At 71.5% G+C, this 45,807-nt stretch carries 33 protein-coding genes and 2 pseudogenes; 13 read left to right on the forward strand and 22 right to left on the reverse strand.

Annotated elements, in window-relative coordinates:
• Positions 1-677: 677 nt before the first annotated feature.
• From ACIRS4_RS13145 to ACIRS4_RS13170, 6 genes are all read right to left on the reverse strand, one after another.
• The gene (locus ACIRS4_RS13145) at positions 678-2,198 is read right to left on the reverse strand and encodes an amino acid permease (RefSeq protein WP_404194179.1); all 1,521 of its coding nucleotides are present in this window, start codon (positions 2,196-2,198) and stop codon (positions 678-680) included.
• Between the two features lie 147 nt (positions 2,199-2,345).
• Positions 2,346-4,274: a 1-deoxy-D-xylulose-5-phosphate synthase gene (gene dxs / locus ACIRS4_RS13150; protein WP_351092153.1), complete on the reverse strand. Its 1,929-nt coding sequence runs from the start codon at positions 4,272-4,274 to the stop codon at positions 2,346-2,348.
• A 301-nt stretch (positions 4,275-4,575) separates the two neighbouring features.
• Complete coding sequence (locus tag ACIRS4_RS13155) at positions 4,576-5,919, reverse strand: sugar ABC transporter permease (RefSeq protein ID WP_404194182.1); 1,344 nt, start codon at positions 5,917-5,919, stop codon at positions 4,576-4,578.
• Complete coding sequence (locus ACIRS4_RS13160; protein WP_404194184.1) at positions 5,916-6,707, reverse strand: ATP-binding cassette domain-containing protein; 792 nt, start codon at positions 6,705-6,707, stop codon at positions 5,916-5,918. The genes ACIRS4_RS13155 and ACIRS4_RS13160 overlap by 4 nt, the downstream gene beginning before the upstream one ends.
• Positions 6,708-7,046: 339 nt before the next feature.
• Complete coding sequence (locus ACIRS4_RS13165) at positions 7,047-8,141, reverse strand: sugar ABC transporter substrate-binding protein (protein ID WP_404194187.1); 1,095 nt, start codon at positions 8,139-8,141, stop codon at positions 7,047-7,049.
• A 123-nt stretch (positions 8,142-8,264) separates the two neighbouring features.
• A complete protein-coding gene (locus tag ACIRS4_RS13170; protein WP_404194730.1) occupies positions 8,265-9,464 on the reverse strand; it encodes an ROK family transcriptional regulator in 1,200 nt (399 codons plus the stop codon).
• A 511-nt stretch (positions 9,465-9,975) separates the two neighbouring features.
• Between ACIRS4_RS13170 and ACIRS4_RS13175 the strand changes: the two genes are divergently transcribed.
• Positions 9,976-11,946: an alpha-glucuronidase gene (locus tag ACIRS4_RS13175; RefSeq protein ID WP_404194190.1), complete on the forward strand. Its 1,971-nt coding sequence runs from the start codon at positions 9,976-9,978 to the stop codon at positions 11,944-11,946.
• Here the strand turns inward: ACIRS4_RS13175 and ACIRS4_RS13180 are convergent.
• From ACIRS4_RS13180 to ACIRS4_RS13205, 6 genes are read right to left on the reverse strand one after another with little or no spacing between them, the layout of a single operon-like run.
• Positions 11,940-13,985, reverse strand: coding sequence for a beta-galactosidase (locus ACIRS4_RS13180; RefSeq protein WP_404194192.1), 2,046 nt, complete (start codon positions 13,983-13,985; stop codon positions 11,940-11,942). The two genes, ACIRS4_RS13175 and ACIRS4_RS13180, sit on opposite strands and share 7 nt — an antisense overlap.
• On the reverse strand, positions 13,982-14,662 hold the full coding sequence (locus tag ACIRS4_RS13185; RefSeq protein ID WP_404194194.1) for a hypothetical protein: 681 nt from the start codon (positions 14,660-14,662) through the stop codon (positions 13,982-13,984). Before ACIRS4_RS13185 ends, ACIRS4_RS13180 begins: the two co-directional genes overlap by 4 nt.
• A complete protein-coding gene (locus ACIRS4_RS13190) occupies positions 14,659-16,167 on the reverse strand; it encodes a xylan 1,4-beta-xylosidase (protein ID WP_404194196.1) in 1,509 nt (502 codons plus the stop codon). The genes ACIRS4_RS13185 and ACIRS4_RS13190 overlap by 4 nt, the downstream gene beginning before the upstream one ends.
• Positions 16,164-17,816 carry an extracellular solute-binding protein gene (locus ACIRS4_RS13195; protein ID WP_404194198.1) on the reverse strand — a complete coding sequence of 551 codons (1,653 nt, stop codon included), beginning with the start codon at positions 17,814-17,816 and terminating at the stop codon, positions 16,164-16,166. Before ACIRS4_RS13195 ends, ACIRS4_RS13190 begins: the two co-directional genes overlap by 4 nt.
• A 44-nt stretch (positions 17,817-17,860) precedes the next feature.
• Positions 17,861-18,742, reverse strand: coding sequence for a carbohydrate ABC transporter permease (locus ACIRS4_RS13200; RefSeq protein WP_404194200.1), 882 nt, complete (start codon positions 18,740-18,742; stop codon positions 17,861-17,863).
• A complete protein-coding gene (locus tag ACIRS4_RS13205; protein WP_404194203.1) occupies positions 18,736-19,725 on the reverse strand; it encodes an ABC transporter permease in 990 nt (329 codons plus the stop codon). Before ACIRS4_RS13205 ends, ACIRS4_RS13200 begins: the two co-directional genes overlap by 7 nt.
• Positions 19,726-20,006: 281 nt before the next feature.
• On the opposite strand from ACIRS4_RS13205, the gene ACIRS4_RS13210 reads away from it, so the two are divergent.
• Positions 20,007-21,011 carry an acetylxylan esterase gene (locus ACIRS4_RS13210; RefSeq protein WP_404194733.1) on the forward strand — a complete coding sequence of 335 codons (1,005 nt, stop codon included), beginning with the start codon at positions 20,007-20,009 and terminating at the stop codon, positions 21,009-21,011.
• Between the two features lie 128 nt (positions 21,012-21,139).
• Here the strand turns inward: ACIRS4_RS13210 and ACIRS4_RS13215 are convergent, their stop codons facing one another.
• Positions 21,140-22,198 carry a lytic polysaccharide monooxygenase gene (locus ACIRS4_RS13215; protein ID WP_404194206.1) on the reverse strand — a complete coding sequence of 353 codons (1,059 nt, stop codon included), beginning with the start codon at positions 22,196-22,198 and terminating at the stop codon, positions 21,140-21,142.
• A 540-nt stretch (positions 22,199-22,738) separates the two neighbouring features.
• The gene (gene acnA, locus ACIRS4_RS13220; protein WP_404194209.1) at positions 22,739-25,456 is read right to left on the reverse strand and encodes an aconitate hydratase AcnA; all 2,718 of its coding nucleotides are present in this window, start codon (positions 25,454-25,456) and stop codon (positions 22,739-22,741) included.
• 310 nt (positions 25,457-25,766) lie between these two features.
• Here acnA and ACIRS4_RS13225 point away from each other — a divergent pair, with 310 nt between their 5' ends.
• The 4 genes and pseudogenes from ACIRS4_RS13225 to ACIRS4_RS13240 form a co-directional block, all read left to right on the forward strand.
• Positions 25,767-25,967 carry a DUF4236 domain-containing protein gene (locus ACIRS4_RS13225; RefSeq protein WP_352245921.1) on the forward strand — a complete coding sequence of 67 codons (201 nt, stop codon included), beginning with the start codon at positions 25,767-25,769 and terminating at the stop codon, positions 25,965-25,967.
• A gap of 65 nt (positions 25,968-26,032) precedes the next feature.
• Positions 26,033-27,562 carry a helix-turn-helix domain-containing protein gene (locus tag ACIRS4_RS13230; RefSeq protein ID WP_404194212.1) on the forward strand — a complete coding sequence of 510 codons (1,530 nt, stop codon included), beginning with the start codon at positions 26,033-26,035 and terminating at the stop codon, positions 27,560-27,562.
• A 254-nt stretch (positions 27,563-27,816) separates the two neighbouring features.
• Positions 27,817-28,182 (forward strand): annotated as a pseudogene (locus ACIRS4_RS13235) (hypothetical protein); the annotation flags it as partial.
• Between the two features lie 5 nt (positions 28,183-28,187).
• Positions 28,188-28,379, forward strand: a pseudogene (locus ACIRS4_RS13240) (nucleotidyl transferase AbiEii/AbiGii toxin family protein); the annotation flags it as partial.
• A gap of 255 nt (positions 28,380-28,634) precedes the next feature.
• Here the strand turns inward: ACIRS4_RS13240 and ACIRS4_RS13245 are convergent.
• The 4 genes from ACIRS4_RS13245 to ACIRS4_RS13260 all read right to left on the reverse strand — a co-directional run bounded on the left by ACIRS4_RS13245 (position 28,635) and on the right by ACIRS4_RS13260 (position 34,357).
• Positions 28,635-29,690 carry a beta family protein gene (locus ACIRS4_RS13245; protein ID WP_404194215.1) on the reverse strand — a complete coding sequence of 352 codons (1,056 nt, stop codon included), beginning with the start codon at positions 29,688-29,690 and terminating at the stop codon, positions 28,635-28,637.
• Positions 29,691-30,052: 362 nt separating this feature from the next.
• The gene (locus tag ACIRS4_RS13250) at positions 30,053-30,472 is read right to left on the reverse strand and encodes a peptidase M23 (RefSeq protein WP_404194218.1); all 420 of its coding nucleotides are present in this window, start codon (positions 30,470-30,472) and stop codon (positions 30,053-30,055) included.
• A 66-nt stretch (positions 30,473-30,538) separates the two neighbouring features.
• The gene (locus ACIRS4_RS13255; protein ID WP_404194221.1) at positions 30,539-31,045 is read right to left on the reverse strand and encodes a hypothetical protein; all 507 of its coding nucleotides are present in this window, start codon (positions 31,043-31,045) and stop codon (positions 30,539-30,541) included.
• A gap of 114 nt (positions 31,046-31,159) precedes the next feature.
• Positions 31,160-34,357 (reverse strand): AfsR/SARP family transcriptional regulator, encoded by a 3,198-nt coding sequence (locus tag ACIRS4_RS13260; RefSeq protein ID WP_404194223.1) that lies wholly within the window; start codon positions 34,355-34,357, stop codon positions 31,160-31,162.
• Between the two features lie 390 nt (positions 34,358-34,747).
• Here ACIRS4_RS13260 and ACIRS4_RS13265 point away from each other — a divergent pair, with 390 nt between their 5' ends.
• The 4 genes from ACIRS4_RS13265 to ACIRS4_RS13280 all read left to right on the forward strand — a co-directional run bounded on the left by ACIRS4_RS13265 (position 34,748) and on the right by ACIRS4_RS13280 (position 38,190).
• Complete coding sequence (locus ACIRS4_RS13265) at positions 34,748-35,398, forward strand: M15 family metallopeptidase (RefSeq protein WP_404194225.1); 651 nt, start codon at positions 34,748-34,750, stop codon at positions 35,396-35,398.
• Positions 35,399-35,485: 87 nt separating this feature from the next.
• Positions 35,486-36,271 carry an RNA polymerase sigma factor gene (locus ACIRS4_RS13270; RefSeq protein ID WP_404194227.1) on the forward strand — a complete coding sequence of 262 codons (786 nt, stop codon included), beginning with the start codon at positions 35,486-35,488 and terminating at the stop codon, positions 36,269-36,271.
• A gap of 128 nt (positions 36,272-36,399) precedes the next feature.
• A complete protein-coding gene (locus ACIRS4_RS13275; RefSeq protein WP_404194229.1) occupies positions 36,400-37,329 on the forward strand; it encodes a C40 family peptidase in 930 nt (309 codons plus the stop codon).
• 75 nt (positions 37,330-37,404) lie between these two features.
• Positions 37,405-38,190, forward strand: coding sequence for a M23 family metallopeptidase (locus ACIRS4_RS13280; protein ID WP_404194231.1), 786 nt, complete (start codon positions 37,405-37,407; stop codon positions 38,188-38,190).
• 100 nt (positions 38,191-38,290) lie between these two features.
• Here ACIRS4_RS13280 and ACIRS4_RS13285 read toward each other — a convergent pair whose 3' ends face one another.
• Complete coding sequence (locus ACIRS4_RS13285) at positions 38,291-38,728, reverse strand: DUF6299 family protein (protein ID WP_404194233.1); 438 nt, start codon at positions 38,726-38,728, stop codon at positions 38,291-38,293.
• 239 nt (positions 38,729-38,967) lie between these two features.
• On the opposite strand from ACIRS4_RS13285, the gene ACIRS4_RS13290 reads away from it, so the two are divergent.
• A complete protein-coding gene (locus ACIRS4_RS13290) occupies positions 38,968-39,162 on the forward strand; it encodes a DUF5999 family protein (protein ID WP_404194236.1) in 195 nt (64 codons plus the stop codon).
• Between the two features lies 1 nt (position 39,163).
• Here ACIRS4_RS13290 and ACIRS4_RS13295 read toward each other — a convergent pair whose 3' ends face one another.
• Both ACIRS4_RS13295 and ACIRS4_RS13300 read right to left on the reverse strand, forming a co-directional pair.
• The gene (locus tag ACIRS4_RS13295; RefSeq protein ID WP_404194238.1) at positions 39,164-39,571 is read right to left on the reverse strand and encodes a RidA family protein; all 408 of its coding nucleotides are present in this window, start codon (positions 39,569-39,571) and stop codon (positions 39,164-39,166) included.
• The gene (locus tag ACIRS4_RS13300; protein ID WP_404194241.1) at positions 39,568-40,704 is read right to left on the reverse strand and encodes an acyl-CoA dehydrogenase family protein; all 1,137 of its coding nucleotides are present in this window, start codon (positions 40,702-40,704) and stop codon (positions 39,568-39,570) included. Before ACIRS4_RS13300 ends, ACIRS4_RS13295 begins: the two co-directional genes overlap by 4 nt.
• A gap of 245 nt (positions 40,705-40,949) precedes the next feature.
• On the opposite strand from ACIRS4_RS13300, the gene ACIRS4_RS13305 reads away from it, so the two are divergent.
• Positions 40,950-42,635 (forward strand): AMP-binding protein, encoded by a 1,686-nt coding sequence (locus ACIRS4_RS13305; protein ID WP_404194244.1) that lies wholly within the window; start codon positions 40,950-40,952, stop codon positions 42,633-42,635.
• A 15-nt stretch (positions 42,636-42,650) separates the two neighbouring features.
• Positions 42,651-43,475, forward strand: a complete 825-nt coding sequence (locus tag ACIRS4_RS13310) for a PaaX family transcriptional regulator C-terminal domain-containing protein (RefSeq protein WP_404194246.1) — start codon at positions 42,651-42,653, stop codon at positions 43,473-43,475.
• Between the two features lie 24 nt (positions 43,476-43,499).
• Here the strand turns inward: ACIRS4_RS13310 and ACIRS4_RS13315 are convergent.
• A partial coding sequence (locus ACIRS4_RS13315; protein WP_404194249.1) for a bifunctional salicylyl-CoA 5-hydroxylase/oxidoreductase occupies positions 43,500-45,807 on the reverse strand: 2,308 nt, incomplete at its 5' end.

The raw sequence follows: 45,807 nt of genomic DNA on the forward strand, positions 1-45,807 counted from the left end.
GCGGGGGTCCAGCCGCTGCGGGGGCGCAGCCCACCCAACGGGCCTCGGGCCAGCCGGAGTCACGCCCCGCCCAGCGGGCTCCCCGCCACCCATGGACACAGCCCCCTCAACGCTCTTCCAGCCGCCCCGGGTCGCATCCCGCCCAGCGGGCCTCCAGCCACCCCAGGGACGACCCCCGCAGGGCGGGGGTCCAGCCGCTGCGGGGGCGCAGCCCACCCAACGGGCCTCGGGCCAGCCGGAGTCACGCCCCGCCCAGCGGGCTCCCCGCCACCCATGGACGCAGCCCACTCAATGGGCTCCCAGCCGCCCCGGGTCGCATCGCACCCAGCGGGCTCCGCCACCCCAGGGACGCACCCACCCAACGAGCCCACGATCCCACCGGGGCACGGCCCGCCCAGCGAGCACCCAGCCACTCCGAGGGGCGCAGCCCGCCCGGCGGGGGTTCAGCCGCTGCGGGGGCGGAGCCCGGTCGGCGGCTTCCAGCCGCGGCGGGAGCGCCTGGCGTCCCGCCCCGCCCGGGGCGCACGCCGCCCAGCCGACCTCCAACCGCTCCGGGGGCAGCAGGCTGAGCTTGGCATCCGGCCGCCCCGGGTGGGGCAGCGCACTCAGCGGGCCCCGGCCCCGCCGGGGGCGGAGCCCGGTCGGCGGGATTCAGTCGCGCCGGGGCCGCGCAGCGGTCAGCGGGGTTCCGGGGTCGGCGGGGGCGGCTCCTGGCTCGACGGGGTTTCGGCGCGGGCCAGGCGGCTGTGGGAGCGGCCGTACAGGAAGTAGACGACGATGCCGATGACCATCCAGACGGCGAAGCGGACCCAGGTCTCGGCGGGCAGGTTGAGCATGAGCCACAGGGAGGCGGCCACCGACAGGATCGGGATGGCCGGCACCCACGGAGTGCGGAAGGCCCGGTGCAGGTCGGGGCGGGTCCGGCGGAGGATGATCACGCCGATCGCGACGACCACGAAGGCGAAGAGCGTGCCGATGTTGACCAGTTCGGCCAGCTCGCTCAGCGGCGTGAAGCCGGCCAGGACCGCGATGAGCACCCCGAGCAGGATGGTCGGCCGGTGCGGGGTCTTGAACCGCGGGTGGACCCGCGAGAAGAAGCGGGGCAGCAGTCCGTCGCGGCTCATCGCGAAGAAGACCCGGGTCTGTCCGAGCAGCAGGATCATGCAGACCGTGGTGAGGCCGACGGCGGCGCCGAAGCTGATGAACCCGGCGAACCAGGGGTGCCCGGTGGCCTTGAAGGCGTCGGCGAGCGGCGCGGTGACGGACAGCTTGCTGTAGTGCTGCATGCCGGTCACGACGATCGACACCAGCACGTACAGCGTGGTGCAGATGACGAGCGAGCCGAGGATGCCGCGGGGCATGTCCCGCTGCGGGTTCCTGGTCTCCTCGGCGGCCGTGGCGACGACGTCGAAGCCGATGAAGGCGAAGAAGACGACCGAGGCGGCCGTGAAGATGCCCAGCACGCCGAAGTTGGACGGCGCCCAGCCGAACATCAGCTGGATCAACGGGGACTGCAGGCTGTCGCCCGCCGGCACCGGCTGCGACTTCGGGATGAACGGCTTGTAGTTCTCACCCTCGATCAGGAAGGCGCCGGCGACGATCACGGTGAGCACGACGGTCACCTTGATGGCGACCACGACGGAGGTCACGCGCGCGGAGAGCTTGGTGCCGACCACCAGGATGGCGGTGAGCACCAGCACCAGCAGCGCGGCGAGGATGTCGAAGCCGAAGCCCTCCGCGCCGTCCCGGACGCCGAGCGCGGCCGGCAGGTGCACACCCACGTTGTCCAGCAGCGAGTGGATGTACCCGGACCAGCCGACGGCGACCACCGCCGTGCCGAGCGCGAACTCCAGGACGAGGTCCCAGCCGATGATCCAGGCGGGCAGTTCCCCCAGGGAGGCGTACGAGAACGTGTACGCGGAGCCCGCCACCGGGACGGTGGAGGCGAACTCGGCGTAGCAGAGCGCGGCGAGCGCGCAGACGACGCCGGACACCACGAAGGCCAGCGCGACGGAGGGACCGGCGTTGTTCTTGGCCACGGTGCCGGTGAGGACGAAGATGCCGGTGCCGATGATGACGCCGACGCCGAAGACGGTCAGGTCCAGCGCGGACAAGGACTTCTTGAGCGCGTGCTCTGGCTCCTCGGTATCGAGGATGGACTGCTCGACCTTCTTCGTCCGGAAGAGGGTGCTGCTCACGGGGTACCTCCCACGCTGTGTCGTCCTCGACATGATCGAGAGGGGGCGTATTGCGTATGCCCCGGCGCGGGCGCGTTAACGCGAATGGGCCGGTACGACCACTCTTCACAGTGGTCGTACCGGCCCATCCGGGTGGGTCGGGTGGCGTCAGTCGCGCGCGGACTCCACCGCGTCGGCCGCCGCCGTGGTCCCGCCGTACCGGCCGTCGAGCCGGGATACCAGGCCGGTGACCTGGCGGGCGATGTCGGGGGCGGTCAGGCCGATCTCCGCCATGACCTCGGCACGGGAGGCGTGGTCGAGGAAGCGCGGCGGGATGCCGAAGTCGCGCAGCGGGACGTCGACGCCGGCGTCGCGCAGGGCCTGGGAGATCGCGGAGCCGACGCCGCCGACGCGGGAGTTGTCCTCGACGGTGACGACGACGCGGTGGCGGTCGGCGAGCGGGGCCATCGCCTCGTCGACGGGCTTGACCCAGCGGGGGTCGACGACGGTGGTGGTGATGCCCTGCCGGTCGAGCAGCGCGGCGATCTCCAGGCACATGGGGGCGAGGGCGCCCACGGAGACGAGCAGCACGTCGGGCCGGTCGGTGCCGGGCTCGCGCAGCACGTCCATGCCGCCCACACGGCCCACGGCGGGCACGGCGGGGCCGACGGCGCCCTTGGAGAAGCGGACGACGGTCGGGGCGTCGTCGACGGCGACGGCCTCGCGCAGCTGGGCGCGCACCTGGTCTGCGTCGCGCGGGGCGGCCAGCCGCAGGCCGGGAACGACCTGGAGGATCGACATGTCCCACATGCCGTTGTGGGAGGCGCCGTCGGTGCCGGTGACGCCGGCCCGGTCCAGGACGAAGGTGACGCCGCACTTGTGCAGGGCGACGTCCATCAGCACCTGGTCGAAGGCGCGGTTGAGGAAGGTGGCGTAGACGGCGAAGACGGGGTGCACGCCCGCGTGCGCGAGGCCCGCCGCGGAGACCGCGCCGTGCTGCTCGGCGATGCCGACGTCGTAGACGCGCTCGGGGAAGGCCTTGGCGAACTTGTCGAGGCCGACGGGCTGGAGCATCGCGGCGGTGATGGCGACGATGTCCTCGCGCTCCTTGCCGAGCTCGACCATCTCGTCGCCGAAGACGGAGGTCCAGTCGGCGCCGGAGGTGGAGATCGGCAGGCCGGTGTCCGGGTGGATCTTGCCGACGGCGTGGAAGCGGTCGGCCTCGTCCTGGAGGGCGGGCTGGTAGCCGCGGCCCTTCTCGGTGAGGCAGTGCACGATGACGGGGCCGCCGAACCGCTTGGCGCGGGCCAGCGCCGATTCCAGGGCCTCCAGGTCGTGCCCGTCGATGGGGCCGACGTACTTCAGGCCGAGGTCCTCGAACATGCCCTGGGGGGCGACCAGGTCCTTCAGGCCCTTCTTGGCGCCGTGCAGCGTCTCGTAGAGGGGCCGTCCGACGACCGGCGTGCGGTCGAGGATCTCCTTGGTGCGGGTGAGGAAGCGCTCGTAGCCGTCGGTCGTGCGCAGCGTGGCCAGGTGGTTGGCGAGGCCGCCGATGGTCGGCGCGTAGGAGCGCTCGTTGTCGTTGACGACGATGACGAGCGGACGGTCCTTGGCCTCGGCGATGTTGTTGAGCGCCTCCCAGGCCATGCCGCCGGTCAGGGCGCCGTCGCCGATGACGGCCACGACGTGGCTGTCGCGCTCCAGCAGCTGGTTGGCCTTGGCGATGCCGTCGGCCCAGCCGAGCACCGTGGAGGCGTGGCTGTTCTCGATGACGTCGTGCTCGGACTCGGCCTGCGAGGGGTAGCCGGACAGGCCGCCCTTCATCTTCAGCCGGGAGAAGTCCTGCCGCCCGGTGAGCAGCTTGTGCACGTAGGACTGGTGGCCGGTGTCCCAGAGCACCTTGTCCTTGGGTGACTCGAAGACGCGGTGCAGGGCGATGGTGAGCTCGACCACGCCGAGGTTGGGGCCGAGGTGGCCGCCGGTCTTGGAGACGGCGTCGACGAGGAAGCTCCGGATCTCCCCGGCCAGCAGGGTCAGCTCCTCCGGGCTGAGCCGGTCCAGATCGCGCGGTCCCCTGATGCGGGTCAGCAGCGGCACCCGTGCCTCCTTGCAGTAGAGCTGATCGAGCTGTTTCCGGGCGCATCGAGTCTAATGTTCCGCCCGGGCGGACGACGCCCACCCCGTGCGTAGTACGTCACGCCGGGTCAGTACCCGTGACGGCGCCCACGTCACACGAGTCGTGCCGGTATCCGCACACGCCTGTGCCCGGCACCGGGGAGCGGTGCCGGGCAGAGGTGCGGGGCTGTACCGACGTGCGGCTCCGCCGTGCGGGCGCGACCAGCCACGACGGCGGGTCGGCCGTGGTGGGACCGCGCCCCGGACGGCGCCGCGCGGACCGCTATCCGCGGCCCGCGGCCTTCTGGCTGCGGCGGGAGACGGAGTCGATGACGACCGCGCCGAGCAGAACGCCACCGGTGATCATGTACTGGATCGAGGTGTTCATGTTCAGCAGGTTCAGTCCGGTCGTGATCGACTGGATGACGAGCATGCCCAGCAGCGCGGACCACACGGAGCCGCGTCCGCCGAAGAGGCTGGTGCCGCCGATGACCGCCGCGGCGATGGCCAGCATCAGGGTGTTGCCGCCGCCCGCGTTCAGCGTCGCGGACGCGGTCTGGCCGGCGAAGAACATGCCGCCGATCGCGGCGAAGCCGCCGGAGATGGCGAACACCGTGATGCGGATCATCGGCACGTTGATGCCGGCGCGGCGCGCGGCCTCGATGCCGCCGCCGACCGCGAACACCTTGCGGCCGTACGTGGTGCGGCGCAGCACGAAGTCCACGATCACCAGCGCCGCGAGGAAGAGCACCAGCGCGTTGGAGACGCCCTGGGCGTTGTTCAGCACGGCGGCGGCGGCGAAGGAGGCGATGGCCAGCAGCCCGACCCGGACGAGGATCTCGCCGGTGGGCCGGAAGGGCACGCCGGCGGCCCTGCGGCGGCGCTGCTCGCCGAAGTTGCCCACGAGGGAGAGCACTACGCCGAGGCCGGCCAGCAGGTAGGCGCCGACGATGGCCTGGTCCATGAAGAACGAGCTCTGGCCGAGGATGTAGACGGGGCCGTCGTCGGAGGGGATGTTGATGGTGCCGGTCGAGCCGAGCAGCCACAGCATCAGGCCGTTCCAGCCGAGGAAGCCGGCGAGGGTCACCACGAACGCCGGTACGCCGATCTTCGCGAAGAACCAGCCGTGCAGCGCGCCGATGCCGAGGCCCGTGACGATGGCGAGGATCAGGGCCAGCCAGCCGTTCATGCCGTGCTCGACGACGAACACGGCGAAGAGCGTGGAGGCCAGACCGCTGACGGAGCCGACGGACAGGTCGATCTCGCCGAGCAGGAGGACGAACACCAGGCCGATGGCGAGCATGCCGGTGGCCGACATGAAGTAGCTGACGTCGGAGAGGTTGTCGGCGCTCAGGAAGCGGTCGTTCTTCGACTGGAAGATGACCCAGATGATGATCAGGCCGAGGACCACCGGGAGCGAGCCGAGCTCGCCGCCCTTGATCTTGCGCTTGAACTCGGTGACGTATCCCTTGAGGCCCTCTTCGCGGACCAGCAGGCGCGGGTCGACGACGGCGACCGGGGCGGCCGTCGGGTCGTCGGCGGGCGCGACCGTGGTCTGGTCCTCCACGACGCCGTCGGACTTGACGGCCCCGGCGGCGCTCTTGACGGTCTTGGACGTGTCGCTCACTTGGCCGCCTCCGTGGTGCGACGTCCGGCACGACGGGTGACGGCGTTGTCCGTGGCACCCGTGATGGCGGCGATGATCTCTTCGTGACTGGTGTCCTTCACGGGGAAGGAACCGTTGTTCTTGCCCAGGCGCAGGACGGCGACGGTGTCCGCGACCGCCTTCACATCGGCCATGTTGTGGCTGATGAGGATGACGCCGAGGTCGCGCTCGCGCAGCCGCTCGACCAGGTCGAGGACCTGCGCGGTCTGCTCGACGCCGAGGGCGGCGGTGGGCTCGTCGAGGATGACGACCTTGGGGTCGCCGATCAGCGCGCGGGCGATGGCGACGACCTGGCGCTGGCCTCCGGAGAGGCTGGCGATCGGGATGCGCACGCTCGGGATGCGGATGGAGAGCGTGGACAGCAGCTCGCGGGCGTTCTTCTCCATCGTCACCTCGTCGATGACGCCGCGGTGCAGCAGCTCACGTCCGAGGTAGAGGTTGCCGACCACGTCGAGGTTGTCGCACAGGGCGAGGTCCTGGTAGACCGTCGCGACGCCGAGGCCCTGGGCGTCGTGCGGCTTGTTGATGCTGACCGGTTTGCCCTGCCACTCGATGACGCCCTCATCGATGGGGTGGACACCCGCGATCGTCTTGACCAGGGTGGACTTTCCTGCGCCGTTGTCGCCGACCAGCGCGACGACCTCTCCGGCGTGGACCTCCAGTTCGACGTCGGTGAGGGCCTGGACCGCACCGAATCGCTTGGAGACTCCGCGCAACGCCAGCACGGGCGTAGCGGACACGTGAACCATCTCCTTCGCCGCCTGACCGGCGGGGATGCCGCGCTGTGGGACAGGCGCGGAGGGATGTGCGGGGCGCTCGCGGGTGGGCGGCGCCGGCGCACGAGGTTTACAGAATGAACATGCGCGAGACCGTCGGCGTCGGCAACGGTTCCGTTCGGTCGTCGTCGGCGACGGTTCCGTCCGACGCCCGCCCCGCAGCGGGGTGTTGGGCGGGGCGGGCGTCGGCGGGGTCTCGCGGGGCCGTACGGCGTGAGGCCGTCGGCGTGGGCCGTGCGGCGCGGGGCCGCGCGGCGGCCGGGGGCCCGGGTCCCTGCTGCGGGGCCCGGGCCGTCGGCGCGTTGCGGGCGCCTACTGCAGGCCGGCGGCCTTGCAGGCGGCGGCGTACTGGGCGGTGCAGATCTCGCTGACGGTGTACACCTTGTCCTTGAGGAGGGCGTCCTTGATGTTGGCCTTGGTGACCGACACCGGGGTCAGCAGCTGGGAGGGCACCTTGTCGCCGGAGCCGCTGGTCTGCTCCGTCGTGGCAAGGGACTTGATGTCCTTGCCCTGGAGCAGGTTGACGGCCATCTGCGCGGCGGCGTCGGCCTCCGGCTTGAAGGCCTTGAAGACCGTGGAGAACTGGGTGCCGGCCACGATCCGCTGGACGGCGGCGAGTTCGGCGTCCTGGCCGGTCAGCGGGATGTTGCCGATGCCGGCGCCCTTGAGGGTGTTGGCGATGCCACCGGCCATGCCGTCGTTGGCGGAGTAGACGCCGGCGATGTTCTTGGCGCCGATCTGGGTGATCGCGGCCGACATCTTCTCGGCGGCGACCGTGTCCTTCCACAGGCCGGACTGCTCGTAGGCGATGGTGACCTTGCCGTCGAGGGCCTTGTGGGCGCCTTCCTTGAACTGCGCGGCGTTCGGGTCCTGGTCGTCGCCGTTGATCATGACGACCTTGGCGGCCGGGGTGGCCTTGGCGCCCAGGGCGTCGAGCAGGGACTGGCCCTGGAGCTCGCCGACCTTGACGTTGTCGAAGGAGACGTAGGCGGAGACCGGGCCCTGCGCGAGGCGGTCGTACGCGACGACCTTGACGCCCTTGGCCACCGCGGCCTTGATGGAGGACTTGATCGCGGCGGAGTCCTGGGCCGAGATCACGATGACCTTGACGCCCTTGGTCACCATGCTGCTGACCTGCTGGGCCTGCTTGGCGGCGTCGGCGGCGGCGTTCGCGTACTCGACGTCGCAGTCGGAGCAGAGCTCCTTGACCTTGGCCGTGAACAGCGGCTTGTCGAACTTCTCGTAGCGCGCGGTGACGCTGTCGGGGAGCAGCAGGGCGATGGACTTGCTGTCCGAGTTGCTGCTGCCGGCGTCCTTGTCGTCGCCCGCCTTGCCACAGGCGGCTATCGACAGCGCCATGGAGACGGCGGTGGCGCCGATCACGACTCTACGCATCGTTGCGTTCATTTGGGGTGTGCCTCCCTGACAGGGCCGCAACGCTGCGGCCGAGGTGGCTCGAAGTCAACTCGGCCGCAAGTTCGACGTCAAGAAGTAAATACTTAACGAGATGGCAACGGCGTCATGCGTTCTCTAAGTGAAGGCGGGTGCCGCGACGGTGAGGGTGCCGTCCAAAAGGGTCGAATCACCCATCTCGCTGAGGGCGAGCGCGAGCGCCCCGAGCACCTCCGCGCGGCCCCCAAGTGCCCCTGGAAGAACGGAGAGCTGCCGTGCCGCACTGGGGATCGCATAGCGGCCCACGGACTCCCTTATCGGCCCGAGCACCAGCTCGCCGGCCTCGGCGAGATCGCCGCCGAGGACGACCCGGCTCGGGTTCAACAGGTTGCAGAGATTGGCGACTCCGCTGCCGACATGGCGGCCCACGTCGGCGATCACCCGACGGCAGCCCGGGTCGCCGTCCCTGGCCAGCCGCACGACGCCCTCCATCGTGAGGTCGGTGCCGTGGCTCCCCTGGAGGAGCGGCAGGACGTACCGCGCGGCCGCGAAGGTCTCCAGGCAGCCGCGGTTGCCGCAGCGGCAGACGGGGCCGGACTCGTCGAGGGTGATGTGCCCGATCTCGCCGGCGGTTCCGCCGGGACCGCGGTAGATCTTGCCGTCTATCACCAGCCCCGCGCCGACGCCGCTCGCGACCTTGATGTAGGCAAGATCACGTACGCCTCGGCCGCTGCCCCAGACCATCTCGCCGAGGGCTCCGAGGTTGGCGTCGTTGTCCACGTGCACGGGCACGCCGAGACGGCCCCGCAGCTCCTCCGCGGGACGGGTGCCGATCCAGCCGGGCAGGATGGCGGAGGAGCCGAGCGTGCCGGACTCCAGCTCGATGGGCCCGGGGACGCCGAGCCCCACCCCGGCGATCTTCGACCGGTCCACGCCGGTCGCCTCGATCAACCGGCTGACCAGCTGTTCTGCCCGGTCGAAGCCCTGCTGGGCGGAGGCGTCCACATCCAGCGGCTCGGCTTCCTCGGCCAGGACCTGATGGGCGAGGTTGCCCACCGCGACCCGCAGATGCGTGTGGCCGAAATCCACCCCGATGACGATGCCGGCGTCCCCGCTCAGCGACACGCTGCGAGCCCTGCGGCCGCCCGCGGAGGTGGGCGTGACCTCGACGGTTCCGCCGTCCTTCAGCTCCCGCACGATGTTGGACACGGTCGCCGCCGACAACCCTGTCGTCCGGGCGATCTCCGCCTGAGTGAGTGACCCGGCCAGACGCACGGCCCGTACGACTCGCTCCAGGTTGGCTCGGTGCAGCGACGACTGCGACCCCGGAGTCTCCACGACGACCTCCTGCGCGCGGGGCCGCTTCGATGAGACCCCGTCCATGTCCAACTAGTGAACTCTAAGCTGAGCTGTTCGGGTCGCCTCCCGTCAAGAGGTTGAACGGTTTCCGCGTGGTCGAACAATCAGGCGCACAGCGACCCGATCGGTGGTCGCGGGGTGTACGGGGGCAGGTGCGCGGTGTCGCCGGATTCGACTCACCCACTGAGCGCGTACATGGACGTATAGGGGCACAGGCGGACATCATGCGATGCCTGCGGGGCCTTGGGAGCAAGTGGTGCGCCTACGCCGCCTGAAGACACGGGGTTCACTTCATCGCTCCCGCGTCGGCCTCCGCGCATCGCCCGGGGAGAGAGCACCGGAAAAAAGCACAAGCCGTGAAGCCCCCTTGGCGGGACAGGCCTTCTTGACACCCTCCGTCGCCGGGCCGCTACTGATGTCGGCGTGTCCTGCGGGACAACGTTGTCCGGCACGGTGAGCGTGCGCGGTTTCCCGAAGGGGAGTTGTCGTCTTGAGTCGACCGGATACGGCGGGCGTCGACCCCGCCTGGCTGCCGCCCGAGGCGTTTCGCGCTCTGGGGACGCGGCGGACCCTGATCCGAGGGGCGGGGCCACTGCCGGACACCGTGCGGAGCGAGGTGGCGGACGCCTGCGAGCGGTTCGGCGGGCGGCTGGTCGAGGACGACGGCCCCCACGACCTGCTGCTCGAAGTGGTCGAATCCGACACCGAGTCGGGGCCCGAGGACTTCGCGTTCGCACGGGACGGCGGCACGACGACGGTCACGGCCCCCGACGGACGCGGGCTGCTGTACGGCCTGTTCCACGTCGTACGGCTCGGTGAGACGGCGTTCGACGGCGAGTCCCCGCGCGAGACGCACCGACCGGCCACGGCGCTGCGCATGCTGGACCACTGGGACAACGTCGCCGTGCACCCGGTCATGGGTCAGGTGGAGCGCGGGTACGCGGGCGGCTCGCTGTTCTGGCGGGACGGACGGGCGCGGGGCGAGAAGGAGCGGATACGGGCGTACGCGCGGCTCCTCGCGGCCTGCGGGATCAACGCCGTCTGCGTGAACAACGTCAACGTGCACGACGTCGAGGCCCGGCTGCTGACCGACCGGATCGGTGAAGTCGCCGAGATCGCGGAGGAGTTGCGGGCGTACGGGATCCGGACACATCTGTCGGTCACCTTCGCCGCGCCGGTCGTGCTCGGCGGGCTGCCCACGGCCGACCCCCTGGACGCGGCCGTGCGCGACTGGTGGGAGCGGGCCGTGCGCGAGGTGTACGCGGTGATCGGGGACTTCGGCGGGTTCGTGGTGAAGGCTGACTCGGAGGGCCGTCCTGGGCCGTTCGCCTACGGCCGCTCGCACGCGGACGGCGCGAACATGCTCGCCGCCGCGCTCGCCCCGTACGGGGGCACGGTGCACTGGCGGGCGTTCGTCTACGACCACCGCCAGGACTGGCGGGACCGCACGACGGACCGGGCGAGGGCGGCGTACGACCACTTCGCGCCGCTGGACGGGGAGTTCGCCGACAACGCGGTGCTCCAGGTGAAGCACGGGCCGATGGACTTCCAGGTGCGCGAGCCCGTCTCGCCCGTGCTGGGGGCGATGCCGCGGACCCGACTCGCGCTGGAGGTGCAGGCCACGCAGGAGTACACCGGTCAGCAGCGGCACGTGTGCTGGCTCGGCCCGATGTGGAGCGAGGTGCTGCGGTTCCGGCCGCTGGAGGAGGCCTGTGTCGGGGAGACGGCGCGGGGCGGGATCGTGGCGGTGTCCAACGTGGGCGACGACCCGTTCTGGACCGGGCATCCGCTGGCGCAGGCGAACCTCTACACCTTCGGGCGGCTCGCCTGGCGGCCGGACGCCGACCCGCTCCGGATCCTGGACGAGTGGATCGCGCTGACCTTCCCCGCCGCCCCGGAGCGCTTGGTGGCCGGCCTGCACCGGGTGCTGGACGGATCCTGGGCGACGTACGAGAAGTACACGGCGCCGCTCGGCGTCGGTTTCATGGTGCAGCCGGGGCACCACTACGGGCCGAGCGTCGACGGCTACGAGTACAGCCCCTGGGGCACCTACCACTTCGCCGACCGCGACGGCGTGGGCGTGGACCGCAGCGCCGCCACCGGGACCGGTTTCGCCGCCCAGTACGCCAAGCCGTGGTCCGAGCTCTACGAGACGCCCGGCTCCTGCCCCGACGAGCTGCTGCTGTTCTTCCACCATGTCCCGTACGGGCATGTGCTGCACAGCGGGAAGACGGTGATCCAGCACATCTACGACACCCACTTCGAGGGCGTCGAGGAGGCCGAGGAGGCCCTCCGGGTGTGGGAGGGCCTCGCGGACCTGGTGGCGCCGGGCCGGCACGTGCGCGTGACCGAGCGGTTCGAGGAGCAGGTGCGCTGTGCGCGGGAGTGGCGGGACCAGGTGAACAGCTACTTCCTGCGCAAGTCGGGGATCCCGGACGAACGGGGCCGGACCGTCTACTGAGGCCGGAGGACCATCACGCCCAGCGGGTCGAGGGCGAGGGGCTGGCCCCGCGCGTACCGCTTGCCGGTGAGCAGGTCGACGGCGGCGGTGTGGGCGGTCAGGTGCGCCGGGGCGGTGGCGTGGTTGAGGAGGAAGAGGAGGTGCTCGCCCGCGGGGGTGACACGGCCGGCGGTCTCGACGGTGCGCAGGTGGGCGTAGGGGCCGACGAGGCCGTGGCGGTCCAGGACGCGCCGGACGACGTCGTCGACGCCGCTCGGGTCCAGGGCGGTGGCCACGTACCAGGCCTCCCCGTCGCCGAACCGGTGGCGGGTCACCGCGGGCGTGCCGGCGTAGAAGTCCGCGCCGTAGGTGGCGACCGGTTCGGCGCCGCGTGGCTGCACGATCTCGAAGACGAGACGGGCGTCGTGGCGGGCGTCCCCCATGTGCACGGGCTGTACGACGTCCTGCGGGCGGGCGTCCCACTCGTCGACGCGGATGCCCAGGAGGCCGGCGAGCGGGCCGGGCACGTCGGTGGGGAACGCCCGGTCGTGCTCGTCGCAGCGGGCGGTGAGGAAGGTCGCGAGGAAGGTGCCGCCGCGCCGGGTCAGCTCCTCCAGACGGGTGGCCAGGTCGCCCCGGATCAGGTGGAGGACGGGGGCGAGGACCACGTCGTAGCGGGTCAGGTCGGCGGTCACGGGGACGACGTCCACGTCGGCGCCCGCCTCCCGGGCGGCCCGGTAGTAGGCGTGGACGACGTCCGGGTAGCGGACCAGCCGGGAGGGGCCGTCGGAGATCTCCAGGGCCCACCAGCTGTCCCAGTCGAAGAGGAGCGCGGTGCGGGCCGGGGTGCGGGCGCCCAGCGTGAGGTCCCCGAGCCGCGCCAGCTCTTCGCCGAGGGCGGCGACCTCGCGGAAGACGCGGGTGTCGGCGCGGCCGGCGTGTCCGATGACCGCCCCGTGGTACTTCTCGCAGGCGCCGAGCGAGGCCCGCAGCTGGAAGTAGAGGGCGGCGTCGGCGCCGTGGGCGACGGCCTGCCAGGTCGCCAGGCGGAGCTCGCCGGGGCGTCTGAGCGGGTTCACGTCGCGGCAGGCGGTCGTGGACGGGGTCTGCTCCATCAGCCAGAAGGGCGCGCCGTCCTTCAGGCCGCGGGTCAGGTCGTGGGCGAGGGCGGGCCGGGTGGGCGGCGCGTCGAGGGGCGGGTAGTTGTCCCAGGAGGCGAAGTCCAGGTGGGGCGCCCAGCGGTGGTAGTCGAGCGGGCGGTAGGCGCCCATGAGGTTGGTGGTGACGGGGGTGTCCGGGTCGTGGACGCGGATCGCCTCCTTCTCGGCCGTGAAGCAGCCGAGCAGGGCGTCGGTCATGAAGCGCTGGTAGTCGAGGGTGATGCCCTGGAAGGCGGTGTGGTCGGGGCCGCGCCAGTGCTCGGTGAGCGCGCTCGGCGCCTCGATCTGGTCCCAGTCGGTGTAGCGGTGCGACCAGAAGGCGGTCCACCAGGCGTCGTTGAGCGCGTCCAGCGTGCCGTGCCGCTCGCGCAGCCAGCCGCGGAAGGCTTCGGCGCACGCGTCGCAGTGACAGGCGCCGCCGTACTCGTTGTTGATGTGCCAGGCGAGCAACGCCTCGTGTCCGGCGTAGCGTTCGGCGAGCCGGCCGGCCAGAGCGGTGGCGAGCCGGCGGTAGGCCGGCGCGCTGGGGCAGAAGTTGTGGCGCTGGCCGTAGCGGTGCCGGCGGCCCTCGAAGTCGGTGCGGTTGACTTCGGGATACCGCTTGGCGAGCCAGGGCGGGACGGCGGCGGTGCCGGTGGCCAGGACGATGTGCCGGCCCCCACGCGCGGCGCGGGCGAGGACGCGGTCCAGGAGGGTGAAGTCGTAGACCTCTTCGGCGGGTTGGGTGAGCGACCAGGAGAAGACGCCGACGGTGAGGGTGTCGACGCCGGCCCGGGAGAACAGGCGGTGGTCATCGTCCCACACCCGCTCCGGCCACTGTTCGGGGTTGTAGTCGCCGCCGTAGGGGATCTTGCCGGTGCGCGGGAGGCGGCCGTCGTTTCCGTTGTCGGGGGCGGTCATGCGGTGAAGTCCTCCTGGGTCTGCGCGATCACCGTGCGGCTCGTGTGCAGCAGGGAGAGCAGCAGCGGGGCGGCGAGCAGGGCGGGCAGGGCCTCGGTGAGCAGGGCGGTGAGCGCGCCGGCCAGCACGAGCAGGGAGGCGGCGGCGAGGGTGGCGCGGCCGTGCCGGAGCAGGAAGTACCCGGCGAGGCGGGCGGTGTCGCGGGCGCGGAACGCGAAGAGCGAGGTGAGGACGAGGGCATGGGCGCCCCACAGCAGCAGCGTCACGCCGATCGCGCCGAGCAGCACCGCCCACCAGCCGGGCAGTCCGGTCGCGGTGAAGTGGGTGAGAGTGAAGGCGATCACGGTCAGCCAGGCCAGCAGGGGTGCGAAGAGCTTCAGCGCGGGCAGGGCGTTGAGGCGCAGGCCGCGCAGGTAGGCGCGGGCCGGGTGGAGGTCGGTGAGGTCGCGGCCGCGGTGGTGCAGGGCGTAGACGGCGGCGGACAGGGCGGGGCCGAGCGGCAGCAGGCAGAGCGCGGCGAGCGGCAGTCCGCCCGGGTCCGTGCCGACGGACAGCAGGGCGGCGAAGCCCGGTGCGGCGGTCAGGAGCAGCAGCGCCTCGACGGTGAGCAGGGTGTGGACGAGGGCGGCGGCGCGGGAGAGGGGGCCGGCGCCGAAGGCGATCGGCGGGGTGCTCATCCGGGGTCCCTTCCGAGCAGCCGGCGCTCGTCCGACCAGGGCGGGGCCTCATCCTCGACGGGGCTGATCTCGACGAGGGTGATCTCGTGGCGAGCCAGCGTGAGGTCGAGGGCGGCCCGGCCGTCCTCGACGGGCAGCCGGAGGTGGCCGCGTGCGGGCTCGGCCGCCTCGTGCAGGACGTCGAGCTGGTGCGGGCGGGGCGAGCGGGGGCTGCCCATCCGCTGCCACGCCGTACGGGCGTTGCCGTGTTCCTCGTCCACGGTGGACCGGCGCACGAACGCCTCCGGCCCGCGCACGGGGACGGACAGCCGCAGGGTGTGCCGCTCCGGGCCGGGCGTCGTGCCGCTCGCGTCGACGGGCGCCCAGGCCAGGACGGTGACCCGGCCGTCCGGGTGCCGGGTCACCAGGTGGTCCGGGCCGCGGGTCAGCAGTTCCTCGCCCATGCGCGCCATGAACGCGTACAGGTGGTAGGCCGGTTTCTTCACCTGCCGGTGGGTGAGAAGCCCGAAGCCGCCGTGGAAGAGCGCGGTGGGGACGCCGGCCTCCTCGAACATGTCGCTGAACGTCCAGTAGGAGAAGGAGTCGGCGTGCTCGTGGCCGCCCGCGAGTACGGGGGCCAGGTACGCGGCGTTGAAGGCGGTGTCGTGGACGGGGTTGTCGGGGCAGTACGAGGAGTTGAACTCGGTGATGTGGATGGGGAGTTCCGCCAGGCGGGTGCCCTTGAGCAGCTCACGGGGCGTGGCGAACTGGTCCAGGAGGCGCCGGGCGGGCTCCAGCGTCTGGTACGACGCGAACGGCACCCGCTGGGCCGGGCCCGAGGTGTACGCGTGCTTCGACACGAAGTCGACCGGCACGTCCCGGCGTTCGGCGAACTCGGCGAAGCGGACCAGCCATTCGTCGGCGCCGGGCGAGATCGCCGGGCCGCCGACCTGGAGCCCGGCGTCCACCTCCTTCACGGCGTGCGCGGTCACCTCGTACAGCCGGTGGTAGGCCTTCTCGTCCGCGTCCTGCCAGAAGTCGGTCAGGTTGGGCTCGTTCCACACCTCGATGGGCCAGGTGCGGACCTCGTCAAGGCCGTAGCGGTCGACCAGGTGGGCGAGGGTGGCGCGGACGAGGGTGGCCCACTCCCGGTGCGAGCGGGGCGGGGTGACGTTGCCCCGCCACCAGAACACCGTCTGCTCTCCCGAGGCCAACTCCTCGGGCATGAAGCCGAGTTCCAGAAAGGGGCGGATACCTAGGGCCAGCAGGGAGTCGACGACCTGGTCGACGTAGGTGAAGCTGTGCCGGACCCGGCGCGCGCCCTCGTGCTCGTAGGGGCGGTACACGCCCATGCCGTCGGAGAGCAGGCCGTGGCCGCGGATGTACCGGAACCCGATGTCTCGCTGGAGCAGGGCGAGGGAGTCCTGGTAGTCGCGCCGCAGGGCGAGCTCGATCCGGCCGGTGCCGACGCAGGCCCGCCAGGCGTCGGGCAGCCGGCCGGCCGCCTCGGCGGGGACGCGGATCACCGGTTCTCCTTCTTGAAGCGCTCATGGGCCTTGTTGTGCAGCTCGACGAGCCGGTCCATGTTCTTGGTCTTCAACTCCTGGACGTAGGAGTCCCATTCGGACAACGGGCGCTTGCCGAGGACGAACTTCAGCGTGTTCTGGGTGACGTGGTCCCTCAGCGGGGTGTCCCACAGGGTGGCCTGTTCCTGCTCGACGGACTGCAGCGGGTGCGCGGGCGCGATCGGCAGTTGCCGCCGCTCGGCCATGGCGTCCTGGAACTTCTTCTCGTCCGGGCCGAAGGAGGAGGAGACGAGGGCCCAGCTGCCGCCGTAGGTGAAGACGCCGTTGAAGAAGCCGTAGTCCTTCTGGAGGTCCTTCGGGGCGTCGGAGTCGGAGCCCATGAGGGAGATGCCGTCCTTGAGCCGGTACCGGCCGCCGGCGCCGGTGTAGGTGAGGCCCTCCACACCCCACTTGGCGAACCGCTGCCCCTCGTCGGAGTACCAGAGCCAGTCCACGAACTGCATCATGGCGACGAAGGTGTCGCTCTCGAGGGCCTTGCTGGAGATCATGACGCCGTTCTCCAGCCGTGCCCCGCCCAGCACCACGGGCCCGGCGGGCCCGAGCGGTACCGGGATCATCTCGATCCGCGCGCCCTTGACCTGTCTCTCCAGGTTGTAGCGGTACTTCTGCACCAGCTCCTGGGGGTTGGCGCTGATCACGAAGGACTTCTCGGACAGCAGCTTCTTCACCGCGTCGTCGTCGGTCTGGGTGAAGCTCTCCGGGTCCAGCAGCTTCTCGGCGACCAGTCTCCTCACGTATTCGATCATCTGGCGGAAGCCGTCGGTGGCGCCGGTGAAGACGAACTTCTTCGTGCCGTCGTCCCAGCTGATGTTGTCGTAGGTCCAGCCCGCCCGGACGCCGTACGCCTGGCCGAGGTAGCTGAAGAAGGCGCCCGCGGGGAAGGGGGTGTTGGTGCTCCAGCGGTCGGTGAAGGGGTAGCGGTCGGGGTACCGGTCCTTGATCGCCTTGAGGACGGTGTACACCTCGTCCCAGGTGGCGGGGGCGGTCAGGCCGAGCCGGTCGAGGACGTCCATGCGCAGCGACAGCGAGTAGCCGGCTTTGACCTTCTCGTGCAGGCCGGGCAGCAGGTAGTACTTGCCGTCGGACTGGCGGATGGAGTCGAGTTCGGGTTCCAGCCGCCACTTCCTCACCTTGTCCTGGAAGTTGGGCATCAGATGGACGTACTCGCTGACCGGGAGGATCGCGCCCGACGACACGAACGCGACCTCGGAGGGGTGGTACGTCTTGGGGATCAGGAACGGGGCGTCGCCGGCGCCGATGAGAAGGCTGCGCTTCTTCTCGTAGTCGCTCAACGGGACCGACACCGGTTTCAGGGTGATCCCGGTGCGCTTGGTGAGCTCCTGCCAGAACGGCCAGCCGCTCTTCATCGGGTAGGCCGGGTTGTCGTTGTGCAGCACCGAGAAGGACAGGGGCTCGGCCGCCTTGAACTGCTGGCCGACTCGGTACTCCTTCATCGCGCCGTTCTGCTTCTTCGACAGGTCCTTGCCGTCGCCGTCTCCGCCGCTGCCGCAGCCGGTGAGGGCGGTGAGACCGACGAATCCGGCGGCCGCGAGGATCTGACGCCGCGACAGGTTTCCTTGGTTCTTCACGAACGCTCCTTGGTCGTCTGGCCGTTGCGGGACTTCGGTGGCGCTCAGCCCTTCACCGCGCCGAGCATCACGCCCGAGACGAAGTAGCGCTGGACGAAGGGGTACACGCTGAGGATGGGCAGGGAGGTCAGCACGATGGTGACCGCCTGGATGTTCGCCGCGACCTGGCTGCCCTGTTCGGTGGTGGCGCCGGCGTTGGTGGCGCCGGTGGCGCCCGCGATGAGGTTGCGCAGATAGACGGTGACCGGCATCAGGTCGGTGCGGTCCATGTAGAGGAAGGCCGAGAACCAGGAGTTCCAGAAGGACACCGAGTAGAACAGCACCATCGTCGCGATGACCGCCTTGGACAACGGCAGCACGACCCTGAGCAGGATGCCGTAGGTGCTCAGTCCGTCGATCTCGGCGGCCTCCTCCAGCTCGGCCGGCAGGCTCTCGAAGAAGGCCTTCATCACCAGCAGGTTGAAGACGCTGATCGCGTTCGGCAGCGCGATCGCCCACACGGAGTTCTTCAGGCCGAGACTGGTGATCAGCACGTAGTTCGGGATGAGCCCGCCGGAGAAGAACATCGTGAACACCGCCACCCCGACGAGGAGTCCACGCCCGCGCAGGTGCTTCTTCGACAGCACGTAGGCGTAACAGGTCGTCAGGATCATCGCCACGACGGTGGAGAGCACCGTGTACAGCACGGTGTTGCCGTAGTTGCGCCAGAACACCCCGTCCCGGACGACGATCTCGTAGGTGGTGAGGTCGAACCCCTTGGGCCACAGGGTCACTTCACCGGCCCGGATCTGGCGCTCGCCGCTGAGGGAGCGGGCCACGATGTTGACGAACGGGTAGAGGGTCACCACCACGACCAGGGTGAGGATGACGCCGTTCACCGACTGGAAGGCGCGCTGGCCGCGCGTCGGCCGGCCGGGGCTCACCACAGGCTGGTCCCCACCGTGCGGCGCGACAGCTGGTTCGCGGAGGTGATCAGCACCAGCCCGATGACCGCCTCGAACAGGCCGATCGCGGCGGCGTAGCTGAAGCTGTTGGACTCCACGCCGGCGCGGTACAGGTAGGTGGAGACCACGTCGGCCGTCGGATAGGTCAGCGGGTTGTAGAGCAGCAGGATCTTCTCGAAGCCGACCGCCATGAACGTGCCGATGTTGAGGATCAGCAGCGTGATCATGGTGGGGCGGATGCCGGGCAGGGTGACGTGCCAGATCTGCCGCAGGCGGCCGGCGCCGTCGATGCGGGCGGCCTCGTAGAGGTCGTCGTCGATGGTGGTGAGCGCGGCGAGGTAGAGGATGGTGCCCCAGCCGGCGGTCTGCCAGATCTCGGAGCCGACGTAGATCGTGCGGAACCACTCCGGTTCCTGGACGAAGCGGATCGGATCGTGACCGAACCAGCCGAGCGCGTGGTTGACCGGCCCGTCCGTCGCCAGCATCTGCATGGTGATGCCGGCGACGATCACGATCGACAGGAAGTGCGGCAGGTACGACACCGTCTGCACGAACCGCTTGAGCGCGGTGCGGCGCACCTCGTTGAGCAGCAGCGCCAACACGACCGGGATCGGGAAGCAGAAGACCAGGGTGAGCGCGCCGAGCCACAGGGTGTTGCGGAACACCTGCCAGAAGGTCGGGTCGGTCAGGAACATCTCCACATAGCGCAGCCCGACCCAGCGCTCCCCCAGGATGGAACCGCCCGGCTCGAAGCGCCGGAAGGCGATCACGTTGCCGATCATCGGCAGGTAGCGGAAGACCAGGAAGAACAGCAGCGGCAGTACGGCCAGCGAGTACAGCTGCCAGTCCCGGCGCACAGACCGCCGCCAGCCGCGCCGGGCGGTCGGGGCCGCCGGTCCGTGCCGGCTCTTCGTCGGCTGCTGCCGGGTGCCCGGCGGTGGGGCCGATGTGGTGGAGGTGCTCATGCTCGGGCCTCCCGGGGCGTCATCAGAAACGCTCGATCTCCAGACGCCCCGACATGGCGCGCCTCGAAACTTTCGTGCCCTTACCGGTAACTGTGCGGAAACGTAAGGGCACTCGGAAAGCCCTGTCAATGGGTGCTGCACGGCGGGCGGTTGGGGCGGGACAGGCGTTGGAAACGCCGCCGGGCGGGGTAGGACCGGTGAGTCGAGTGGTACTGTCCTGGCGCAAATTTCTGGACGACGTACGCAACGATCGATCGCCCACGACCTGCGAGGTGCCGCCCGTGCCCGCGTTCGACCTGCCCCTGCCGGATCTTGAGCGCCACCGCCCCGACATCGACGAGCCCGCCGACTTCGACGCGTTCTGGCACGACACGCTGAAGGACGCCGAGCGGCACGAACCGCTGCTCTCGGTCCGGCCGGTGGAGACCGGCCTGCGTCTGACCCGGACCTGGGACGTGACGTTCCGTGGCTTCGGGGGCGACCCGGTGCGCGCCTGGTACAGCCGGCCCGCGGGGCCGCGCGGCGGGGAGCCCGCCGAGCTTTTGCCGGCGGTCGTCGAGTACGTCGGCTACGGCCGCGGCCGGGGCCTGCCCCATGAACGGCTGACCTGGGTGAACGCAGGCTGTGCGCACCTGCTGATGGACAACCGCGGCCAGGGCGACCAGTACGGCAACGGCGGCGGCACCCCGGATCCGCACGCCGCCGCACCGGGCGGCCCCGGTCCCGCCGTGCGCGGGATCCTCTCCCCGCACGACTACCACTACCGCCGTCTGATCACGGACGCCGTGCGCGCGGTGACGGCGGTGCGGGAGCTGCCGGGGGTGGACGGGACACGGGTCGTCGCCGCCGGCAACAGCCAGGGCGGCGGCCTCGCCCTGGCCGTCGCGGGCCTGGTGCCCGACCTGGCGGCCACTCTGGTCACCGCGCCGCTGCTGTGCGGCGTGCGCCGCGCGCTGGATCTCACCGACGCCGGACCCTACGGCGAGATCGCCGCCTACCTGGGCGTTCACCGGAGGGCCGAGCAGGCCGCGTACCGCACCCTCTCCTACGTCGAGGGGATCTCCTTCGCCCGCCGCGCCCACGCCCCGGCACACTTCGGCACGGGGCTGCGGGACACGGTGTGCCCGCCGAGCGGGGCGTACGGGGCGTTCAACCGGTACGGGGAGCTGAGGGGCGGGGCCGCCCGCAAGGAGATGCACGCCTATCCGTACAACGGGCACGAGGGCGGCGAGGCGGAGCAGGTGCGGCGTCAACTGCTCTGGTTGAGCGAGGTATTGGAGAAGTGACCGTCCTCACCGGTCACCGGTGACGGCAGCCCGCGGGCAGGCCTCGGCCCGCGCATGCGGATCCGGTGGGCGGACAGGCACATCCGCCCACCGGATCCGGGTTCGGTCGTCCGCCGGAGCGGGCCGGCTCAACCCACCCGGCAGGGAAGGCTGGTGGCGCTGTCGCCGCCGGTTCCGGTGACGACGTACCCGAACGTCGCGCTCTGGCCCGGACTCAGCGAGCCGTTCCAGCCGGCGTTGTGGACCATCACCGCCTGGCCGTTGTAGGTGGCGGCGCCGTTCCACAGGCTGTCGACCTTCTGGCCGGCGGGCAGGGTCCAGTCGACCATCCAGCCGAGCATCGGCACGTTGCCGGAGTTGGTGACGGTCACCTCGGACTGGTAGCCGCCGTTCCATGTGCCGGTCGTCCTGCGGGTGGCGGTGCAGGCGCCGGGGACGGGCTCGGTCGGGTTGCCGGGCTCGTGGATGCCGGTGACCTCGCCGTTGCCGCCGTCGAACACGACGTCGGAGCAGGAGTAGAAGGTCTCCTGGCTGTCGGAGCGCTGCCAGACCATGTAGATGATGTGGCGTCCCGACTTGCCGGCCGGAAGCCGGCCGTTCCAGCTGTAGTTGGCCTCCACCGTGCCGGGACTGCCCTTGAGCGGCGGGTGGTCGACGGAGAGGAAGGGGCGGTCCTCGATGTCGTTCCAGGTGAGGGTCCTGGTCGGGTCGAAGCCGTCCTTGGTGACGTAGACGTAGAACCAACCCGGATGGGCGGCCCAGGCGTTGTAGGAGAAGTCGACGGACGCGCCGGCGGTGAGGTGGGTCAACGGCCAGTCGCTGCGGGCGGCGTTGAAGCCGGTGAAGTTGGTGTTGCCGCCGCTGCACAGTTGCCCGTCGGGCACGAAGCCGCGGGTGCGGCCGGCGCCGTCGGAGCGCAGCACCGAGAACCAGTTGTAGAACGGCGTGGTGCCGCTGACCTGTTGGGCGTTCTTGCAGGCCGGGTTGATGGGCTTGATCTCGCCGGTGTCGGTCAGGCCGTCCTGCCAGCACAGGAAGGTGCGGCTGCCGGGCTTCATGGGGGTGCCGTGGGCCTCGGCCTTGCCGCCGATGCTGAGGATCAGGCCGATGGCGGGGACGGCGGCGAGGAGGGAGACGAAGACGAGGAGAAGGGCTCTGGCGCGTAAGCCCGATCCCCTTTTTGCCATGATCATGACACTTCGCATGACGGAGTCCGTCCTTCCGTGTACGGACCGTGCGGGTGGGGGGAGGTGCGGGTGGTACGGCGCGGCGCGAGGGCCGACGCGGGTTCTGCGCATGTGGGGTGCGGAACGAGACGTGAAGCGGGAGCGAACCCGGGGCGGGTTCCGGTCCACCGGATGGGAGCGCTCCCACCTCACCTGAGCCGGAAGATAACGGCAGAGCGCGCGTTTGTAAACGCCCACCGCACGGGCGGGGCGAAGTCCGAGGCGCGCCTGCGCGGGCCGGGGGTGGTGCGGGGACGATGCAGGGCCGGCTCGGAACGGCGCAGGGCCGGCTCGGAACGGCACGGGGCGGGCTTGGAACGGCGCACCGCCGGATCGAAACGGCACACGACCGGCTCGCAACGGCACACGGCCGGACCGGAACAGCACACAGCCGACTTGCAACGACGCAGGGCGGGCTTGGAACGGCGCAGGGCCGCACCCCCGGGGTGGGGGTGCGGCCCTGTGGCGGCTTGAGTCCGCTGCGGCGGGTGTCGCCGCCGCTTACTTGCGGATCAGGCTGCGCAGCACGTACTGCATGATGCCGCCGTTGCGGTAGTAGTCGGCCTCACCGGGGGTGTCGATGCGGACGACCGCGTCGAACTCGACGCCCGTGTCGGTGGTGACCTTCACCGTGCGCGGGGTGGTGCCGTTGTTGAGCTCCTCGACGCCGGTGAAGGAGAAGGTCTCCTCGCCGGTCAGGCCGAGGGACTGCGCGGAGGCGCCCTCCGGGAACTGGAGCGGGAGCACGCCCATGCCGATGAGGTTGGAGCGGTGGATGCGCTCGTAGGACTCGGCGATGACGGCCTTCACGCCGAGCAGCGCGGTGCCCTTGGCGGCCCAGTCGCGGGACGAGCCGGAGCCGTACTCCTTGCCGGCCAGGATGACCAGCGGGATGCCCTGCTCGATGTAGTTGCGCGAGGCGTCGTAGATGAACGCCACCGGCGCGTCCGCCTGGGTGAAGTCGCGGGTGTAGCCGCCCTCGGTGCCCGGCGCGATCTGGTTGCGCAGGCGGATGTTGGCGAACGTGCCGCGGATCATGACCTCGTGGTTGCCTCGGCGGGAGCCGTAGGAGTTGAAGTCACGACGCTCCACACCGTGCTCGGTGAGGTACTTGCCGGCCGGGGTGTCGGCCTTGATGGCGCCGGCCGGGGAGATGTGGTCGGTGGTGACCGAGTCGCCCAGCTTGGCGAGGACGCGCGCGCCGGTGATGTCGGTCACCGGGGACGGCTCGTGCGCCATGCCCTCGAAGTACGGGGGCTTGCGGACGTAGGTCGACTCGGCGTCCCACTCGAAGGTGTTGCCGGTCGGGATCGGCAGCGCCTGCCACTGGGCGTCGCCCGCGAAGACGTCCTGGTAGGACTTGGAGAACATGTCCTCGCCGATGGCGTTGGCGACGACGTCGTTGACCTCGGCCTCGGAGGGCCAGATGTCCTTGAGGTGAACCGGGTTGCCGTCCTGGTCGGTGCCCAGGGCGTCGCGCGTGATGTCGACCTTCATGGAGCCGGCGAGGGCGTAGGCGACGACCAGCGGCGGGGACGCCAGGTAGTTCATCTTGACGTCGGGGTTGATGCGGCCCTCGAAGTTCCGGTTGCCGGAGAGGACCGAGGTGACCGCGAGGTCGTGGTCGTTGACGGCCTTGGAGACCTCCTCCGGCAGCGGGCCGGAGTTGCCGATGCAGGTGGTGCAGCCGTAGCCGACGAGGTTGAAGCCGACCTTGTCGAGGTACGGGGTGAGGCCCGCCTTGTCGAAGTAGTCGGTGACGACCTTCGAGCCGGGCGCGAGGGTGGTCTTGACCCACGGCTTGCGGGTCAGGCCCTTCTCCACGGCCTTCTTCGCGACGAGGGCGGCGGCGACCATGACGTACGGGTTCGAGGTGTTGGTGCAGGAGGTGATGGCCGCGACCGTCACCGCACCGTGGTCGATCTCGTAGGTCGAGCCGTCGGGGGCGGTGACGGTGACCGGGTTGGACGGGGCGCCGTTGGGCGCGACAGCCGGGGAGTCGGAGGCCGGGAAGGACTCCTGGCCAGCCTCGTCGACAGCGTCGACGTAGTTGAGGACGTCCTGCTTGAACTGCTCGGCGGCGTTCGCGAGGACGATGCGGTCCTGCGGGCGCTTCGGGCCGGCGATGGACGGGACGACCGTCGACAGGTCCAGCTCGAGCTTCTCGGAGAAGTCCGGCTCGGCCTTCGGGTCCAGCCAGAGGCCCTGCTGCTTGGCGTACGCCTCGACGAGCGCGACCTGCTGCTCGGAACGGCCGGTCAGCTTCAGGTAGTTCAGGGTCTCGTCGTCGATCGGGAAGATCGCGGCGGTGGAGCCGAACTCCGGGGACATGTTGCCGATGGTGGCGCGGTTCGCCAGGGAGGTGGCGGCGACGCCCTCGCCGTAGAACTCGACGAACTTGCCGACGACGCCGTGCTTGCGCAGCATCTCGGTGATGGTGAGGACGAGGTCGGTGGCGGTGGTGCCGGGCTGGAGCTCACCGGTGAGCTTGAAGCCGACGACGCGCGGGATGAGCATGGAGACCGGCTGGCCGAGCATCGCGGCCTCGGCCTCGATGCCGCCGACGCCCCAGCCGAGGACGCCGAGGCCGTTGACCATGGTGGTGTGCGAGTCGGTGCCGACGAGGGTGTCGGGGTACGCCTGGCCACCGCGGACCATGACCGTGCGCGCCAGGTGCTCGATGTTCACCTGGTGGACGATGCCGGTGCCGGGCGGGACGACCTTGAACTCGTCGAAGGCGGTCTGGCCCCAGCGCAGGAACTGGTAGCGCTCCTTGTTGCGGCCGTACTCCAGCTCCACGTTCTGCGCGAAGGCGTCGTGGCTGCCGAACTTGTCGGCGATGACGGAGTGGTCGATGACCAGCTCGGCCGGGGCCAGCGGGTTGATCTTCGCCGGGTCGCCGCCGAGCTCCTTGACGGCCTCACGCATGGTGGCGAGGTCGACGACACAGGGGACGCCGGTGAAGTCCTGCATGATCACGCGGGCCGGCGTGAACTGGATCTCCTGGGAGGGCTGGGCCTGCGAGTCCCAGTTGCCGAGGGCGCGGATGTGGTCGGCGGTGATGTTCGCGCCGTCCTCCGTGCGGAGCAGGTTCTCCAGCAGGACCTTGAGGCTGTACGGCAGGCGGGCCGAGCCCTCCACCTTGTCCAGCCGGAAGATCTCGTACGACTCGTCGCCCACCTGCAGCGTGCTGCGGGCGTCGAAGCTGTTCGCCGACACGACAGTCTCCTTCATTGATGTGCGCGTACCACCGCATCCTGCCGCCACGCGAGCTTGTCCGATCCGCTGAGGTCAGGCTAAGTTAGGTAACCCTTACTGCCAGACCGGGGATGCGTGCGACTGCGGTGCGCCTCGGCAGATATCTCGATGTCGAGATAACTCTAGTACATGAGGGCTGATTGGTCATGCCCGGGCCCGCGGAGCCCGTGCGGGAGCGCCCGCCGGGGGTCGCGTGGTCATGACAGCGCGGAGTGGGGGTAGACGACGGCGGAGAACGCTTTCCGCTGCACGACCCGTCGAAGGAGGCCCGATGGCCCTCACGTTCCGCAAGAGTTTCCGGATCCTGCCCGGCGTACGTCTGAACATCAACCGGCACTCCTGGTCCATCACCACCGGCGGCGGCTCGCACGGCCCCCGGCACACCCACAGCAGCACCGGCCGCCGTACGACCTCCATGGACCTGCCCGGACCCTTCGGATGGCGTCGCACCCGTACCGCCAAGCGACGCTGACGAACCTTCACCCGAATGGCCCCCTCCGTGAGGTGCAATCTCATATCTGAGATAACCTCAGCCACATGGCAGACGACTACCTCGTACGCATCGGCAAGCTCATCCGTGACGCCCGTCAGCACCGGGGCTGGACACAGGCACAGCTCGCCGACGCGCTAGGAACCAGCCAGAGCGCCGTGAATCGCATCGAGCGCGGAAACCAGAACATCAGCCTTGAGATGATCGCTCGAATCGGCGAGGCGCTGGACAGCGAAATCGTCTCTCTGGGCTACGCGGGACCGATGCATCTGCGCGTCGTGGGGCGCCGGCGGCTGTCCGGCGCCATCGACGTGAAGACCAGCAAGAACGCCTGCGTCGCCCTGCTCTGCGCCTCCCTGCTCAACCGGGGGCGCACGGTGCTGCGGCGGGTGGCCCGCATCGAGGAGGTCTACCGCCTCCTGGAAGTGCTCAACTCCATCGGTGTGCGGACGCGGTGGATCAACGACGGCGTGGACCTGGAGATCGCCCCGCCGGCCCGGCTGGACATGGACGCGATCGACGCCGAGGCCGCCGTGCGCACCCGGTCGATCATCATGTTCTTCGGTCCGCTGCTGCACCGCATGGACCACTTCAAGCTGCCGTACGCCGGCGGCTGCGACCTCGGGACGCGGACCATCGAGCCGCACATGATCGCGCTCCGCCGGTTCGGGCTGGACATCGCCGCGACGGAGGGGCAGTACCACGCCCAGGTCGACCGGACGGCCCGCCCGGACCGGCCGATCGTGCTGACCGAGCGCGGCGACACCGTGACGGAGAACGCGCTGCTGGCCGCCGCCCGGCACGACGGCGTGACCGTCATCCGCAACGCCTCCTCCAACTACATGGTCCAGGACCTGTGCTTCTTCCTGGAGGCGCTCGGCGTGAAGGTCGAGGGCATCGGCACGACCACGCTCACCGTGCACGGCGTTCCGGACATCGACGTCGACGTCGACTACTCCCCCTCCGAGGACCCGGTCGAGGCGATGAGCCTGCTGGCCGCCGCCGTCGTCACCGAGTCGGAGCTGACGGTGCGCCGGGTGCCGATCGAGTTCCTGGAGATCGAGCTGGCCGTCCTGGAGGAGATGGGGCTCGACCACGACCGGACCCCGGAGTACCCGGCCGACAACGGCCGCACCCGCCTGGTGGACCTCACCGTGCGGCCCTCCAAGCTGGAGGCGCCGATCGACAAGATCCACCCGATGCCCTTCCCCGGCCTGAACATCGACAACGTCCCCTTCTTCGCGGCCATCGCCGCCGTCGCCCAGGGCAAGACCCTCATCCACGACTGGGTCTACGACAACCGCGCGATCTACCTCACCGACCTCAACCGCCTGGGCGGACGGCTCCAGTTGCTCGACCCGCACCGCGTCCTGGTCGAGGGCCCCACCCGCTGGCGCGCCGCCGAGATGATGTGCCCGCCCGCGCTGCGTCCCGCGGTGGTCGTCCTGCTGGCGATGATGGCGGCCGAGGGCACGTCCGTCCTGCGCAACGTGTACGTCATCAACCGCGGCTACGAGGACCTGGCGGAGCGGCTGAACTCGATCGGCGCGCAGATCGAGACGTTCCGGGACATCTGAAGGCTCTGGGAAAAAGCAGCGAAAGATCCCTCCTGACCTGCGCAAATGCAGGGAAGGAGGGAACTCGTGGGCGTCTCTGGCGTCCAGACGGAGAGTCCGTCCTGCTCAGGGCTGAGCAGATTGCGGCGACCAGCTCGCCCGGGGATCCGCCCCCTCCGCTCCGGACGCCGGCTCGCGGATCATGACCCTCGCAACGTCTCCCGCCGCCATAGTGGAGTCATGCCCTCCAGCCCACAGCACCCCGCACCCCGCACCCCGCTCCAAGGGACGTCTCGGGCGCGGACGCCGAGGACCTCGCGCGGTACCGGGCGAAGTTCCGCCGCCGTCTACCGGAGTCGCTGGACGAGCTGCACGGGCCGGCCCACGGTGTCGTGGAACTTCCGCTGCACATGGCCTGGTCCGGGATGACCTCATACGACTTGGACAAGCCGCGCCAGCGTATGGGCCTGTACCGCACCGTTCTGCACGAGGGCCTGCACGACGATCTGCCCCGCTACCTCAACCGGGATCTGCTCCTCCACCTGTGGCCGGTGCTGCGCACCCTCGTCGGTCGTACCGTGCGGGCCGTGTGGGAAGACGCCTTCCCCCAGCTCGCCTCCCGCACCCGGGCAGCCGCGTGACGGACATGCCGGAGCGGCACACGCGGCTCCTGGCGGATGTGATCGCGCCCGGTTCCCCGTATCCACTGGTTCTCACCGGTGGATACGCCGTGCGGGCACACCGCCTCGTGGACCGCCCCAGCCAGGACCTCGACGTCGCCACCGAGAACCCGGCGCCCCTGGCCGACATCGCCGCCACGCTCCGCGCCGGCTTGGACGGTGCTCTGCTTCAGCGTGCACGGCGAGTACTGCGAGCAGGACGGTCAGCTGTACTTCCTGACCCGGGAGACCGACCCCGCCGACCTGCCGGGCACGGCCGTACCGGCGGAATTCCCGGAGCGAGCTCCCACAGCCCGTCCGGCACCATCCACTCGACCATCCCCATGTCAGGCCGGCGGGCTACAGCCGATCAAGACACCGTCTGAGCCACGGACAGGAAGGGCGGGTTCCGCGGAGCCTGTCCGACGGCCCGCTCAATCGTCGGGCAGGCTCCGTACGACGTACGTCACTTGCTGGAGATTTCCCGCTCTCAGCCACTCCGCCGGCCCGCCCACACCCTCGCTGCTCGACAGCGGGCCGTTCGCACAGTCGCTCAGCCACTCCTCACCCTGCCCAGCCCCAGACCCCCGGAACTCAGGCAGCTCGATGATCCGGCGGGCCGCGACTCGGTTGACGGCGACACGGTCCGGCCCGCGGGTCAGCGTCTTGACGACGAAGTACGAGCTGTCGATCGTGTAGCGGAGCGCACCCCAGGGCGGGCCGCCCTTCCTCCCCGGCGCCGGGGCCTGCGCGAGGGCGCCAGGGGGCTGCACCCCGTAATCGCCGTAGTAAAGCAGCGGAGCGTAGTCCCGGCCCGTCGCACGCACCTCGTGCCACATACGCCACTCCGCCCGTGACGCCTCGCACGATCCCTCCTCCAGCATGTCGGCGGTGACCAGCGGAAAGCCGCCTCCGAGCAGGGCGGCGCTCCGCCAGACCGTCAAGGGCACCAGCGCATCGAGGGCGCGCACCGCCTCCTTACCCGCCTCGGGCCGGTCGTCGAGAACCGTGCCCATGTCGAGCAGCAGATCCAGGGGCATCTCGGGACCGGTCAGCGCCAGAAGGCCCCTGACGCCTTCACCGAGGCGGCCATCCCACTCCCCCGTGACCCGCACCCGCACGCCCAGGCCACGCAGGCAGCGGCGGGCCGTCTCCACGGCCGCCGCCTGCTGCTCCGCGGTCCTCTCCGGCCCGGTGACCGGTCGCAGCCGTCCCCACTCGCAGTAGCCGGCCAACGCTTCGGCGAGAGCGGCGGTTTGGACGTCCTCACCGAAGGGAGCGTCGATCCAACCGCCGTGACGGCTCACGGCACTCACCCGATCGACGTACGTGCCGACCGCTGTACCCAGCGTCTCCGGCGGCACCCCGGGCAATGGTGGCAGGTTCCACAGCGGCCTGATCGTGGCCCGGACGTCCGGCCAGAGCCGCCGGAAGGCACCGGCCGCGTGCGGCTTCGTCGGCAGAACGGGAACATAGAGCGGTCCGGACATCGCGGCTCCCCCTCGGCACCGTCCGTGCGCATCCCTTCCCGCCAGGGTCCGTTCATCTCGCAGCAGTTGAAAAGAGGGCGATTTCGGCCCGCGTGGCCGATGTGGGCAAGTGCCTGGTGAGGGTGTGCAAGCACGATTCGTGATGTCCGGTGGTGATGGCGGCCCGGACGCACCGGGCAAGTCCGAGGTGCTGCATACGCTGGAGTTGCCGGACCACGATGAACTGAGAGTCTCCCGACATCGACTCCCCGAGCCACGGCACCGTGAGCACTTGTCAGGGAGAACGATGCACGTTCCGGCAGGCGGGACCAACACGACCGTGGGCCACCGCGTGGCGGTGGCCCACGGTTGTCGCGTCGGGTTCACCAGGAGCAGTCGGGCACTCCGGCGATCTTCTCGCCGCCCTGGATGTAGATGTTGTTGACCCAGCCGACCTTGCCGTCGGCCAGCTCGACCAGGGTCCACCAGCGGTTGCTGTAACCGCTGTCGTGAATGGTCTCGCCCTCGCGCTGGCAGTGACCCCGTGCCGTGGTGCGCGAGACGGTGGCGACGACGGTCGGGCAGGTCGCCCGCGACGGGTAGAAGACGCAGTCCGCGTCGGCTCCGTCATGGCGGACGTTGACGCCGGTGGCCCAGATGTAGACGGGGGTCAGGGCCGCGGGGGCGGGGGCGGGTTTCAGCGTCGCGGGGGCCGCGGAGGCCGCAGTCGGCGACGCGATCAGGAGGGTGGCGGCCAGGGCGGCGGCCGTGGCCGCCACCCTGGTCAGGCTTCTCGTGTTCATGGGCCTCTGTGGTCTGTGTGCGCGGTCGGTGTGGCTGAGGTTCCGGAGCCTGCTCTGCCGGAAGGACTAGATGTACTCGCAGTCGATGGTGGGGTCCGAGGGGCCGTCGACCGGGGCGCCGGGCACCGGGGAGTTGTTGGAGCCGCCGCTGACATAGACCGCCGAGATCCAGCCCAGCGTCCGGCCCGGCGTGATGACCTGCACCCAGTAGGTGTTGGTGTACGGGCCGTCGGTCACGCGGCCGGCCGCGCCGTTGTCGACCTGGCAGTACGCCTGGACCCTGACCCTGGTGAGCACTTCGTTGGTGGCGAGGGAGCAGGAGGTGCTCTGGCAGTCGCGCACCCGTACGTCGCTGGCCCACACGTACACGGACCCGGTGGGCGGGTGCGCGGCGGCCGGCTGCGCGCCGATGACGAGGAGCGACGCGACAACCGCCAGCAGACCGGCGAGCGTCCGCAGCGCCCTGCCGGCGAGGCCTCCCCCGCGGCGGCCGCGTGCCCGGCCGTCGTCGTCCGGGCGGCCCTCGTGTCCGCGTCGTGCGTGCTCGGTCGTTGCCGGTGACGTGTGCGTCATCGTGGGTTCCTTCCCCGAAGCGGCAGCGACGGCGGGCGCCGCCCTGTCCGTGTGAGGGACGGGCGGCGGGCGGAGTCCGTATGACTGCCGCCGCGTGCCGTCGGCGGCGGGGTCTCAACCGGCCGGGGCGTCCTCGGTCGCCTCGCGGCTGCCCAGTTCCTGGAACACGCGCCGGGCTTCCTCCCGCAGTTCCCCTGCCGGCCCGGTTTCTCCCCCTCCCCGCGCTGCGGAGGCGAGGTCGCGGAGGGTGCGGGCGCGCCACAGAGGGAGGTCCAGCTTCTCCCAGAGGCCGAGGGCCCGGCGCAGGTCCTCGGTCGCGGAAGTCCAGTCGGACGCCGCGAGGTGCCATTCGCCGAGCGTGCGCAGGACGAGCGCCTCCCCGAACATGTCCTGGCGCTCCCTGGTGAGGTCCAGGCACCGGTCCAGGCGTTCGCGGGACTCGGCCATCCGGCCCTGCCGGAACTCGACCTTGGCCAGGGACTGGCTCGCGTACATCACCCCGTACGCGTCGCCCGTCTCCTCAAAGAGGGCGAGCGACCTGCGCAGCAGCGACTCCGCCGCGCGCAGCTCACCCCGCGCCCGGTGCCACAGGCCCTGTGCGCGCAGGGTGAGGGCTTCTCCGTGCCGGTCGCGGGCCGCGATGTACAGCTGATGGGCACGGGACAGGGCGTCCCACGCCTCCTCGTAGCGGCCCTGGTCGCGGTGCACACAGCCCATGCCGTACAGCACATGGGCCGTGAAGGCGTCGTCCTCCGGCTCCCGGTTCTGTGCGAGGGCCGCCGCCAGCAGGGTCAACGCCTCGTCGAAACGGGCCTGTTCACGGCGGGCCGCGCCCATGCCGGCCAGGGTCTGCGCCCGCCCGCGCGGTACGTCCCTGTCCTCGAAGAGGCGCAGCGCCGCGGCGAACAGGGCGTACGCGTCGTCGAAACGGTCCTGTTCCAGGCGGAGTTGCCCGAGGCCCTGCAACAACCAGGCCTCGCCCTCGACGTCGCCGCCGCGGCGCGCCGCCTTCAGGGCGACGTCGTGGGAGCGGGACCAGGCGTCGAAGCCGTTGTAGAGCGCGGCGGAGGCCGCCATGAGGGCGGCGGCCAGCTCCCGCGCCGCGTCGAGCATGCCGTGCTCCGCGCAGTGCGTCACCGCGGCGAGCAGACACCGTTGTTCGGCGGCGAACCAGGCGGTGGGCTCTGCGGCCGGGTGGGACCCCTGGTCCTGCTTGCGGGGCGAGAAGGGCGACGCCGAGCGGGAGGCCAGGTTCAGCGTCTCGTACAGCGCGTCGTGCGCCGCCCCGGTCGCGAGCAGGAAGAGGCGCGACGCCCCGCCGGGGCCGCGGGCCGCCGCGCTGCGCGCCATGTCCAGCCACCGGTCCACGAGCCGGCGGACCGCCGCCTCCCGCTCCCCGCGGTCCTCGTCGGCCAGGCAGCGTTCCCGGGCGTGCTCGCGCGCGAGGTCGTGGATGCGGTAGCGGGTCCTGCCGGTCTCGTCGGTGCGGACCACCTCCACGAAGTAGCAGTCGACGAGCCGCTCCACCGCTTCCTCCGCCTCGTCGGCGGTGACGTCGAGGAGCGGGCCGGCGACCCAGGCGGCGAAGTCCGGCAGATCCATCAAGGCCAGTCGGCGCAGGGCGCGTCGCTCCTGCGCGCCGAGGTCCGCGTAGCCGAGTCCGAGGCTCGCGCGCACCTCCAGGTCGCCGGCCTGGAGTTCGTCCAGTCGGCGGCGCTCGTCGCGCAGCCGTGCGGCGAGCCGGGCCGGCGTCCAGTGCGGGCGGGCGGCGAGGCGGGCGCCGGCGACACGGACGGCGAGCGGGAGCCGCCCGCACAGAGCGACGATCTCGGCGGCCCGCGCGGGCTCCACACCGGCCCGCGCCGGTCCCGCCACGCGGGCCAGCAGGTCGAGGGCCTCCTCCTCCGAGGGGACGTCGAGATCGAGGTGGGCCGCGCCCTCGATCGCGACCAGCCGGCGCCGGCTGGTGACCAGCACGGCGGAGCCGCCGCCCGGGGGCAGCAGGGGGCGCAGCAGCGCCTCGTTGACAGCGTTATCGAGGATCAGCAGCACCCGGCGTCGCGCGATGTGGGTGCGGTAGAGCCCGAGGAGGTCCTCCTCGTCCCGGGCGGGGGTGTCGGGGTCGACGCCGAGGGCGCGCAGCAGCCGGGCGAGGGCGTCGGCGGTCCGTACCGGCTCCAGGTCGGAGGCGCGCAGGTCCACGAAGAGCCGGCCGTCGGGGAAGAGCGCGGCGGTGCGGTGGCCCACGTGCACGGCGAGCGCGGTCTTGCCGGTGCCCGAGCGGCCGGAGACGACGCCGATGGGCGGTGCGGTGCGCTCGGGGTCCCGGACCCGTTCCAGCACGTCGGTGGCCCAGGCGATCTGCTCGGAACGTCCGGCGAAGTCCGCTACGTCCGGGGGCAGTTGGGAGGGTGCGGGTCGCCGGTCCGTGGTGTCGCGAGGCGGTTCGGCGTCCTCGTGGGGCGGTTCGGCGCCGACGCGCGGGCGAGGGAGCGGACGGTCGTCGCCGGGGGCGTGCGACGGGTCGGCGGGCCCGGCCGGCGCTGGGGCCGTGCGGGTGGCGTGCGTGGCGGGCCGCCGGGCCGGGGCGCCGAGCACGGCGGTGTCGGCACGCAGCAACGCCTGGTGCAGGGCGCGCAGTTCCTGCCCGGGATCGATGCCGAGTTCGGCACGCAGGAGGCGGCGGCCCTCGTCGTAGGAGCGCAGCGCGTCGGCCACCCGGCCGGCGCGGAACAACGCCGTCATCAACTGGCCGCGGGGTCGCTCACGCAGGGGGTTGGCCGCGACATGGGCGACGAGTTCGGCGACGAGGTCGGTGCGGCGGTCCAGGTCCAGTTCGGCGGCGAAACGGAACTCCTGCGCCTCCAGACGGAGTTCACGCAGTCGCATGGCCTCGACCCGGGCGAAGGACTGACCCAGGCCTTCGAGGGCGTCCTGGCCGCGCCACAGCCGCAGCGCCTCCTCGAGGGTGTCGACGGCGTCCTCGGGCCGGCCTTCGAGCGCCGCCCGGCGTCCGGCGGCGTAGGCCTGTTCGAAGCGCCGGGCGTCGACGGCGGCGGGCGGCAGGTCGGCGACGTAGCCCGGCGACCGGGTACCGATGACGCCGTCGCCCGTGGTGCCGGCGAGGGCGCGGCGCAGACCTGACACATGGGTGGCGACGAGCGCCCGTGCGGTGGCCGGCGGCTCCTCCTCCCACACCAGGTCGACCAGGCGTCCGGCGGACAGAACTTCACCCAGATGAATGACGAGTGCGGCCAGTATGGCCGTCGGTTTGGCGCCGTTGAGCGGAATCCGCTTTCCTTCGCTCGACACCTCGACAGGGCCCAGAAGGCGAACGTCCACCGTGATCCCCCGATTTCGCGTTCCCGCAGTCGGGGACAAGATACCGGCGGCCGACGGCGGGCATGCCTCATGCCGGCCTGCCCTTTTTCACACGGCAGACCGGCGTGAACGGCGTTTGGCCGGAATTCGACGGACGCCCGGTGGGATTACCTCCTCATCCGAAGTGGCGACTGTCCGACGTCGAACGGGAGACGTTGCCGGCCGGGCGCCCGTATGAGAGACGAGCCGCATTATCCGCATACCGGTGAGGCTGATTCTCATGCCGTCTGCAGAGGCTCTGCAGGCTTTCTGCAGGACTTCTTCAGACCGCATACAGGTGTGCTGCAGGTGTTCTGCAGAGGCCCTGCCGACGCTGTGTGCGTGACAGAACTCATCCTGCTCTCGGACCGGCGAGTGGCCGAGATCCGCGTCGTGGAGAACGGCGAACGACTGGTCGACGTCCGCGACTCGGCCGTACTGCGCGTCGACGCCCGCAAAGCGGACGCCGACGGTTCGTACGCGCACGTCCGGGCCGACGTCCTGCGCCGACTGCTGTTCGCCCAGGGCGCGCTGCCCACGGGCGTGCGCCTGCTGCTGGTCGAGGGGTTCCGCCCGCCGGCGTTGCAGCGCAGCTACTTCGACGCCTACTCCGCCACGCTGCGCTCCGCCCACCCCGACGCCTCACCGGCCCGCATCCGTGAGCTGGCCAGCGCCTACATCTCGCCCCCGGAGGTCGCGCCGCACGTCAGCGGCGGCGCGGTGGATCTGACCCTGTGCACCGAGGACGGGACGGAGCTCCCCCTCGGCACCGAGGTCAACGCCACCCCGGAGGAGAGCGAGGGCGGCTGCCGCACCGCCGCGACCAACATCGACGCCGAGGCACGGGCCAACCGGCTGCTGCTGCACCGGGCGATGACGGCGGCGGGCTTCGTCAACTACCCGACCGAGTGGTGGCACTGGTCGTACGGCGACCGGTACTGGGCGCTGCTGACCACTGCGCCCGCCGCCGAGTACGGGCCCGCCGACCGGTAGCCGCGAACGTCACGCACCCGACCGCACAGCGCCTCACCGCAGCTCGCACCACCGCACCGCACCGTGAGACAGACCCGGGGGAACACCGTGCAGACCATCTCCGTCCCGCCGCCGACGACCACGACCGCCACGCCCACCGCCCAGGCCACGCCCACCGCCCAGGCCGCGAACGCGGCCGCCTCGGCCCTCGCGGTGGAGGCCGGCCGCGCCGATCACATGACCGCCGCCGAGTTCGACGAGGCGTTCACGGCGGTGATGCCGAGACTGCGGCGCCGACTGCTGGCGCTGACGGGCGACCCGCACGACGCCGACGACCTGCTCCAGGAGACGTACGTCCGGCTCTCACGCCGGGCCCGCGACCGCACCCTGGCGCGTCAGCAGCAGCCGTACGCCTACACCTGTGCCGCGGCGCTGAACCTGCTGCGCGACTCCTGGCGGCATCCCGCACGCCGTGAGCACTGCACCGACCGGCTGCCCGAACGGGGTTGGGACGGCGGCTTCGCGACCAGGGAGGCGGAGTCGGCGGCCGCTTCCCTGCTGCGCGGGCTGTCCCCCAAAGAGGCGGCCGCCGTGATCCTCGTCGACATCGAGGGGCTGACCCACGACATGGCGGGCGAGCGGCTCGGCGCGCACCGCGGCACCGTCCAGCGCAACCGGATGCGCGGGCTCGCCAAAATGCGCGCCGCACTCGACGCATACGAAACCGGCGCCTCGACCGTCACCACCACGAAAGCCCCGAAAGCTGCGAAAGACACGACAGACACGAGGGCTGCGAAAGGCACGCGGGCGGAGAAAGCCGAGGAGAACGAAAAGGCCGCGAGGGCCGCGAGGGCCGGGAAGGCCGTCCGGCGGGCCTCGGCGGCATGCGTCTGAGGCGGACCGACCAGCCGTCTCACCCGTCCGCGGGCCTCACCATCCACCCGCCTCGTCCGTTGACCCAGTGATCCGGTCATCCTGCGGATCACCCACCACAGCGCCACCTGAATCAGGGGGACCCCACCATGCGCCGTGCACACCGCACTCAGCGAATCGACCGAACCCACCGCGTCCACCGCACCGTCGCGTCCGCCGGCGGACTGCTCCTCGCCACCGCGCTGGCCTGCACCGGCACGGCGTACGCCGCACCGGCCGGCGTGCCCGCGACGTCCACAGCCGGCGCCTCCGCGGCCGCCGCCGACTGTCGTGCGCTGACCGGCGCGCCGGCCCAGGCGCAGGCGATCGTCAACGCCGCGTGCTCCCAGATCGGGGTGCCGTACTCCTGGGGCGGCGGCTCCATCCACGGGCCGACGTACGGCCAGGACTACCCGGGCGGCGGCCCCGGCGCCCACGACAGCCAGGTGAGGGGCTTCGACTGCTCGCACCTCGTGCAGTACGCGGCGTGGCAGGGCGCCGGCATCAGCCTGCCCGAGGGGTCCTGGAACCAGGCTCAGTGGAGCGGCGCCACAGCCCGGTTCTCGCGGGCCGACGGCCTCGCCCCGCTGCAGCCGGGCGACCTGCTGCTCTGGGGGACGAACCCGGCGAACCTCAACAGCGTGCACCACATCGCCGTCTACCTCGGCAACGGCAAGATGGTCGAGGCCCGGGAGTCCGGCACGCTGGTGATGGTCAGCGACGTGCGGATGAACGCCGAGTACGCGGGCGCCCTGCGCATCGCCGGGGCCGGCGAGCAGCCGCCGGCGAACACGAAGCGGTTCATGACCTGGGGCACCGGGGTGAGCCTGCGCCCGGACCCCAGCACCGTCAGGCCCCCGGTCGGCACCCTGCCCCGGCCCACCGCCGTGGACGTCCAGTGCCAGACGCACGGGGAGTTGGTCAGGGCCGAGGGATACGTCAACGACGCCTGGTCCTATCTGCCGAAGTACAACGCCTGGATCTCGAACATCTACATCGACGACCCGGCCGCCTGGCTGCCCGGCGTCCCCAACTGCTGAACCCGGCCCGTCCGGCCGCCCGTTCCCACTCGATCACCCACGTCTCGATCACCCACGTACGGAGAAGAAACCGCCATGCGCGTACTCACTCGCACCAAGCGCACCAAGGCCGTCGGCCTGTTCGCCGCCGCGCTCGCCGCGGCCGGGCTGGTCCCGCTCACGGCCGGAGCGGCCGACGCCGCCCCGCCCGCCAAGCCCGCCGAGGCCGGCTCCTGTCCGGCCGCCGGCACCGTGACCCAGTGGTGGCACTCCGGGCACGACGGCGTCGACATCGCCAACGACCGCGGCACGCCCATCCACGCGACCGGCTCCGGCACGGTCATCGCTTCCGGTCCCGCGAGCGGCTACGGCCAGTGGATCCGCATCCGGCACGACGACGGCACCGTCACCGAGTACGGCCACATGTACCAGCGGCTCGTCTCCGTGAACGAGCGTGTGAGCAGCGGTCAGCTGATCGCCCGCATGGGCTCCGAAGGCGACTCCTCCGGCAACCACCTGCACTTCGAGGCGCACGAGTCGACGTCCAGCACCCGCGGCATGAACCCGGTGCCCTATCTGTCGGCGCGCGGCGTGGGCCTGCCGTGCACCCCGGGCGGCGGCGGGGGCCAGCCGGGAACCAACTTCACCACCTGGGGCACCTCCGTCCGGGTGCGGCAGGACGCGCGGCTGAACGCGGCGGTCGTGCGCACCCTGACGGGGCCGACGCCGGTGTACGTGGAGTGCCAGAAGCGCGGCGACCTGGTCAACGCCGAGGGCTACAGCAACGACGCCTGGTCCTACATCCCGGCGCTCGGCGGCTACATCACCAACATCTACATCGACGACCCGGCCGCCTGGCTGCCCGGCGTGAGGGAGTGCTGACGGCACAATCCTGAACACTGTGCCGGGTGCCTCACCTGCGCGAGGGGCGTCGCGACGGTCCGTCCGGCCGGCGCGGCGCCCCCGTCGCGTGTTCGCTCGTTCAGCTCTGGACCAGCGTGACGTCCTGCTGCTGGGCCGCGTGGAACTCGGGCAGGAGCAGCAGGCCCTGCGGGCGCAGTTCCACGATCGTCGCCTCGACCCGGGCCGTACCGGCCTTGAGCGTGCCCGGCACGGGCTTGCCGGTGTTCACCCAGCGGTGCTCGACGCCGTCGCAGACGGCGCGGCTGCCGCCGATGCCGTAGCGCACGGTCGAGGGGCCCTGGCCGATGGAGGAGGCGACGAACACCGGGCCGGTGCTGTCCACGCAGCGGTAGGTGCCGGAGAGGGTGACGGTGCCGTCCGCCGCGATGCCGGCGGCCGGGTCGACGGTGACGGCCTCCGCGACCTGGGCCGGATCGACGGCGGCGGACGCGGCCGGGCCGGCCAGCAGGAGCAGGGCGGCGCCGACGGCCGCGGTGAGGGCGGGACGCAACGACATGGATGACCTCCGGGGGTGAGGAACCTCAGACGGTTTCCACTGGTACCGGGCGGCCGCCCTCCCGCCGGTGACCGTCACCCCTTCGGTGGCGAGTCCGCACCGGGCGTCGGCATACGGTCGTGGAGTCGTCCCGGTGCTGTCACATTCGGCGGCGGCATCTGGCGGCGGCCGTCGGGCAGGCGCATCGTCTGAGGCACGGGGCCCGCCGATCGGCCGGTCCCCCGACGTGGAGGTGCGCCATGTGTTCCCACCAGTCTCCGAGCGCCCCGGCCGGCGCCCGCCCCGCGCACGTCGTCGCCGCCCACCCCGAGCAGGGCTGGAGCCTGCTGTGCGACGGCACGATCGTCTTCGACGACTCCGGTGAACTGCTCCCCGACGGCCGCGTCGTGGCCCCGCACCGCGCGACGGCCGACAAGCCGGCGGTCGCCGCCTGATTCAGGGCTGGTCGTCGAGGACCGCGAACCCGTCGAGTTCGACGAGGGCGTCCTCGTCCCACAGCCGCACGATCCCGACGACCGCCATCGCCGGGTAGTCCCGTCCCGCCAACCGCCTCCAGATCCGGCCGAGTTCGACGGCCCGGGACCGGTAGTCGGCCACGTCCGTGACATGGACCGTGACCCGCGCCAGGTCCGAGGGGGCGCCGCCCGCCGCGGCCAGGGCGGCCAGCAGGTTGGCGAGGGCCCGCTCGAACTGCTCCGTCAGCGTCTCGCCGACCACCTTCCCGGCCTGGTCCAGCGCGGTCTGGCCGGCCAGGAACACCACGCGGGAGCCGGTGGCGACAACGGCGTGGGAGAAGCCGGTGGGCGCAGACAGCTCGGTCGGGTTGACGCGCTCGACGCTCACCGGGCCTCCCTTTCGCGCAGCTCCCTGTACAACTCCCTCGCGATGATGCCTCGTTGCACTTCGCTCGCCCCCTCGTAGATGCGTGGCGCCCGCACCTCGCGGTACAGGTGCTCCAGCAGGTGCCCTCGGCGCAGCGCCCGCGCTCCGTGCAACTGGACTGCCGTGTCGACGACATACTGCGCGGTCTCGGTGGCGAGCAGCTTCGCCATGGCGGCGCGACGCGGGACGTCCGGGGCGCCGGCGTCGTACGCGGCCGCCGCCGCGTGGACCATGAGGCGGGCGGCCTCGGTGCGCAGGGCCATCTCGGCGACCTGGTGGGACACGGCCTGAAGGTCGCTCAGTCTGCCGCCGAAAGCGGTGCGTCGGGCGGTGTGGGCGAGAGTGGCGTCCAGGGCGGCCTGTGCCATGCCTATGGCGAAGGCGCCGACGCTGGGGCGGAAGAGGTCGAGGGTGGACATGGCCACGCGGAAGCCGTGCCCGGGCTCGCCGAGCACGTCGGCCGCCGTGACCGGGACGGCGTCGAAGCGCAGCGCGCCGATCGGGTGCGGGGAGATCATGTCGAGGGCGGAGCCGGTCAGGCCGGGGCGGTCGGCGGGCAGCAGGAACGCGGTCACGCCGCGCGCGCCCGCGGCCTCGGCCGTGCGGGCGAACACGGTGTAGAAGTCGGCCTCGGGGGCGTTGGAGATCCAGCACTTCTCGCCGGTCAGGCGCCAGCCGTCCGGACCGTCGGGCTCGGCCGCCAGGGCGAGGGCCGCCGCGTCGGAACCGGCGCCGGGCTCGCTCAGCGCGAACGCGGCGACCGCGTCGCCGTCGGCGACGCGGGGCAGCCAGCGCTCCCGCTGGGCGGGGGTGCCGTGGGCGTGCACGGGGTGTGCGCCGAGACCTTGGAGGGCGAGGGCGGTCTCCGCCTCGGTGCAGCCCTGGGCGAGGGACTCGCGCATCAGACAGAGGTCGACGGCGCCGGAGGTGAACAGGCGGGACAGCAGGCCCAGTCGGCCGAGTTCGGCGAGGAGCGGGCGGTTGACCCGGCCGGGCTCGACCTTGTCCGCGAGCGGGCGCAGTCGGTCGGCGGCCAGTGCGCGCAGTTCGGCGCACCAGGCGGTCTGTTCCGGTTCGAGCGAGAATGCGGACATCGTCGGCCCTTCTCTGCGACGGCTCCCTCGGACTCTCCGTGCGCTTGCCCCGCGCGTCTGCCCCGGCCCCTCTCCCCTGCGCCCCTCCACGGTATCGCGAACCGTTGACTGTCGTCACGGACACGATACGCTCGGTGAGCGAGCCCACCACGACGCCCACCACGGCGCTCCAGGCGCCCACACGGCGCCATCGACGCCCACCACGGCGCTTATCGGCGCCCACCACGGCAAGGGGGCGACCCGCCATGAACGTCCCGCGACCCGCCGGGCACCGCTCGGCCCACGTCGACACCTTCGCGCGCGACCACCTCCCACCGCCCGACCAGTGGCCCGACCTGTGCTTCGACCTGCCGGAACTGCGCTACCCCGAACGGCTGAACTGCGCCGCCGAGCTGCTCGCCGGCCCCGACGCCGGCCGTCCCGTGTTCCGCACCCCTACCGGGCCGGTGTGGACGTACGGCGAGCTGCGCGCCCGCGTCGACCGGCTGGCGCATGTCCTCACCGGCGCCCTCGGGGTCGTCCCCGGCAATCGGGTGCTGCTGCGCGGGCCCACCACGCCGTGGCTGGCGGCGTGCTGGCTGGCGGTGCTGAAAACGGGCGCGATCGCGGTCACCGTGCTGGCCCAGCAGCGTCCCCACGAGCTGCGCACGATGTGCGAGATGGCCCGGGTACGGTACGCCCTGTGCGACGTCCGGACCGTCGACGACCTCGCCGAGGCGGAGATCCCCGGGCTGCGGATCACCACGTACGGCGGTGACGCTCCCGACGACCTGTTGCGCCGGCCGGCGCCGGACGCGCCGTACCGGGCCGTGGACACCGCCGCCGACGACGTGGCGCTGATCGCCTTCACCTCCGGCACCACCGGTCGCCCCAAGGGGTGCATGCACCTCCACCGGGATGTGCTCGCCACAGCCGACACCTTCTCCAGGCATGTGCTCAGACCCCATGCCGACGATGTGTTCGCCGGCAGCCCTCCGCTCGGTTTCACCTTCGGCCTCGGCGGGCTGCTCGTCTTCCCGCTGCGGGCCGGTGCGAGCACTCTGCTGCTCGAACAGGCGGGCCCCAAGCAGCTGTTGCCGGCGATCGCCGCCCACCGGGTGTCCGTGCTGTTCACCGCGCCGACCGCGTACCGCGCGATGCTGGAGGAACTCGACGGAGGCGACGGACACACCACGCGGGGCACCTCTCGCGCGCACGACCTGTCCTCGCTGCGGCGCTGCGTCTCGGCCGGGGAGAACCTGCCCGCCGCCACCTGGCGCGCCTGGCACGAGCGGACCGGACTGCGGCTGATCAACGGCATCGGCGCCACCGAGCTGCTGCACATCTTCATCTCCGCCGCCGACGAGCACATCCGGCCCGGCACGACGGGCGTGCCCGTCCCCGGCTGGCAGGCGCGCGTACAGGACGCGCGGGGCGTCCCCGTCCCCGACGGGCGGCCCGGACTGCTCGCCGTGCGCGGCCCCGTCGGCTGCCGCTATCTGGCCGACGCCCGACAGCGGGAGTACGTGCGGGACGGGTGGAACATCACCGGCGACACCTATGTCCGGGAGAGCGACGGGCACTTCCGTTACGTCGCCCGAGCGGACGACATGATCATTTCCGCCGGGTACAACATCGCCGGCCCCGAGGTGGAGGAGGCGCTGCTGCGGCACCCGGACGTGGTCGAGGCGGCCGTGGTCGGGCGGCCGGACGAGGCGCGAGGTCACGTCGTCGTGGCGTTCGCGGTCCTGCGGGCCGGCGCGCGGCGGGACACCGAGGCGCTGCGGGCCTTCGTCAAGACCGAGCTGGCGCCGTACAAGTGTCCGCGCGAGATCGTTCTGCTGGACTCGCTGCCGCGCACCGCGACCGGCAAGCTCCAGCGCTTCCGGCTGCGCACGGGCGTGGAGACCGGTACCGACGCCGCCGCGGACACCCGCGATGACCAGCGGTGATACCGACGACCTAAGATGATCAACGTGTTCGACCAGCCTGCACCCCGGTCTCTCATCGTCACGCTCTACGGCGCGTACGGCCGTTTCGCGGCGGGCCCCGTGCCCGTCGCCGAGCTGATCCGGCTGCTCGCCGCGGTCGGCGTGGACTCGCCCTCCGTGCGCTCGTCGGTGTCCAGACTGAAGCGCCGAGGGCTGCTCCTGCCGGCCCGTACGGCGCGGGGCGCGGCCGGGTACGAGCTGTCCCCGGACGCGCGGCAGATGCTCGACGACGGCGACCGGCGGATCTACGCCGCCGTGCCGCCCGAGGACGAGGGCTGGGTGCTGGCGGTGTTCTCCGTACCGGAGTCGGAACGGCAGAAGCGGCACGTCCTGCGCTCCCGGCTGGCGGGGCTGGGCTTCGGCACGGCCGCGCCCGGTGTGTGGATCGCCCCCGCCCGTCTCTACGAGGAGACCCGGCACACGCTGGAGAGGCTGCGCCTGGAGGTCTACGTGGACTTCTTCCGCGGCGAGCACCTGGGTTTCGCGCCGACCGTCGACGCCGTCGCCCGCTGGTGGGACCTGACCGCCCTCGCCGAGCGGCACGAGGCGTTCCTCGACCGGCACGCGGACGTGCTGCGCGCCTGGGAGCGGCGTGCGGACACCCCGCCGGAGGAGGCCTACCACGACTACCTCCTCGCTCTGGACTCCTGGCGCCATCTCCCCTACGCCGACCCGGGTCTGCCCGCCCACCTGCTGCCCTCGGACTGGCCGGGCACGCGCTCGGCGGCGGTCTTCCGGGGCCTGCACGAGCGACTGCGGGACGCGGGAGCGGAGTTCGCCGCGGGAGGACCGCCCGGGTGACGGGCGGGCGGCCGCTCCCGCACGTCAACTGCGCAGTGTGAGGCGGGGCTTCGGGGCGTCGGTGCGGCCGGTGCGCGGGGGGCGGCTGCCCGCGCGGTACGGCGCCGGCCACAGGACGCCGGGGCCGTCGTAGCCCTGCTCGGCGGCCGCGTGCAGCGTCCAGTGCGGGTCGTGGAGGTGGGGGCGGCCCAGGGCGCAGAGGTCGGCCCGGCCTGCGAGGATCAGTGAGTTGACGTCGTCCCAGGAGGAGATCGCGCCGACCGCGATCACCGGCAGTCCCACCGTGTTGCGGATGCGGTCCGCGAAGGGCGTCTGGTACGACCGGCCGAACTCCGGTTCCTCCTCGGCGACGACCTGGCCGGTCGACACGTCGATCGCGTCGGCGCCGTGCGCGGCGAAGGCGCGGGCGATCTCGACGGCGTCCTCCGCCGTGGTGCCGCCCTCGGCCCAGTCGGTGGCGGAGATCCGGACCGTCATCGGCCGTTCCTGCGGCCATACGGCCCGTACGGCGTCGAAGACCTCCAGCGGGAAGCGGAGCCGCCGGGCGAGCGAGCCGCCGTAGGCGTCGGTGCGGCGGTTGGTGAGGGGGGAGAGGAAGCCGGACAGCAAGTAGCCGTGTGCGCAGTGCAGTTCGAGCAGGTCGAAGCCGGCGCGGGCGGCCCGCCCGGCGGCCGCGGTGAACTGCTCGCGCACATCCGTGAGTTGGGCGCGGCTCAGCTCGCGGGGCAGCTGGCTGCCCGGCTTGTACGGCAGCGCGGAGGCGGCCACCAGCGGCCAGTTGCCTTCGGGCAGCGGCTCGTCCATGCCCTCCCACATCAGTCGGGTCGAGCCCTTGCGGCCGCTGTGGCCGAGCTGGACGCCGATCGCTGCGCCCGGTGCCCGGGTGTGGACGAAGTCGGTGATCCGCCGCCACGCCTCCATCTGCCTGCCGGTGTAGAGGCCGGTGCAGCCGGGGGTGATCCGGCCCTGCTCGCTGACGCACACCATCTCCGTCATCACCAGTGCCGCCCCGCCGAGGGCGCGGGCGCCGAGGTGGACGAGGTGGAAGTCGCCGGGGAGGCCGTCGACGGCCGAGTACATGTCCATCGGGGAGACGACGAGCCGGTTGCGCAGGGTCAGGCCGCGCAGCCGGAACGGGGTGAACATCGGGGGCGTGCCGGGCGGGCAGCCGAACTCCCGCTCCACGCCCTCGGTGAAACGGGCATCGCGCAGCCGGAGGTTGTCGTGGGTGACGCGCCGGCTGCGGGTGAGCAGGTTGAAGGCGAACCGGCGGGGCGGCTGGCCGACGTGGCGGGCGAGGTCCTCGAACCAGTCCAGGCTGGCACGGGCGGCACGCTGGGTGGAGGCGACGACGGGGCGGCGCTCGGCCTCGTAGGCGGCCAACGCCTCCGGCAGGGACGGTTGTTCCTCCAGACACGCGGCCAGGGCGAGGGCGTCCTCCACGGCGAGCTTGGTGCCGGAGCCGATGGAGAAGTGGGCGGTGTGGGCGGCGTCGCCCAGCAGGACCGTGTTGCCGTGCGACCAGCGCTCGTTGACGACCGTGCGGAAGGTCGACCACGTCGAGTGGTTGGACCTGAGCGGCCGGCCGCCCAGCGCGTCCGCGAAGATCTTCGCGCAGCGTTCGACGGACTCCTCCTCCCCGAGCTCCCCGAAGCCGGCCGCCCGCCACACCTCCTCGCGCATCTCGACGATCACGGTGGAGGCGTCGGACGCGTAGGGGTAGCCGTGAAGTTGCATCACGCCGTGCTCGGTCTCGGCGATCTCGAAGCGGAAGGCGTCGAAGGCGAAGTCCGCGGCGAGCCAGATGTAGCGGCAGCGGTGGTTCACGATGTTCGGGCGGAAGAGGTGGGCGTGGGTGTCGCGGGTGGTGCTGTGGACTCCGTCGGCGGCGATGACGAGGTCGTGCGTCTCGGCGAGGCGCTCCGCGGGTGGGGCGGGGGTGTTGAAGCGGAGGTCCACTCCGAGGGCGTGGCAGCGGGCGTGCAGGATCTGGAGGAGCTTCTTCCTGCCGAGGGCCGCGAAGCCGTGGCCTCCGGCGGTGTGGCGGGCGCCTCGGTGGACGATGTGGATGTCGTCCCAGCGGGTGAACTCCCGTTCCAGGGCGGCGTAGACGACCGGGTCCGCGTTCTCTATGCCGCCGAGGGTCTCATCGGAGAGGACGACGCCGAAGCCGAAGGTGTCGTCGGGGGCGTTGCGCTCCCAGAGGGTCACCTCGCGGTGGGGGTTCAGGTTCTTCAGCAGGGCCGCGGCGTAGAGGCCGGCGGGGCCGCCGCCGATGATCGCTGTGCGTCGGGGGTGGCTGGAGTCTTCTGGCGACCGCGGGTGCGTCGTG

Origin of the sequence: Streptomyces sp. NPDC101166 (assembly GCF_044768125.1) — a bacterium.
In the GTDB taxonomy this organism is placed as follows: domain Bacteria; phylum Actinomycetota; class Actinomycetes; order Streptomycetales; family Streptomycetaceae; genus Streptomyces.

Bases quoted from the DNA above. Each gene is read 5' to 3' on its own strand.
- ACIRS4_RS13160 (WP_404194184.1), bottom strand. From the start codon at position 6,707: ATGGTTCACGTGTCCGCTACGCCCGTGCTGGCGTTGCGCGGAGTCTCC.
- ACIRS4_RS13165 (WP_404194187.1), bottom strand. From the start codon at position 8,141: ATGAACGCAACGATGCGTAGAGTCGTGATCGGCGCCACCGCCGTCTCC.
- ACIRS4_RS13180 (WP_404194192.1), bottom strand. From the start codon at position 13,985: ATGACCGCCCCCGACAACGGAAACGACGGCCGCCTCCCGCGCACCGGC.
- ACIRS4_RS13185 (WP_404194194.1), bottom strand. From the start codon at position 14,662: ATGAGCACCCCGCCGATCGCCTTCGGCGCCGGCCCCCTCTCCCGCGCC.
- ACIRS4_RS13205 (WP_404194203.1), bottom strand. From the start codon at position 19,725: ATGAGCACCTCCACCACATCGGCCCCACCGCCGGGCACCCGGCAGCAG.
- ACIRS4_RS13215 (WP_404194206.1), bottom strand. From the start codon at position 22,198: ATGGCAAAAAGGGGATCGGGCTTACGCGCCAGAGCCCTTCTCCTCGTC.
- ACIRS4_RS13225 (WP_352245921.1), top strand. From the start codon at position 25,767: ATGGCCCTCACGTTCCGCAAGAGTTTCCGGATCCTGCCCGGCGTACGT.
- ACIRS4_RS13230 (WP_404194212.1), top strand. From the start codon at position 26,033: ATGGCAGACGACTACCTCGTACGCATCGGCAAGCTCATCCGTGACGCC.
- ACIRS4_RS13245 (WP_404194215.1), bottom strand. From the start codon at position 29,690: ATGTCCGGACCGCTCTATGTTCCCGTTCTGCCGACGAAGCCGCACGCG.
- ACIRS4_RS13250 (WP_404194218.1), bottom strand. From the start codon at position 30,472: ATGAACACGAGAAGCCTGACCAGGGTGGCGGCCACGGCCGCCGCCCTG.
- ACIRS4_RS13255 (WP_404194221.1), bottom strand. From the start codon at position 31,045: ATGACGCACACGTCACCGGCAACGACCGAGCACGCACGACGCGGACAC.
- ACIRS4_RS13275 (WP_404194229.1), top strand. From the start codon at position 36,400: ATGCGCCGTGCACACCGCACTCAGCGAATCGACCGAACCCACCGCGTC.
- ACIRS4_RS13280 (WP_404194231.1), top strand. From the start codon at position 37,405: ATGCGCGTACTCACTCGCACCAAGCGCACCAAGGCCGTCGGCCTGTTC.
- ACIRS4_RS13285 (WP_404194233.1), bottom strand. From the start codon at position 38,728: ATGTCGTTGCGTCCCGCCCTCACCGCGGCCGTCGGCGCCGCCCTGCTC.
- ACIRS4_RS13290 (WP_404194236.1), top strand. From the start codon at position 38,968: ATGTGTTCCCACCAGTCTCCGAGCGCCCCGGCCGGCGCCCGCCCCGCG.
- ACIRS4_RS13300 (WP_404194241.1), bottom strand. From the start codon at position 40,704: ATGTCCGCATTCTCGCTCGAACCGGAACAGACCGCCTGGTGCGCCGAA.
- ACIRS4_RS13305 (WP_404194244.1), top strand. From the start codon at position 40,950: ATGAACGTCCCGCGACCCGCCGGGCACCGCTCGGCCCACGTCGACACC.
- ACIRS4_RS13310 (WP_404194246.1), top strand. From the start codon at position 42,651: ATGATCAACGTGTTCGACCAGCCTGCACCCCGGTCTCTCATCGTCACG.